Genomic DNA, 56,530 nt, shown 5'->3' with positions numbered 1-56,530 from the left:
GACCTCGCGCCAGGTCTCGGTGTCCACCACCAGCACCTCGTGCCGGCCGATGGCGGGCAGGTAGGCGTGGCGGCCGGCCACGGCCCAGCCGCGCAGGTGCGGCATCTTGAAGACGGGCAGCGGCTCCTGGCCACGGCCGTAGCCCCCGAGGATGCGCTCGACGCGCGGCGCCGCGGCCCAGAGGTCGATCTTGGCCAGACCGTCCTCGCCGAAGAGGCCGGCGATGTAGTGGCGGCCGTCGGGCGTCACCAGCGCGTCGTAGGGCTGGCGACCGATGTTGCGGAACTTCTGCAGTTTCGGAACCCGCGGGTCGGCCAGATCGGCGACCCAGATCTCGTCGGCATCGAACAGCGCGTAGATGAAGCGCTGGCCGGGCAGGTCCGCCAGGCCCACCACGCGCGAGAACTTGCCGGGCAGGTACTCGGCGGGAATGTCGGCGAGGGGCTGCAGCGTCTCGGCGTCGAAGACCTTGATGCCACCGGGCTGGTAGTTCTGCGCGACCACGAGACGGCCGTCCTGCGAGATCGCACCGCCGATGGAGTTGCCCGCCTGCTGCACGCGGGCCTCGATGCGGCGTTCGCCCAGGTTCACCTTGCTCAGGGCGCCGTCACGGCCGAAGACGTAGGCATGCAGGCCGTTGCGCGCATAGACGATGGACGCATGGGACAGATCGCCCAGGCCCTCGATGCGGCCCAGCACGCGGCGGCTGCTGGTGTTGACGACCTGCAGGCGCCCGTCGGCGCGCTCGACGACGAGGCCGAGGTCGCCCGTGCCCAGCCAGCGCTCCGCCGGCGCGGCGGGCGAAGCGGTTTGCGGTGCCTGGGCGCAGGCGGCCATCAAGGCCAGCGCCAGCGTGGACGCCAGCCCCCGGAGGCCGGCCAGACCGCGGCGTGTGTGCTTCATGGTTGTCTCCTCGGCAGCGCCTCCGCGGGCGTGCCGGCGCCGATGGGCGCGGGGCTCAGCAGTTGCAGCGCCAGCCAGTCGGCCTCGTCGCTGCTGAGCATGCTTTTCCAGGGCGGCATGGGGGTGCCCGGGCGGCCATGGAAGATGGTGGCACTGAGGCTCTGCCAGGGCTTGCCCTGCAGGGCATCGGCCGTGAGGGCCGGCCCCAGGCCACCGGTGAGGCGCATGCCGTGGCAGGACCCGCAGTCCTGTCGCAGCATGCGCAGCAGCTCGGTCTGCCGCTCCGGCACCGGCGCGGTCCGGCCGCAGACCGGCCAGGCCAGGGCCAGCAGGAGCAGGCAGACCGCGCGGCGCATGGGCGCTCAGCTCTTCAGGATCTGTTCGACGGCGGCCTTCAGGTCGCCATCGCTGATCTTGTCCGGGCCGACGGGGGCCATGGGGATCGGGCCGAAGGTGCCGGCGCCGCCCTTGCGGACCTTCTCCATCAGCTTGGCCGTGACGTCCTGGCCCTTGTACTTGGCCGCGATGTCCTTGAAGGCGGGACCGACCACCTTCTTGTCCTTGCTGTGGCAGGCCATGCAGCCCGCCTTGTTCATGGCCTCGTCCACGTCGGCATGCGCCGAGACGGTCACGAGACCCAGGCCCAGGCTCAGGGTGATCAACAAAGCTTTCATGTGTGCTCCTTGGATCGTTGTCTTGAAGACCGCCCCAGCCTCCGAGCGCGCTGGGGTCAGGTCTTGCAGTTGTCCGGGGCGCCAGGGAAGCGCCGGGCCGACCCGGGCTTCCCTGCCCCCTCGCGGGTCTGGCACTCCGTGCCAGGTCTGGGGGCCTCAGTACACGTCGTGCTGGGTGTTGTAGACGTTGAAGTGCCCCGTCGGGGTGATCAGGCGCGGGTCCTTGATCACGGCCTTGAGCTTCAGCGTCTTGTCATCCACGACCACCAGGGCGGACTGCTTGTCCTTGGCGGACCAGACGGCGAACCACACCTCGTCCCCGGCCTTGTTGAACTCCGGCTGCACGACGCGCTGGGCGCCGCCGTCCGAGATGCCCGCCCATTCGGCGATGGGCAGCACGGTGTAGCCCTTGTCCAGGTTCTTGATGTCGAACACGGCCACGGACTTGGACAGTGCGGGATCCGGGTTCAGCGGCGTGTCCACGTACAGATGCTGGCTCTTCGGGTGGCTCTTCAGGAACAGCGAACCGCCGCCCTGCCCCTTGAGCACGGCCACCTGCTTGAAGGCGTACTGCTTGTGGCCCTTGGGATCGGTGGCGATCAGCGAGATGCTGTCACCGCCCAGGTGGCCGGTGGACCACACGGGGCCGAACTTCGGATGGATGAAGTTGGCGCCACGACCCGGGTGCGGGATCTTGTCCACGTCGATCAGCGCGGCCAGCTTGCCTTCCTTGGCGTCCACCGCGGCAATCTTGTTGCTCTGGTTGGCCGCGACCATGAAGTAGCGCTTGCTGGAGTCCCAGCCACCGTCATGCAGGAAGCGGGCGGTGCCGATCTCGGTGGTCTTGAGCGCGTTGAGGTCGGAGTAGTCGACCATCAGCGTCTTGCCGGTCTCCTTGACGTTCACCACGAACTCGGGCTTGAAGTGTGAGGCCACGATGGAGGCCACGCGCGGCTCGGGGTGGTACTCCTGCTTGTCCACCGTCATGCCGCGGGTGGCGACGATCTTCAGCGGCTCGAGCGTGTCGCCCTTCATGATCACGAACTGGGGCGGCCAGTAGCTGCCGGCGATGGCGAGCTTGTCCTCGTAGCCCTTGTACTTGGAGGTGTCGACCGAACGGGCTTCCAGGCCCACGCGGATCTCGGCCACGTTGTCGGGCTTCTCCATCCACAGGTCGATCATGTTGACCTTGGCATCGCGGCCGATCACGAAGAGGTAGCGGCCCGAGGCGGAGGTGCGCGAGATGTGCACCGCGTAGCCGGTCTTGACGATGTTGATGATCTGCTTCGTGTCGCCGTCGATCAGCGCGACCTCGCCGGTGTCACGCAGCGTGGTCGAGAAGATGTTGTCGATGTTGTAGCTGTTCATCTTCTTGGTCGGCCGCTTCGACGGATCGATCAAGAGCTTCCAGGTGGCCTTCATCTGCTCCATCCCGAACTCGGGCGGGGTGGGAGGGTCCTGCTGGATGTAGCGGGCCATCAGATCGACTTCCTTGTCGTTCATCTCGCCCGAGGTGAGCCAGTTGGGCATGCCCGCGGCCGAGCCGTAGGCGATGAAGACCTTGAGATAGTCGGTGCCCTTGGCCAGCGTGATGTCCGGCGTCAGCGGCTTGCCGGTGGCGCCCTTGCGCAGCACGCCGTGGCAGCCGGCGCAGCGCTCGAAGTAGATCTTGCGACCCTGCTCGAACTCCGCCTGCGTCATGGCGGGGGCCTTGGGGTTGCTGCTCTGGTACATCGGCTCGCTGGCCAGGGGGGACGCGCCCGCCTGGTAGTTCACCTCCGCGGGGGTCACGCTCTTCTTGCCATCCTGGGCCTGGGCATTCAGGCTGGCCAGCAGGGCCACGGCGGCCAGGCTGATCACGGCGAACCGGGGACTTTGCAGTGTCTTCATCACTCCACTCCGACAGGGACGGGGCCCAACAACTAGGCGGGCGGCGCCCCAGAGGCAGCACATCGTCCAGTCATTGCTGGGCTCGGCAGGGGCTGCGTGTGCCTGATTCGAGCGAGGTCATCGTCCCGCCGCGCGCGCCCGGCGTCCTTGAACTGGTTCAAGGACGCCACAAGAGCCCCTTTCCACAATGGGCCCATCCAAGGAGAGCCCCATGAGCCGACTCGACGAGCCGCTGTACTTCTCGAACAGCACTGCCACCCCGGCGGCCTCGCCCGCCCACGTCACGCTGGTCGGTGCCGGCCCCGGCGACCCGGACCTGCTGACGGTCAAGGCCGCACGCGCGCTGGGCCAGGCCACGCTGGTGCTCTACGACCACCTCGTGTCCAAGGACGTGCTCAAGCTGATCCGCGACGACGCGGACTTGATCTATGTCGGCAAGGAAGCCGGCCATCACACGCTCACGCAGGAGGGCATCATCGAGCTGATGATTCGCCTCGCCCGCAGCGGCCGCGCGGTGCTGCGCCTCAAGGGCGGCGACCCCTACATCTTCGGCCGCGGCGGCGAGGAGGCGCAGGCCCTGGCGGAGGCCGGCATTCCCTTCGAGACGATTCCCGGCATCAGTGCGGCGCAGGCGGCCGGCGCGCTGGCGGGCATCCCGCTCACGCACCGGGACCACGCCTGTTCGCTGGTCTTCGCCACGGGCCACCTGCGCGAGGCCGTGGAGGGCGAGCCGCGCTCGGTGGACCTGGACTGGGACATGCTGGCCCGGGCGCGCCAGACCGTGGTGATCTACATGGGACTGGGCAGCCTGCCCATCATCAGCGAGCAGCTCATCCGCCACGGGCTCTCCCCCGACACGCCGGCCGCGCTCATCGAGAAGGCCAGCACGCCCCAGCAGCGCTGCCTGCGCGGCAGCCTGCAGACGCTGCCGATGCTGGCGAAGCTGCACGGCATCAAGCCGCCGGCCCTGCTGATCATCGGCGAGGTGGCCGCCCTGCATGAGCAGCTCAGCCCGGCGATGCGGGCCGCTCACTGCAAGGGATAGGACGCCAGGCTGCGGGTGTTGAGGATGCGGATGTCGCGGCGGTCGATCTGGATCAGGCCCTCCGCCTCCAGCTCGTGCAGCACGCGCGAGAAGTACTCCGGCGTCAGCGACAGGCGCGAGGCGATGGTGGCCTTGCTGACCGGCAGCGAGACGGTCAGGGTGTCGGCCGGCACGCAGTCGTCCTCGTCCTGCTCGCTCAGCAGAAAGCCGATCACGCGCTGGATGCCGCTGTGCAGGCAGTAGGACTCCACATCGCGGATGAGGCCATGCAGGCGGCGTGACACGCCGGCCAGCATGCGCAGCGCGAAGCGGGGCTCGCGGGCGATCTCCTCCATCACCGCTGCCTTGCTGATCGACAGCAGCAGGCACTCCGACAGCGTCTGCGCATTCACGATGTGCGGGCGGTCCGTGAACATGAGCGCCTCGCCGAAGCTGTTGCCGGGGCCGACCAGCTCGATGACCTTCTCCGCGCCGCTCGGCGAGAGGGCGTAGAGCTTGACCTGCCCCGTCACCACGACATGGAAGGCGTCGCAGGCCTGGCCCACGCGGAACACGGTCTCGCCGCGGCCCATGCGGTGCAGCTGGCATCCCTGCTGGGCGAGCGCCTGCAGCTCGGTGGGCTGCATGTCGCCGAACAGCGGCAGCACGGACAGATAGCGAGGAAGATCGAAGGTGGCTGGCATGCGGGCTCCCTGGATGGGCTGGCGACCTGTGAAGGCCTGACGGACGCGATTCTGTGGAGCGCTCCGCCCGCCCATTTGAGGCGGATCAAGTGCGGCCGGCGGCTAGTTCTTCCGAACGATGGGGAGGCTGTCGCTCGCTAGTTCCTCCGATGTACCGCGTTCGTGGCGGCGGCGCGGGCCGGTTCGTCGGCCGCACAAAGCCCTGCAAACCGGGCGGGCGCCGGACGGCGCTCAGGCCGCCAGCCGCGCGTACAGCCGGGGCAGGCTGCGGACGAGCTCCTGCGGGCGCCGCAGATGCACGAAGCCCTGCTGGCCGAACAGGTAGGGCAGGTAGTCGGCCGGCCCTTCGTCGATGCTGATGCACAGGGGGGTCAAGCCGGCCTGGCGCGCGGCCAGCACCGCCTGGCGGGTGTCCTCCAGACCCCAGCGCCCCTCGTAATGATCCAGGTCATTGGGCTTGCCGTCGGTCAGCAGCAGCAGCAGACGCTGGCGCTCCGGCCGCTCGCCCAGGCGATCCGTGGCGTGGCGCAGGGCCGCGCCCATGCGGGTGTAGAAGCCCGGCTTGATCGCCCCCACCCGGTGGCGCGGCTGCGCCCCCCAGCGCTCGTCGAAGGCCTTGAGCTGCTGGATGCGCACCTGCTGGCGCTTGACGGAGGAGAAGCCCAGCATCTCGAAGGGATCGCCCAGGCCGGCGAGCGCCTCGCCGAACACATAGAGCGCATCGCGGATGACGTCGATGACGCGCATCTCGCCCTGCACGCAGGCATCGGTGGACAGGCTCAGGTCGGCCATCAGCAGGCAGGCCAGGCTGCGGTCCTGGCGCTGGGGCTGCTGGAAGACGGGCGGGGACTCCGCCGAGCGGCGCCCGCCCATCAGCCGGGTTTCGCTGGCATGCCGCACCCAGGCGTCGAGGTCCAGCTCGTCGCCCTGGGCCAGGCCCTTCTGCCAGCGCGGCGCGGCGCGCAGCACCTCCAGGCGGCGGCGCATGCGGTGGCCCAGCAGACGCAGGGCCGGTGGCGGCTGCCAGGGGTCAGGTCTTGCCGCGACGAAGCGCTGCAAGCCGCAGTAGTCCTCGCGCAGCACCTGCGCCTTCCAGTCCCACTCGGGCAGGCGCTCAGGCAGGCCCACAGGGGCATCGTCCGCGGCGGCGCTGGGCAGGTCCAGGTCGAAGCGCACCCGCGAGGCCAGGGTCTCGCCGCCCTCGGCCACGTCGAGCTGGTGCATGTCGTTGGCCACGGCGGCGCCATCGCTGTCGGGGTCGTCATCGCCGGCCCGGTTGACCTTGACGAATTCGGACCAGGACAGCACCGACTCCGCGCGGAACATCAGGATCAGGCCCTGCTTGCTGCTGCTGTCCTCGTTGCGACGGGCACTGCGGCGCTGGCGGTCCTGGGCGGCCTTGCTGCCGGCGGTGGGCGCGGCGCCTTCCTTGCGGGCGGCCATGGGCGCCATCGCGGGCGCCGGCTGCAGCCACAGCCACACGGCGGCCAGGGTCTCGGGATGCAGCGAATGTGCAGCGGCGGGCAGGCCTTCCAGCCGGCCTCGGGCCTGCAGGGCCTGGCGCAGCAGGCGCTCCGGGGCCGCCTCGGCGCCGAGGGTCTCGGGATCGGGGCGCTGGCGCAGATGAGCCTCCAGCAGGCGATCCTGAAGGTCCGCGAGGCCGGGGAAGCGCGCCAGGGCCCGCGACGTGGCCTGCACATTGGCGGTGACCCAGCCGCCCTCCCCTGCCCCGCCGGATCCGGAGGATTCGCCGGCGCTCCAGCAGGCAGACAGGGCCGCCAGCCAGAGATAGAGCCCGCGGTTCAGGGCCGGGTCGTCGAACACATCCAGCCGCGCCGGCAGGGCCAGCACCTCGGGCCCCAACTGGGCCTGGGCCGCACGCTGCTCGCTGCCGGCCAGGCGCTGCAGCCAGCCGCGCGGGCCGCCATGGCGCAGGGCCTGGGCTTCGGCCAGGCGCAAGGCATGCGAGCCGCCGCCGGCGCGGAACAGCAGGCCCAGGGCGCGCTGCACCTGCGCCAGCTCCACGGCGGCCTCCGGATGGCCTTGCTCGGCGGCGCGGGTCACCCAGCGGTGCCAGGTCTTGCCAACCCACTCTTCCATCAGGCGGCCTCCCGGTCCGGGCGGGCGTCATTGGTGGCGGGAACGCCGGTCTCGCGGCCTGCGGGCGGGTCACCGGGAGGCGCCAGCGGCTGGGCCTCCAGCTTTTTCTGGCGCAGGGTCTCGCGCACCGCCTCGATGCCCACCTGCCATTCCAGCAGCGGGGCCTTGTCACGCCGGCCTTGGGAGTTCTCGCAGGCGTCCAGGCACTGGCCGCACTGCACGCAGGAGAACATCATGCGCTTGATGTTGCGCGGGTTCAGGCGCATGGGGCAGGCGGTGTCGCAGGCCGAGCCGGCCAGGCCGGGACTGATGTCGCAGGACTTGCAGTCCCGGGCCTGCTCGCGCTTGAAGGCCACCACCATGCCGCGCGGATTGGCCATCCACATGAGACTCTGGAACAGACCCACGGCGCAGCCGAAGCGGCAGAACAGGTGCCGGGCGAAGGCGAACTCGGCGGTGAAGACCAGCGTGCCGATGCCGATGAAGCGGGCCTGGTTGGGCGTCAGCGTGCCGTTCCACAGGTCGCTCCACAGCGCCCGCGGGGGCAGCAGATAGCTGGCCAGGGTGATGGCCCACACAAAGCCCAGCAGTGCGCAGGCCAGGCCGAACACGGGCCACCAGCGGCTGTCCGGGCTGCGGCCGGCACGCTTCACGGGTAGGCGGTCCCACAGCGAGAGCTTGCCGATGGCGCGGTGCAGCAGGTCGTTGAGCAGCTCCACGATGGAGAAGTGCGGGCACAGCCAGCCGCAGTAGAGCCGGCCGTAGCGCCAGGCCACGAACAGGAAGCCGCCCACCACGAGCACGAGGGGCAGCAGCGCCTTCAGCAGCAGGTTCAGCGCGGCGTCGGCACCGCTGGCGCGGCCGTGCTGGACGGCGTCCAGGCCGAGATGCCAGGGCTGGCCGAGGAGCCACAGCTGCGTCTCGTGGAGGTCAAAGCGCAGCAGGTCCAGCAGCGGCGCCGAGACGAACAGAAGAAAGAAGCCCAACTGCAGGCTGCGGCGCAGGCGCTGCGAGGGCGCCGAGCGGCCGCTGCCGCCCACGGGCTTCAGCAGGGCAGAGGGAGGGCCGCCCATGTGTCAGAGCACCGCGCTCACCACCTCGGCCAGGGCGGCGGCCGTGTCGGCCTCGTCCGTCAGCGCGTCCACGATGGCGGCCTGGACGGCCAGGTGCAGCGGCAGGCCGGCAACGGCCAGGCGGGCGGCGGCCACCAGCAGGCGGGTGCTGACCGTCTCCTCGAGGTCATGCTCGCCCAGGCGTCGCAAGGCGGCGGCCAGGCGCACCAGCTGCTGGGACAGCCGTTCGTCGCAGGCCGATTCGGTCTGCACGATGCGCTGTTCCACCTCCGGCGCCGGATAGCCCATCTGCAGCGCAACGAAGCGCTGCCGCGTGCTCGGCTTGAGGCTCTTGAGCAGGTTCTGATAGCCGGGGTTGTAGGAGATCACCAGCATGAAGCCGGGCGCCGCGGCGATCTGCTCACCGGTGCGCTCGATGGGCAGCATGCGGCGGTCGTCCGCCAGCGGGTGCAGCACGACCGTGGTGTCGCGACGCGCCTCCACCACCTCGTCGAGGTAGCAGAGGGCGCCCTGGCGCACGGCCCGCGTCAGCGGCCCGTCGCTCCAGACGGTGGCGCCGTCCTGGATCAGGAAGCGGCCCACCAGGTCGGCGGCCGTGAGGTCGTCATGGCAGCTGACCGTGATGAGGGGGCGGCCCAGGCGGGCCGCCATGTGCTCGACGAAGCGGGTCTTGCCACAGCCCGTCGGCCCCTTGATGAGCAAGGGCAGGCGCTGGGCATGCGCGTGAGCGAAGACCCGGCATTCCTCTCCCTGCTCCGCATAGAAAGGCAGCTCGCCTGGCCCCAGCTGGGCGGCGGGTACCTGGAGTCTGTCCACCGGGTCCTCCTCGTTCACGGGTCAATCACAGATCACGCACGCGTTGGGCGGGCTGGGCACGCAGCAGGCCACCGCCACGGGCGTCGGCATCCGCCTGCGTCACCGGCTCGCCGCCGATGAAGAAGCTCGCCAGATAGGTCACCAGCCCCAGCAGGAAGCCCACGCCACCGGCCAGGCGCACCCAGTAGAAGAAGCGCAGCTGGTCCTGGGTGGCCATGAAGCTCATGGCGCCCTCGGTGGGCATGCGCTGCAGCCAGACCTGCAGGATGCCGGCGCCGGTCAGGGCCAGCACCATCACGCCCATCGAGACGGTCATGATCCAGAAGCTCCACATCTCGGTGCTCTGCGCACGCTGGCTGTTGGCGATGCGGCCGCGCAGGAGGGGCATGGCATAGCTGATCAGCGTGATCACCACCAGCACATAGGCCCCGTAGAAGGCCAGATGGCCGTGGGCCGCGGTGACCTGGGTGCCGTGGGTGTAGTAGTTCACCGGCGACAGCGTGTGGATGAAGCCCCACAGGCCGGCACCGAGGAAGCCCATGACCGAGGTGCCCACCGCCCACAGCACGGCGGCCTGGTTCGGGTGTTCACGGCGGCGACGCTGCACCATGTTGAAGGCGAAGACCGTCATCATGAAGAAGGGGATGGGCTCCAGCGCCGAGAAGATGCTGCCGATCCACGTCCAGTAGCCGGGCAGGCCGATGAAGTAGAAGTGGTGGCCGGTGCCCAGGATGCCCGTCATCAGCGCGAAGGCGATGATCACGTACAGCCACTTGTCGATCACCTCGCGGTCCACGCCGGTCGTCTTGATCAGCACGAAGGCCAGCAGCGAACCGAGGATCAGCTCCCAGACGCCTTCCACCCAGAGGTGGACGACGAACCACCAGTACATCTTGTCGCGCACCAGGTTGTGCGGATTGACGAAGCTGAACAGGAACATCAGCGCCAGGCCCCACAGCCCCATCAGCAGGACCAGGGAGATGGCCGTCTTGCGGCCCTTCAGCACGGTCATGCTGATGTTGTAGAGGAAGCCGAGGGCGACGATCACGATGCCGACCTTGGTGGGCAGCGGCTGCTCCAGGAACTCGCGCCCCATGGTCTGCAGCAGGTCATTGCCGGTCAGCTCCGCGAGCTTGGCATACGGCACGGCGAGATAGCCCACGATGGTGAGCGCGCCCGCCACGAGGAAGATCCAGAACAGCGCCAGCGCCAGCTTGGGGCTGTGCAGCTCGGTCTCGGACTCCTCCGGCACCATGTAGTAGGCCGCCCCCATGAAGCCGAACAGCAGCCACACGATCAGCAGGTTCGTGTGAACCATGCGGGCCTGGTTGAAGGGGATGTAGGGGAACAGGAAGTCCCCGACGAGGTACTGCAGCCCGAGGCCCAGCCCGAAGAGGATCTGGCCCGTGAACAGCAGCAGTGCGGCAATGAAGTAGTACTTCGCCACCGCCTGGGTCTTGTACTTGAGAGTGATCATGATGGGTGTGCCTCCTCAGCCTTCGATGTTGGGGGGCCACTGCTCGGTGTTGATCTCGCCGGTCCACTTGAGGAACTCGACCAGGTCATTGAGCTGCTGCTCGTCCAGGTTGAACTGGGGCATCTGGCGGCGGCCCTCGGCGTGGGTGGGCTGGGCCTTCATCCAGGCCTTGATGAAATCGCCGCCGCGGCGCTTGTAGACATTGCCCAGCTCCGGCGCGAAGTAGGCGCCCTCGCCCAGCAGCGTGTGGCAGCCGATGCAGTTGCGCGTCTCCCAGATCTTCTTGCCCGCCACGACGGCCGGGGTGATGGCCTGGGCGTTGGAGCGCTGCGGGATGCGCTGCTCGGTGTGGAACACGATGGCCGCGAACAGGAGGGCGAAGAAGACGGATCCGCCCCAGAACATGTTTCGTGCCATCTGCTTGGTGAAACCGCTGCCCTGACTCATGGGGCCTCCTTGCGTGGTTCAAACAGATGGCCGCAAGACTAGGGGTGCAGAAGGCAAGAATCCTTGAACCGGTTCAAGAACCGGGAAAGTCCGAAAGATATAAACAAAATATAGCTATTGACAAAGAAAAAAGCCGCCCCGAAGGACGGCTCGCTGCGGCAGCGGAGCGGCTCGACGCCGGCGACGGCCCTCGCGCGGCGCTCGGGCTGCCGCGTCCGGACCCGGCTCAGACGTCGGTCAGCTGCAGCTCTTCGTCGCGCGGATACCAGGCATCCACCCAGCCACTGACGCGCACCTGCGCCACGGCCGGGCAAGCCTTGAGCCAGGCGGCGGCAGCGTCGCGCTGGGCGTCGGTGACGGAACCGCGGCCCAGCGTGCCGACGAAGCCGTCGGTCTCGGACAGGGGCACCCAGCCGCCCAGGCCACCGATCTGAAGGCCCAGTGCCGCCAGTGCCGGATAGACGGCGTCACAGAAGGCATCCAGGGCGGCGTCATCCAGGGCGGACTTGAACTTCAGCTCGACCCAGAAGCCCAGCTCCTGGAACTCGCCGACGTACAGCTTCTTGCGCTGGCGGCGGTTGAGACGGGCCAGGCGGCGCCTGGACAGCGAGGGGACGGTGTGTTGAGTCATGGGCCGCATTCTACGGACCCGTCGCCGCGCCCCTGCGCCACGCGACCTCAGTCCTTCAGCACGGCCATCGGATTCACCAGGCGCACATCGTGCATCTGCTGGAGATAGGCCTCGTAGTAGCCCTTGTGCGAGGCCCCGACCAGGGTCAGCAGACGCGTCCCCGGCTGCTGCGCCAGGACCTCGCGGATATTGGCCACCATGCGCAGATTTCGCGTCTCCCAGGCGCCGACATAGGCGCGACCGTAGCCCTGCGGCGACGGCTCGGCCAGGGCGGCGCCGAAATCGGAGCGGTAGACCAGCGCGGGCATGCCGGGCGCATTGCAGTCCTGGTAGAGCGCCAGCACGCCGCCGGCCTGGGCCAGGCCCTCACGCAGGGCCTGGTCCCGTGTCCTGCGGGTTCGTGCCGCCTCGTTGTCCCAGGCCTGCCGGATGGCGGCCTCCTGGGCCTGCGTGTCGGCCGGGTCGGGAAGGTCCGACGTATGGTCGTCCACGCTGTACACGCGCTGCAGGCCCATCTCGACGGCCAGCGGCGCGGCGATCCAACTGTCCTCGCTCGCCCGCCCGCGCAGGCGCTCGAGGCGCGCCACCAGGGCGTCATTGAGCCCCTCCCCCGCCCGACGCTCGCCCGCCGGCAGATACAGCCACTGCACCAGCGCCGAAATGGACTCGCCGCCGGCCAGGAACACGGCGGCCAGGCGCCGGCGCTGCGCGGGCGTGGGCTGGGCCGGCCAGGCAGCCAGCAGCCGCCCGGCCTCCTCGTTGGCCTGCACGACATCGAGCCCCGTCAACTGGGCCGCCTGCGTCACGTCCGGACAGTAGGACTTCACCGTGTCGGCATAGCGGGCCGGCTGACGGCGCAGGCTGTCGCACTGCAGGCCGGACAGCCGCTCCACCGCGATCAGCTGCGGGCGCCATTGCCGCAGGCGCGCCAACAGGGGCGCGAGCTGCTCCTGGCGCAGCTGCCCCTCGAACTCGGCCAGATGCGGCGTGCCCAGCACCAGCACCTGGTTGGGCGCACCCGCCGGCGTCCCCGGGTGCTGCCCGGGCTGGAAGGCCGGCACGTAGCCCGTCGCCGGTCCGGCGTCGGGCGCGGCGGCCTGCGCGTGGATCGGTGCGGCGTTGAGGGCTGCCACCAGGGCCAGCAGCACGGGAAGGGTTCGAAAGTTCATGGGTTTCATGTCGGCGACCTCTTGGCGTCATCTGGTGAATTCCGCAGCCACGGCAGGCATGCGGACCGGCCGGGGACGTCCTGCAGCGAGACGGCGAAGGGCAGCCAGCGCTCGTTGCACGGACGGCATGGTGCCGGCCAGGCGAGGCCTCGACACGCGACTTCAGACGAACTGCACCAGCCGACGGTTCAGTCGCAGCGGTGGCGGCTGAAGCGGCGAAGGTGGCGAAGGTGGCGGATGTGGTCCAAGCAGCCGCCCCGCGTGGCACTCATCGCACCGGGCGGCGGGCGAGGGCGCCCGGCGGCCCAATCAGGCTCGGTCGGTGGCCGCTCGCGAGGGTCAGGTCTTGCCTTCCGGCAGGCAGCGCCGCGTGCCTTGCCCAAGAACGCCCGTCGGAGCAGGCCACCGACGGTGCCCCTGCACGCGCTCGCGTCCGTTCGCATGTGCCCGTGCGGGTTCGCGCTGGCTCATCCTGGTTCGCGCTGGTTCGCGCTGGTTCGCGCTGGCTCATGCGGGTTCGTGCTCGTCCGTCCCCTGCCAGCTCGTGTCCCCCGACACCGCCGGCCCGCATCCAGATCCAGCACCGACCGACGCCAGGCCCAAGCAGTGGCAAGGCCCGAGCAAAACAAGATCCGAGCAGAACAAGACCCAAGCAGTGACCGGGCCCAGACAGCAAAAAGCCCGGTACTTTTCAGTACCGGGCTCGTGCTTATCTTTGGTCGGGGTGGCGGGATTCGAACTCGCGACCCCTTGCACCCCATGCAAGTGCGCTACCAGGCTGCGCTACACCCCGACGAAGAAGAAAGATTATAGAACGATTTTTTAGAGTTGTGCAAGTAGTGTCGAACGAATTGCCAATAATTCTTCGCGCACCTGCTCCAGACTCAGTTTTTCCACGCTGACGCTCAGACGGGCGGACTCGTGCTTGTCGGCGGCCATGGCCATCGCCTGGCTGTGCGAGGCCTCGAGGGCGTGCAGTTCCTCGGCCAGGGCCTCGGCCGCCACGGCCTCCTCATGGAAGCTCGCTGCCGTCTCCGGGCGAGCCAGACCATCGGCCAGCTGGTTGCGAGCCCCGCTGATGGTGAAGCCCTGGTCATAGAGCAGGTCACGGATCCGGCGGATCAGCAGCACCTCGTGATGCTGGTAGTAGCGCCGATTGCCGCGCCGCTTCATGGGCTTGAGCTGCGTGAACTCCTGCTCCCAGTAGCGCAGCACATAGGGCTTCACGCCGCACAGCTCGCTCACCTCACCGATGGTGAAGTAGCGTTTGGCGGGAATGGCGGGAAGCGCTTTGTCCATTGAAATCAAGGGCTTCAGGTGGGGAGGTCAGACTCTACTCGAAGTCCTCGTCGCCGGGAACATCCCCCTGCACCACCCCCTTGAGTTTGTGGCTCGCGTGGAAGGTCACGACATTGCGTGCCTTGATGGGGATGGACTCGCCCGTACGCGGGTTGCGACCCGGGCGCGGCGCCTTGCGACGGATGTTGAAGTTGCCGAAGCCCGAGAGCTTCACTTCACGCCCTTGCACCAGGCTGTCATGGATGATGTCGAAGAAGGCCTCGACCATGTCCTTGGACTCGCGCTTGTTCAGGCCCAGCTTGTCGAACAGCAGTTCGGCCAGCTCCGCCTTGGTCAGCGTGGGCGTCTCCAGGCTGGGCAGCAGCACCGGGCCACCCGCTGGTTTCATCTCGTCCGTGCTCATGCGAAAGCTCCTCCTCAGGCACGCAGACGCGCGCCCAGCTTCTCACCCAGGGCCGCCAGCACCGTGACCACGGCCTGTTCGATGCGCTCGTCCGTCAGCGTGGCTTCTTCGTCCAGCAGTTCCAGACGGATCGCCATGCTGCGCTCGCCTTCCTTCAGGTCGCCGCTGGGCTGCGCCGGCTTGAAGATGTCGAAAAGACGCGCCGAGCGTACCAGGGCATCTCCGGCCGTGCCGATGGTTTGCATCAAGGATTCATGCGTGACAGCTTCCGAGACGATCACGGCAATGTCACGCAGCACGGCCTGCTGGCGAGGCACGCCCTGCCCCACCGGCAGCGTGCGGGCGAGGACGGCGTCCAGCTCGAGCTCGAACAGGACGGGTGCGCCGGCGCCCTGGGGCAACTCATAGGCCTGGCGCCACTTCGGGTGCAGCTCGCCGACCACGCCGATCGGCTGGCCGTCGAGCTCCACGCGCGCGCTGCGGCCCGGGTGCAGCGCGGGGTGCTCGGCCGCGACGAAACGCAGCTGGCGCGGTGCGAACAGGGCCTCGAGATCGCCCTTCACGTCGAAGAAGTCGACGGCGCGGTCACGCTGGCTCCATTGCGGCTGATCGGCCGGGCCGAAGGCCAGGCCCCCCAGGCGCATGGGCTGGGCGATGCCGGCCACACTCGACGCGCCCGTCTGCACCGCGGCATCACGCAGGAACACTCGGCCGATCTCGAACACGCGCACGCGGCTCGCCTTGCGGGCCAGGTTGTGGCGCAGCACGTTGAGCAGGCTGCCCATCAGGCTGGTGCGCATCACCGAGAGCTGGCTGGTGATGGGATTCAGCAGGCGGATGGGGTGCTCCTGCCCCGCCAGCTCACGCTCCCAGCGTTCCTCGACGAAGCTGAAGTTGATGGTCTCGAAGTAGTCGCGTGCCGCCACGGCGTGGCGCAGGGCGTGCACGCCACGGCGCGATTCCGAGCGGGTCTTGGCCACGACGGGTGCCAGCGGCGGCGTCGACGGCAGCTGGCCGTAGCCCATCACCCGGATGACTTCCTCGATGAGGTCTTCCTCGATGGCGATGTCGAAGCGCCAGCTCGGCGGCGTGACGGTCAGCGTGCCCTCGCCTTCGGTGAAGGGCAGGCCCAGGCGGCGGAACACGCCGGCGCAGTCCGCCTGCGTGACCGGCATGCCGATCACCTTGGCGGCACGCGCCACGCGCAGGGTCACGGGCTTGGGCGCGGGCATGTTGACGCGCTGGTCCACCAGCGGGCCGGCCTCGCCGCCGCAGATCTCGAGCACCAGCTGCGTGATGCGCTCGATGTGCTCGGCGATGCTTTCGGGATCGACGCCACGCTCGAAGCGATGGCCGGCGTCGGTGCTGAAGTTGTAGCGGCGGCCGCGGCCCATGACGGCCTCGGGCCACCAGAAGGCGGCCTCGATGTAGACGTTGCGGGTGTCGTCGGAGACGGCCGTGTGGTCGCCGCCCATGATGCCGGCGAGCGACTCGACGCGGCTGGCGTCCGCGATCACGCCGACCTTCTCGTCCAGCGCCACGGTGTTGCCGTTCAGCAGCTTGAGCTGCTCGCCGGGCTGGGCCCAGCGCACGATGAGCTCGCGGTCGATCTTGTCGAGGTCGAAGATGTGCGAGGGGCGGCCCAGCTCGAACATCACGTAGTTGGAGATGTCCACCAGGGCCGACACCGAGCGCTGGCCGCAGCGGGCCAGGCGCTGGACCATCCAGTCCGGCGTCTTCGCCTTGTGGTCGACGTTGCGGACCACGCGGCCGGCAAAGCGGCCGCAGAGGTCCGGCGCCTCGACGCGCACCGGCACGGTCTGGTCGACGACCGGCTTCACCGGCGTGATGGCCGGCAGGGTGAGCGGCGCGCCGGTCAGCGCGGCCACCTCGCGGGCCACGCCCAGCACCGACAGGCCGTGGCCCAGGTTGGGCGTGAGCTTCAGCGTGAAGAGCGTGTCATCCAGGTTCAGGTACTGGCGGATATTCTGGCCGACCGGCGCGTCCAGCGGCAGTTCGAGGAGACCCCCGTGCTCATCGCTCAGCTGGAGCTCGCGGGCGGAGCACAGCATGCCGAAGCTCTCGACGCCGCGCAGCTTGCCGACCTTGATCAGGAAGGGCTTGCCGTCCTCGCCCGGGGGCAGCTCGGCACCCACGGTGGCCAGCGGCACCTTGATGCCGACGCGGGCGTTGGGCGCGCCGCAGACGATCTGCAGGGGCTCCGCGCCCCCAGCGTTGACCTTGCAGACCCGCAGCTTGTCGGCGTTGGGGTGCTGCTCGGCCTCCAGGATCTCGGCGACAACGATGCCGCTGAACGGCGGCGCCGCCGGGCTCAGCTCCTCGACTTCCATGCCGGACATGGTCAGCAGCGACGCCAGCTCTTGGGTGTTCAGGGACGGATTGCAGAAGGCCCGCAGCCAGGACTCAGGGAATTGCATGGGATTCTCGTCAGCGTGTTCGGTGGTGTTCTTGCGATGCTTGCGGTCGGGGCAAGGCGGGCTTACTTGAACTGGCTCAGGAAGCGCAGGTCGCCCTCGAAGAACAGGCGCAGGTCATTCACGCCGTAGCGCAGCATGGCCAGGCGGTCGATGCCGGAGCCGAAGGCGAAGCCGATGTAGCGCTCCGGGTCCAGGCCCATGTTGCGGATCACCTGCGGATGGACCTGGCCGGCGCCGGAGACCTCCAGCCAGCGCCCCTTGAGCGGGCCGGTCTCGAACATGATGTCGATCTCGGCGCTGGGCTCGGTGAAGGGGAAGTAGCTCGGGCGGAAGCGCAGCTGCAGGGCATCGGTCTCGAAGAAGGCCGTGATGAAGTTCAGGTAGACCGACTTCAGGTCCTTGAAGCTGATGTTCTCGCCGACCCACAGGCCCTCGACCTGGTGGAACATGGGCGAGTGCGTGGCGTCGCTGTCCACGCGGTAGGTGCGGCCCGGGGCGATCACGCGGATTTCCGGCATGGTGTCCTGGCCGGCATAGCGCTTGGCATGGGCCTGCGCATAGCGGATCTGCATGGGGCTGGTGTGCGGGCGCAGGTTGAACCAGCGGCCGCCTTCGTCCTTCATGTCCACGTAGAACGTGTCCTGCATGGAACGGGCCGGATGGTTCTCGGGGTTGTTCAGCGAGGAGAAGCTGAACCAGTCCGTCTCGATTTCCGGGCCGTCGGCCACGTCGAAGCCCATGGAACCGAAGATGGCCTCGATGCGCTCCATCGCCCGGGTGATCGGGTGCAGGCCGCCGGTGCCGCGCTGGCGGCCGGGCAGCGTCACGTCGAGCGCTTCGGCCTTGAGCTGCTTCTCGAGCTCGGCGTCCGCGAGGGCCTGGCGGCGCGCGTTCAGCGCGGCCTCGATGCCCTGCTTGAGCTGGTTGATCTCCGCGCCACGGGTCTTCTTCTCCTCGACCGGCAGCGCGGCCAGGCCCTTCATCAGCTCGGTCACCTGGCCGGACTTGCCCAGGAATCGCGCCTTGGCGTTCTCCAGGTCGGCAGGGGTGGAAGCCTGGGCAAATTCAGCCTGGGCGCTTTGCAGCAATTGGGCGAGGTCGTTCATCGCGGCGGCGGACTCGTATTCGTTGGCGGGGGCGGGAAGCCCCTGGATCGTCGGGCGCGAACCCGGCGGGGGTGTCGGTCCTGCAGGGCCTCGGCGGCGGGCCGGCGGCGCGTCAGGGCAGCGACTCTGGGCAAACAGAAAAATGAGAAAAGGCCGAACACCAGGGTGTCGGCCTTCAAGGGGTGCGCACCCTGCCTTTGCAGACAGGGCCGCCCGGATGCGGTTTGCACCGCATCAGGACATTTAGGCGAGAGCGGCCTTCACCTTGGCGAAGATGCTGGCAAAGCCAGCCGGATCGTTGACGGCCAGATCAGCCAGGACCTTGCGGTCGATGTCGATCTGGGCCTTCTTCAGGCCGGCCACGAACTTGCTGTAGCTCAGACCCAGGCCACGGCTTGCTGCGTTGATACGAGCAATCCACAGCTGGCGGAACACGCGCTTCTTGGCACGGCGGTCACGGTAGGCGTATTGGCCTGCCTTCATCACCGCCTGCTTGGCGATGCGGAAGACGTTCTTGCGACGACCACGGAAGCCCTTGGCCAGAGCCAGGACCTTCTTGTGACGAGCACGTGCGGTAACACCACGTTTGACGCGAGGCATGTTGTATCTCCTTAAATCGCGGGATTACAGACCGGCATAGGGCAGCATCGAAGCGATGTGACCCATGTTGGTTTCATGCACGTTCACGGCGCCGCGGAGCTGACGCTTGTTCTTCGTGGTCTTCTTGGTCAGGATGTGGCGCTTGTACGCCTGACCGCGCTTGACGGTACCACCCGGACGGACGCGGAAACGCTTCTTGGCGCCGCTCTTGGTCTTCATTTTGGGCATGACTGCTCCTTTTAAGTGCGTCCCCTGGGGCGGTTGCGGGACTCGCAACACTTGCCAGCCTCAGGGAGACTAATAAGCCCGCCGACGACCAGATCGACGGGCCTGAACCATGGGCCGAGGCCCTAGCAACGCCGGCACACCACCGACAACGATGTCGCCCAACGGGCGACTCTTCGCCAGCGAGGCCTTTTCAGGCCGTCCGCCGGGCCGCCCCAAGGACGGCCTCTTGCAATCAAAACCGGGCCAGCGCCCGGTTTTGATTGCACCCCCTCGGGGGGGGGGCCCGCGTACCCGCGGGCCCGGGGGTCAACGCTTCTTCGGCGCCAAGACCATGATCATCTGCCGCCCTTCCAGCTTGGGCATGTGCTCGACGACCGCCACATCCGCCAGTTCGTCACGGATGCGCTCCAGCAGGCGCATGCCGATGTCCTGGTGGGTGATTTCGCGACCGCGGTAACGCAGCGTCACCTTGCCCTTGTCACCATCCTCGGCGATGAAGCGGCGCAGATTGCGCATCTTGATCTGGTAGTCGCCTTCGTCCGTGCCCGGGCGGAACTTGACTTCCTTGACCTCGACGACCTTCTGCTTGGCCTTGGCCTCGGCCGCGCGCTTCTGCTCCATGTACTTGAACTTGCCGTAGTCCATCAGCCGGCAGACCGGCGGATTGGCGGTGGCAGAGATCTCGACGAGATCCACATCCATGTCGCCCGCCATGCGCAGGGCTTCCTGGATGCTCACGACACCGATGGGCTCGTTCTCAGGGCCGTTCAGACGGACCTCAGGAGCAAGGATTTCACGGTTCAGCCGATGCTTTCGCTCGGGAATCGCACGACGGTCAGCAAAAGTAGCGATGGTGCCACCCTTTCAACGAGCCCAAGGCAAGGGGCCCAGCAATAAGCAAAAGCGCGCCCAATGAAGGCTCTTCAGGCCTTGTTGGTGATGTCCGCCGCCACCTTCTCCACGAAGCTGGCCAGAGGCATCACACCCAGGTCCTGATTGCCACGGGCGCGCACCGCAACGGCTCCGTTTGCCTTCTCCTTGTCACCTACGACAAGGATGTACGGAACCTTCTGCAAGGAATGCTCGCGGATTTTATACGTGATCTTTTCGTTGCGCAAATCCGCCACGGCCCTAAGCCCTTGTTTTTGCAGCGATTTCACAATTTCAGCCACGTAATCGGCCTGAGCGTCCGTGATATTGGCCACAACGACCTGCGTCGGCGCCAGCCAGACGGGCAGCGCGCCGGCGTGCTGCTCGATCAGGATCCCGATGAAGCGCTCGAGGCTGCCCACGATGGCGCGGTGCAGCATGATGGGACGCTGACGGCTGCCGTCCTCAGCCACGAATTCGGCGTCCAGGCGCTCCGGCAGGTTCGGATCGACCTGGATCGTGCCGCACTGCCACTGGCGACCCAGCGCATCCTTGAGCGTGTACTCGATCTTGGGGCCGTAGAAGGCCCCCTCGCCCGGCAGGTACTCGAACTCGCAGCCCGAGGCGCGCAGACCCTCGGCCAGCGCGGCCTCGGCCTTGTCCCAGCTCTCCTCGGTGCCGATGCGCTGCTCGGGGCGCGTCGACAGCTTGTAGAGGATCTCCGTGAAGCCGAAGTCCTTGTAGACCTTCTGCAGCAGCGTCGTGAAGGCCGTCACCTCGCGCTGGATCATGTCTTCCGTGCAGAAGATGTGACCGTCGTCCTGCGTGAAGCCGCGCACGCGCATGATGCCGTGCAGGCCGCCCGTGGGCTCGTTGCGGTGGCACTGACCGAACTCGCCGAAGCGCAGCGGCAGGTCACGGTAGCTCTTGATGCCCTGCTTGAAGATCAGGATGTGGCCCGGGCAGTTCATCGGCTTGAGCGCATAGTCGCGCTTCTCCGATTCCGTCGTGAACATGTTCTCGCGGTACTTGTCCCAGTGGCCGGTCTTCTCCCACAGCGACTTGTCGATGATCTGCGGGCCCTTGACCTCCAGGTAGCCGTTCTCGCGGTAGACGCGGCGCATGTACTGCTCCACCTCCTGCCAGACCGTCCAGCCCTTGGGGTGCCAGAACACCACGCCGGGGGCGTGCTCGTCGATGTGGAAGAGGTCCAGGTCCTTGCCCAGGCGGCGGTGGTCGCGCTTCTCGGCTTCCTCCAGCAGGGTCAGGTACTTCTGCAGGTCGTCCTTGGAGGCCCAGGCCGTGCCGTAGATGCGCTGCAACTGCTCGTTGCGGTGGTCGCCGCGCCAGTAGGCACCCGCCACCTTCATCAGCTTGAAGTGCTTGAGCTTGCCCGTGGAGGGCACGTGCGGGCCGCGGCACAGGTCGGTGAAGGCGCCCTCGGCGTAGAGGGACACGTCCTCGCCCTGCGGAATGGACTCGATGATCTCGGCCTTGTAGGCCTCGCCGATGCCCTTGAAGTAGGACACCGCCTCGTCGCGCGGCAGCACCGTGCGCGTGACCTTCTCGTCCTTCTTCGCCAGCTCGTTCATCTTGGATTCGATGGCCGCGAGGTCCTCGGGCGTGAACGGGCGCTTGTAGCTGAAGTCGTAGTAGAAGCCGTTCTCGATGACCGGGCCGATGGTGACCTGGGCGTCGGGGAACAGCTCCTTGACGGCGTAGGCCAGCAGGTGGGCCGTCGAGTGGCGGATCACTTCCAGGCCGTCGGCGTCCTTGTCGGTGACGATGGCGAGCTGGGCGTCGGCCTCGATCAGGTGGCTCGTGTCGACCAGCTTGCCGTCGACCTTGCCGGCCAGCGCGGCCTTGGCCAGGCCGGCGCCGATGGACGCGGCCACGTCGGCCACGGTGACGGCCTGCGGGAATTCGCGCTTGGAACCGTCAGGCAGTTGAATGGAAATCATGGGGTGCTCCGAATCGCAAGGGCCCCGCCGTTCGATGCAGACGCTGCTGCAGGGGAGCCCGGAAATGAAAAAGCGCGGCCTGGTGCCGCGCTTTGTTCGGGAGGCATCACCGGTTCGAGGTGATTCGGGGATGCCCAAAGACGAGACGTGCCGCGGCCGACTATGCTCCGGTGGAGGTCGTAGTTCGCGGTGTCATAACCATCACGCCTTTCTCAGCCCTTGTTCGTCAAAGAGGCCCCGATTGTAGCCACAAGACGCCGCGCCGGGCCGGCGCTCAGTAGCGCTGGAGGCGCCCGTCCACGACGCGCACGCGGTCGCCGCTGCGCAGACCGTCCAGGCGCTCGAAGTCGAAGGCCTGCTCCCCACCGCGCTCGAGGCGCACCCACACGCGGTAGCGCGTGCCGCCGCCGCGCTGGCCATCACGCTCGATCTCGTTGCCGATCACCGCACCCACGACGGCTCCGATGGCCGTGCCGACGCCACGGTCGCGGCGGTCGCTCATCTCATGGCCGATGACGCCACCGATCACCCCACCCGCGACGGCCCCCGCGCCGGAGCTGCCGCGATCGCCGCCGCGGCCGAAGGCCTCGATGCGCCCCACGGTGCCGTAGAGCACGCGGTCGCTGCCATAGCGCGACGGCGGCGGCGTGACACGACGATCGTCGTAGCGGCGATCCTCATAGCGACGCTCGTCGTAGCCCCGGCTGTCGCCGTAGACCTGGCCGTCGTCGTCCCAGTCGCGGCGGCGCTCATGCGCGCAGCCGCTCAGCATCAGCAGGGACAAGGCCGAAAGCGTCAGCGCCAGGGACCAGGCACGGGGCTTGAAGGACGACATGGACAGCACCCACAGGGAAGTCAGGACGCCCCTTCAACGCGCGAGGCCGCCCTTTGGTTGATCGGCCCTCGTGAGATCAGAGCGGCAGCGCCTGGATCGTGTCCTGCCTGCAGGCCTGCGCAAACTCGTCCCGCAGGCGCTGGCTCTCGTCGATCGCGCGGCGCCAGGCGGCGGCACGGGCGGCGACGTCATCGCCGTAGCGCTGGAAGTCCGCCCGGTCGGGCAGCTTGCCGTTGGGCAGCGTGCGCACCCAGTCGGGGTTCGGCGCCAGCAGCACCACGTTGTCGAGGAAGGCCGTGGCCCGGTGGCGGTGCTTGAGCGCCTTGTCCAGCCAGCCCGGCACGACCTCCCGCTGGAAGTGCGGGTAGAGCACCAGGCCCTCCCCCACCATCGCCGCGTAGTTCAGGTGCAGGTGGTAGTCGGTGATGCCGCCGTCCCAGTAGGCCCCGGCCGGCGCCCCGGCGATGTCGTGCACCGCCTGCAGCCAGAAGGGAATGGAACAGCTCGCCAGCAGGCTGGCCTGCAGGTTGCGCGCGTTCAGACCGACCTGGCGGCTGCGGTAGTCCCGCAGGTCCATGGGCAGCGGCGAGCGCAGATCCGAGAACACCACGCGCTCCAACCAGCGGCCCATGGCCCGGCGAGACAGCGCATTGGCCGCGAAGGCCGCCGCGTAACCCATGGGCGTGCGCCAGCGGTGCTCGCGGGCGAGCAGGCCCTGCCCGCGCGAGGTGAAGATGTGCAGACGCCAGCGGGGGTGGCTCAGCACATGAGCCTCCCGGCCGCCGAAGACCTCGTGCAGCTTCTGGCCGAAGCCGCGCGAGACCGTCGCCGCCGTGGGCGACCGGCCCGGCAGGCTCTCGTACTGCTGATGGATGTATTCCTCGGCCAGGCGCTGGAACTCCGGCGCGGCCTCCGCCGGCCGGTGCGCCAGGCAGGCCGTGCTCATGCGCCAGGCGCCGATGGAGGCGCCCAGCAGGTGCACTTCCTGGCGACTGGCGGACAGCCACTCGCCGAAGAGGTACTGGTCCAGCGGATTGAGAATCAGCCCTTTCGGGCCGCCCGCGGCGGCGGGGATGACCTGGACGTCCTCGGGCCGCAGCCCCTGCTGCGCCAAACGGGCGCGGGCCCGAGGGCCCGCGAAGATCTGCAATGCTTGCGTCATGGCGCGATTAGAACCGCTGACGAAAGACCCGGCGGATCAGAGCTTCATTTCGAGGCCCACGTTGAAGTTGGCGCGGCCCTGGCGATCGCTGCGGCTGCCGTAGCCGCTGCTGAGCGTCGTGCTGTTCCAGCTGTCGACCGGCACGAAGTTGTTGGCCGCGACGCGCAGCGCCATCGTGCGGCTGAAGGCCCATTGCGCGAACACATCCAGCGAGCGGGTGCGGGACTGCGCCACGCCCTGGCTGGCCGTCTGCTGCGTGGCATAGCCCGGCGTGTAGGCCAGGCTCGCGCCGGTGGTCAGCGGCACGCTCGTGAAGCGGTAGTCGAAGCCGAGGTTGGCCGACCACGGCTGCTGGCCCTCGAGGCGGTTGTCCGGGCCCGGCACGGCCTCGACCTTGGAACGGTAGATGTTCAGCGCGCTGCGCAGGTTCAGCGGCAGCTTGGCATCGAACAGCGAGGGGAACAGCTCGGCGGCACGGCCCTTGAGCTCCAGCTCCAGGCCGCTGCTCTGGGCCTTGGAGATGTTGACCGGCTGCGAGATCCAGCGCGGCACGCCGGCCCAGTCCACCTTCTGCAGCGACACCACGTTGCGCACCAGGTCCTTCACCTCGCGGTGGAAGACGCCGATGCTCAGCATGCCGCCGCCGGCGAAGTACTTCTCGAAGGCGAGGTCCAGTCCCGTCGCCAGCTCAGGCTTGAGCAGCGGGTTGCCCAGGCGGTCCGGCGAGAGCTCGGTGTTGGGCTTGTTCACGTCCGGGAACAGGCTGCTGATGCCGGGGCGCGCCAGCATCGCATTGAGGTCCGGCGCCTTGTAGCTGCGGGTCAGGCTGGCGCGGATCAGGTCGCGCCCCTTCGGATCGAGCTTGTAGTTGAGGTGCCACAGCGGCGTGAGCACCGAGCTGGTGTTGCGCACCGTGCTGTCCAGGCCACGGCTCTCGGTCACGATGCGCTCGTTGCGCAGGCCGAGGTAGGTGGACCACTGCGGCGAGAGCTCCCACTCGTCCTGCACGAACAGCGCCTGGCGCTGGATGCGGGCGCCGAAGGGCTGGCCGTCGAACTCGGGCAGCTGCACCTGGCCCAGCTCGGTGACGGTGCGCTCCTCGTCGCGGTGGCGCCACTCCAGATCCCAGCCGAAGGTCAGGCTGTGGGCCTCGCCCACGAGCTGACCGAACTTGCCGGCCTGCGTCACGGTGCGGTCCGTGTTCGAGCCGGTGGTCAGGCGCCGATCGGCGTGGTCGCGGTAGGTCTGGTTGCGGAAAGTGCCGCCCGACTCGCCGCCGCCGAGCTTCAGCTCCAGCTTCTGGGTGTCGTTGAAGCGGCGGGACCACTGCGAGTTCAGGCGCACGTTGTGCCAGGTGCCGCCATTGAGCGCGTCGTCGTCCAGCACGGCATTGGGCGTGGCGTTCTCGGTGATGAAGGTCTGGCGGTTGTTCCAGAAGCCCTTCTGGATGAAGGCCTGCAGGCTGGCGTTCTCCTCGTCGGAGATCTTCCAATTGATGCGCGGCGCGGTGTTGAAGCCATGCCCCCAGAAGGCCTGCTCGTTGTGCTGCACGGCGTCCGCGGCCAGGCCGTCGTTGCCGGGCATGTGGCGGGCGTTGCGGGCGTCGTTCTGGCCGCGCCACTCGAAGAAGGACACCGGCAGCGAATAGGCAAAGCCGCCCTGGCGCGAGCCGTAGGTGAAGTTCACGCCGGGCGTCGGGCGCACGGCGCTGTAGCCGAAGCCCATGCGCAGGTCCTTCTGCGTGGTCTTGGGCGCTTCCTTGAGGATGATGTTGATGGCACCGGCCACGGCCTGCGCGCTCTGGTCAGCCGTCGGTCCCTTGGTGACCTCGATGCGTTCGACCTGGGCCGGGTTCAGCTGGGTGAAGTCGAAGCCGGGGGGCGCCGGATCGCCGTTGATCAGGATGAGCGTGTAGCCGGCGCCCAGACCGCGCATGCGCGGGCCTCCGCCCTGCATGTCCACGCCAGGCAGGCGCTTGAGCACGTCGGCGAGGTTGTTGTCGCCGTACTTGTCCATCTCCTCGCGGCCGTAGATCTGCTTGGCCACGGGCGCGCGGCGGCGCAGCTCGGTGTCGCTCTGCGGGCGGGCGTTGATCTCCACGCGTTCCAGCTTGTTGCCCTGCTGGGGGCGGCCCTGGGGATCGGTCCCCTGCGGCATTTCCTGGGCCAGCGACGGCAAGGCGGCGAGAGAGGCAAGCGCAAGCGCCGACGCAGCGGCGATGGGATGAAGACGCACGGAAACTCCTGATTCTGGTGTCCTGAACATCGGACTGGCGCGCAGCGTAACGGCGGCGCAGCCGGCTGTCAGCCCCACTGCGACCAGCTGCGGTTTCAGCGCCGCCAGGGGTCAGTGCCGGCGCTGAACCGCCGGTGGCGCACCCACCCGGTGGTGACGGGTGGGCGTCGGCTCAGCGCTTGCCCTGCAGCTTGGCGAAGGCTGCGGCCATGGCATTGCCCGATGCGGCGGCCGGCGCGGCCGCACGGCCCGGGCGCTCGTTGCGGGCGGCCGGACGGAAGCTGTTGTCCGGCTTGGATCCTCCGCGGGGCGCGGCGGCATCGAGTTTCATGGTCAGCGAGATGCGCTTGCGGGCGAGGTCGACCTCCAGCACCTTGACCTTGACGATGTCCCCGGTCTTCACCACCTCGCGGGCATCGTTGACGAACTTGCTGGACAGCTGGCTCACATGCACCAGCCCGTCCTGGTGAACGCCCAGGTCCACGAAGGCACCGAACTGCGCCACGTTGGAGACGGTGCCTTCGAGGATCATGCCCTCGGCCAGGTCCTTGATGTCCTCGACGCCGTCGTTGAAGCGCGCCACCTTGAAGTCCGGGCGCGGATCGCGGCCGGGCTTTTCGAGCTCGGCCAGGATGTCCTTGACGGTGATGGCGCCGAAGCGCTCGTCGGCGAAGGCCTCTGGGCGCAGCGCGCGGATCACGTCGGACTTGCCCATCACCTCCGCGATCGGCCGGGCGACCTGCGCGAGGATGCGCTGCACCACAGGGTAGGTTTCCGGGTGCACGCCGGAGAGGTCCAGCGGGTTGTCGCCGTCACGGATGCGCAGGAAGCCCGCCGCCTGCTCGAAGGTCTTGGGGCCGAGGCCCGTGACGTCCAGCAGCTGCTGGCGGTTGCGGAAGGCGCCGTTGGCATCGCGCCAGCGCACGATGGAGCCGGCCACCGTGGCCGACAGGCCCGAGACGCGCGACAGCAGCGGCGCCGAGGCGGTGTTGAGGTCCACGCCGACCGAGTTCACGCAGTCCTCGACCACCGCGTTCAGCGTGCGCGCCAGCTCACTCTGGTTGACATCGTGCTGGTACTGGCCCACGCCGATGCTCTTGGGGTCGATCTTCACCAGCTCGGCCAGCGGATCCTGCAGGCGGCGGGCGATGGACACGGCGCCGCGCAGGCTCACGTCCAGCTCCGGCAGCTCCTTGGAGGCGAACTCGGAGGCCGAGTAGACCGAGGCGCCGGCCTCGCTCACCACGACCTTCTCGATGTGGGTGCCGGGGGCCAGCTGCTGGATGCGCTTGATGAGGTCGGCGGCCAGCTTGTCCGTCTCACGCGAGGCCGTGCCATTGCCGATGGCGATGAGGTTCACGCCATGTGTGGCGCACAGGCGGCCCAGGGTGTGGATCGAGCCTTCCCAGTCCTTGCGCGGCTCATGCGGGTAGACCGTGGAGGTGTCCAGCACGCGGCCGGTGTCGCTCACCACGGCGACCTTCACGCCGGTGCGGATGCCCGGGTCCAGGCCCATCACCACGCGCTTGCCGGCCGGCGCGGCCAGCAGCAGGTCGCGCAGATTCTCGGCGAAGACCTTGATGGCCACCTTCTCCGCCTCCTCGCGCAGCCGCGAGAACAGGTCGCGCTCCAGGCTCATGGACAGCTTGACCTTCCAGGTCCAGGCGACGGTCTTGCGGATCAGCTCGTCAGACGCCCGCTTGCCGTGGCTCCAGCCCAGGTGGCGCGCAATGCGGCCCTCGGCGAGCGAGGGCTGGCCGGGCAGGATCTCCTCGTCGAGCACCAGCTTGGCGTCGAGGAACTCCTGCGTGCGGCCACGGAACACGGCCAGCGCGCGGTGCGAGGGCACGGTCTTGATCGGCTCGGCGTAGTCGAAGTAGTCGCGGAACTTGGCGACGTCGGCGTTGTTCTCGTCCTTGCCTTCCATCAGCCTGGACTTGAACAGGCCCTCCTCCCACAGCCACTCGCGCAGCTTGCCGATCAGCACGGCGTCCTCGGCCCAGCGCTCGGAGAGCAGGTCCCGGACGCCGTCCAGCACCGCGTAGGCATCGGCAAAGCCGGCGTCGGCGTTGATGAAGGCCTGCGCCTCGGCCGCCGGGTCCAGGGACGGATCGGCGAAGAGCCTGTCGGCCAGCGGTTCCAGGCCGGCCTCGCGGGCGATCATGCCCTTGGTGCGGCGCTTCTGCTTGTAGGGCAGGTAGAGGTCTTCCAGCTCCTGCTTGGTCGGGGCGGCCTCGATGGCGGCCCGCAGCTCCGGCGTCAGCTTGCCCTGCTCCTCGATGCTCTTGAGCACCGCGCCGCGGCGGTCCTCCAGCTCGCGCAGATAGCCCAGGCGGGACTCCAGCTCACGCAGCTGGCTGTCATCCAGCCCGTCGGTGACTTCCTTGCGGTAGCGGGCGATGAAGGGCACCGTGGCACCGCCATCGAGCAGCTCCACGGCTGCGTTGACCTGGGCCGGGCGCACGTTCAGCTCGGCGGCAATCTGAAGCAGGATCTTGTCCAAGACGTCTGGAAGGGAAAATGCTGGAAGCGCGCGAGTGTGCCACAGCGCCTGCGGCAGGCCTCGGCGGGACGCGGAACGACGCCCCGGTGTGAGGGATGTCCGGGCACCGCGTCCATGACCCGGATCAGACGCTGTCGCCGCGTCGCCGAGACGGGCGCCCAGGATGTCACGCCAATGCCGGTTCGTCGGTGTCCGAGGGCCAGGATTTCAAACGTTTGCAGGTCCGGCGGCCGCACGCACTCGCGGGGAGGGGCGGGACGCCGTCAGACCGGCATCGCCGTTCACCGTCGAGTCGATCGGCACCGGAAGGGCGCCGCGCCGCTCGCAGCGCCCGGCAGGGGGCTCAGCGCGCCCGGAGGTAGGCCGCGGCGCCCTCGCCCGCCACCCAGCCGCTGGCCATGCTGGCGGTGAGCAGATAGCCCCCGGTGGGCGCCTCCCAGTCCAGCATCTCGCCGGCGCAGAACACGCCCGGCCGCTGCCTCAGCATCAGGCCGGCATCGAGCGACGCCAGCCGCACCCCGCCTGCCGTGCTGATGGCCTCGGCCACCGGCCGGGCAGCCGTCAGGCGCAGGGGCAGGCGCTTGAGCGTGCGGGCCAGACGGTCGGCGTCCTGCACGTCCTCCTTGGACAGCACCTCGTACAGCAGCGCCGCCTTCAGGCCCTCGATGCCCAGGCGACTCTTGAGGTGCGTGGACAGCGAACGCGGGCCGCGCGGGCGGCGCACCTCGGCCAGCACCTGGGCGTCGTCGTGGTTGGGGAGCAGGTCCAGGTGCAGCAGGGCCTCGCCGAACTCCGCGATCTCGTCGCGCAGCAGGGCCGAGGCGGCGTAGACGAGCGAGCCCTCGATGCCGCTCGCGGTGATCACGAACTCGCCCTGGCGCTCGAAGCGCCGGCCCGAGCGGCCCTCGAGGATCAGCCGCACGGGCTTCACCGGCTGGCCGGCGAAGCGCTCGACGAAGAAGGACGACCAGCCGGACTCGTCCACGCCCGCACGGCGCGGGCCGAGGTCGAAGCCGCAGTTGGCCGGACGCAGCGGCGCGACGTCCGCCCCCGCCTCGCCCAGCGTCGTGGCCCAGGCGCCGGTCGAGCCCAGCTGCGGCCAGGAGGCGCCGCCCAGGGCGAGCACGGTGGCGCCGGGTGCCGGGAGGGTCACCTCGCCCGCCGGCATGGCAAAGCGCAGGCCGCCCTGCGCGTCCCAGCCCAGCCAGCGGTGGCGCATGTGGAAGCGCACGCCGGCCGCGCGCAGGCGGTGCAGCCAGGCGCGCAGCAGCGGCGCCGCCTTCATGTCCGCAGGAAAGACGCGGCCGGAGCTGCCGACGAAGGTCTCGACCCCCAAGTCGGCCGCCCAGGCCCGCAGCCCGGGGCCGTCGAGCCGGTCCAGCCAGGCGCGCACGTCCGGCGCGCGCTCGGCGAAGCGCTGCTCGAAGGCCTCGCGGTCCTCGGAATGCGTGAGATTCAGCCCGCCCTTGCCGGCCAGCAGGAACTTGCGCCCCACCGAGGGCATGGCGTCGTAGAGGTCCACCGACAGGCCTGCGGCCGCCAGACGCTCCGCAGCCATCAGGCCGGCGGGGCCGCCGCCGATGACGACGGCGGACAAGGAGGAATCAGGGCGGGTGGACATGGCAGGACTCGGTCAGGCGGGGCCGGCAGTGTGCCAGAAGTGAGCGGCGCGCGCCCCGCGGCGTGCCGTGCGCCCGGCCGCCACGGCGCCGCTCAGGCCTTGCGCAGCGCCGTCACCAGCTGCTCGCGCAGGGCGGGCTTGTCCGCGAAGGGGTCGGTCGGGTTGCGCTGCTGCATGACGTCCTCCAGCCGGGTCTGCACGCCGCCCAGGGCCTGCGGATGGCTGAAGATGTAGAAGCGATCCTCGTCCATCGCCTGGAAGACCATCGCCGCGACGTCGGCCGCCGTGATCTTGCCGGCGCTCACCGCCTTGTCCGTCATGGCCTGGGACACCAGCTGGCTGCGGCTGGGCTTGCCCATGGGATGGTCCGGCGTGCGGTTGCGATGGCTCTGCGAGATGCCGGTCGGCACGAAGTAGGGGCACAGCACCGAGCAGCGCACCTGATCCGTCACGAGGGACAGGTCTTGATAGAGCGTCTCGCTGAGGCTCACCACCGCGTGCTTGCTGACGTTGTAGACGCCCATGTTCGGCGGGTTCAGCATGCCGGCCATCGAGGCCGTGTTGACGATGTGGCCCTCGAAGGACGGATCCGCCTCGGCCGCGGCCAGCATCAGGGGCGTGAACAGGCGCACGCCATGGACCACGCCCATGAGGTTCACGCCCAGCACCCATTCCCAGTCGGAGAGGCTGTTCTCCCAGATGAGCCCGCCCGAGCCCACGCCGGCGTTGTTGAAGACGAAGTGCGGTGCGCCGAAGCGCGCCTGCACGGCCTCTGCGAGTGCCTGCATCTGGTCCGCCTTGGCGACGTCCACTTGGCGCAGCAGCAGCGGATGGGCGCCGAACTCCGCCTGGAGCCGGCTCATGGCATCGGCCTGCACGTCGCAGAGCACGAGGTTCATGCCGCGCTGCGCGGCCAGTCGGGCAACCTCCAGCCCAAAGCCGGAGGCGGCACCCGTGATCACGGCCGTGCGGCCCTGGTACTGCTTCATCTGCGTCACTCCAAGGGGGCCGCGTCGCGGCACATGTCGATGTGGGGGATGCCGTCCTCGTCGTAGACCGGCGAGGTGGCGCGGAAGCCGAGGCTGGCGTAGAAGTCCTGCAGGTGCGCCTGGGCGCTGAGTTCCTGCCCCACGCCCGGCCAGCGCCGCTCGCACTCGCGCAGCGCCTCGCGCACCAGCGGACGGCCCTGCCCCTGCCCGCGCAGCGCGGGCGCGGTCAGCACCCGGCCGATGGCGGCCCGCTGCTGCTGCGGCCCCTTGAGGCCCGGCGGCAGCAGGCGCGCGTAGGCCAGCAGCCGGCCCGCGGCGTCGCGGCCCATCACGTGCAGGCAGTGGCGGTCGCGGCCGTCGGTGTCCTGGTAGAGGCAGCGCTGCTCGACGACGAAGACCTCGTTGCGCAGCGCCAGCATCTCGTAGACGCCTTCGGCATCCAGCGCCTGCAGCGGCAGGCAGGACCAGGCGAGCGCGCTCATCAGACGAGCTTGACGAGCTGCTTGCCGAAGTTGCGGCCCTTGAGCAGGCCGAGGAAGGCCTCGGGCGCGGCGGCCAGCCCTTCAGCGATGGTCTCGCGGTACTTGAGCTTGCCGGTCGCGACCATCATGCCGAGCTCCTTCAGGGCCTCGGGCCACAGCTGCATGTGCTCGGAGACGATGAAGCCCTCGATCTTCATGCGGTTCACGAGGATCAGCTGCGGCGCCATCATGGGGATGGGCTCGCCGTTGTAGCCGGAGATCATCCCGCACATGGCGATGCGGCTGAAGGCGTTGGCGCGCAGCATCACGGCGTCGAGGATCATGCCGCCCACGTTCTCGAAGTGGCCGTCGATGCCGTTCGGGCAGGCCTGCTTCAGCGCGGCGGAGAGCGACTTCAGGTCACGGTGCTCCTTGTAGTCGATGCAGGCGTCGAAGCCCAGTTCCTCGACCACGTAGCGGCACTTGTCCGGACCGCCCGCAATGCCCACGGCGCGGGCGCCCCGTGCCTTGGCCAGCTGGCCCACGGCGGTGCCCACGGCGCCGCTGGCGGCGCTCACCACCACCGTCTCGCCCGCCTTGGGGTTGATGATCTGGGTGAGGCCGTACCAGGCGGTCACGCCGGGCATGCCGACGGCGCCGAGGTAGGCGGCCAGCGGGATGTGCGTGGTGTCGACCTTCTGCAGCACGCCGCGCTGGCTGGCATCGACCAGCTGGTACTCCTGCCAGCCGCCCATGCCCACGACCTGGTCGCCGGGCTTGAAGTGCGGATTGCGCGACTCCACGACCTCGCCCACCGTGCCGCCCAGCATGACCTGGTTCAGCGGCTGGGGCTCGGCGTAGCTCTTGCTGTCGTTCATGCGGCCGCGCATGTAGGGGTCGAGGCTCAGGTAGTGGTTGCGGACCAGCACCTGGCCGTCCTGCACCGCCGGCAGCGGGGCTTCGACGAGGCGGAAGTTGTCGGCGGTGGGCTCGCCGGCAGGACGGGAGACCAGATGGATCTGACGGTTGATGCTCATGGCTTCCTCACTCTCTCTCTGTAAGTTTCGTGTACCTGTTGGGACACCGATGGCCGGGATTGAATCATGGCGCATTCGTGAAGCCCGTCTCGGTGGCGACAAAAACGAACGGTCGTTCGTATCTGTTTGCATGGAAAACGGTTGCAACGCCGCCGGGGAACAAGGGAAAGTACGGGGTGAACGATGCGCTCGGGCACGGCGGCAGGGGCCGGCGTGCCCGAGCGCAGGAGAGATCATGCAACTGACGAATTTCCGGATCGGGACGCGCCTGATGGGCGCCATGCTGGCCGTGGCGCTGCTGGGGGTGATGGTTGGAGCCATGGCCCTGCGCAGCCTCGGCACGGTGGCGGAAAACGGGCGCCTGATGTATGCGCAGGAGCTCATGGCGATCTCCAGCGTGAAGGAGGCCAACATCGACCTCATCTACATCGCGCGGGATGTCCGCGACGTGCTGCTGGCTCCCACGGCCGACAAGCGCGCGGCGGCTCGCGAGGCCGTCAAGAAAAACCTCAAGACGATGAAGGACGAGCTGAACGAGGCCATGCCCTTGTTCTTCACGGACAAGGGCAGGGCGGAAGTCGCGAAGACCAAGGAACTGATGGCGAAATGGGAGTCCGCCCTGGCAGTGCTGGAGGGCAAGCTCGCCGAGGGGGGTGACGCCGAGGATGCGCAGAAGTACCTGTTCGAGGTCTACGTGCCCCAGGTCAATGCCTTTGACAACCAGCTGACCGCACTGACCAAGCACAAGGAAGACTACGCCGAGAAGCTGGCCGCCGAGGGTGTGGCCGACTACGAGCACAGCCGCAACCTCACGATCGTGCTGCTGGTGCTGAGCCTGCTGGGTGCCGCGGTGATGGCCACCCTCCTCTCGCGCCAGGTCAGCCAGGGCCTGAAGAAGGCGGTGGATGCCGCCAGCGCCATGAGCGAGGGCGACATGACCGTCAGCCTCAGCGCCCAGGGTCGCGACGAGGTGGCCCAGCTGACGACCGCCCTGGAGGACATGCGCAGCAAACTGATGGGCGTCGTGCACACGGTGCGCGCCAACGCCGAGAGCGTGGCCACCGGCAGCGCCCAGATCGCGACGGGCAACTCGGACCTGAGCCAGCGCACCGAGGAGCAGGCCAGCGCCTTGGAGCAGACCGCCGCCACGATGGACCAGCTGGGTTCGACGGTGCGCAACAACGCCGACAATGCCCAGCAGGCCAACCAGCTGGCCCTCTCCGCCTCCGACGTCGCCCAGCGCGGCGGCAGCGTGGTGGCCGAGGTCGTCGAGACCATGAAGGGCATCAACGACAGCTCGCGCCGCATCGCCGACATCATCGGCGTCATCGACGGCATCGCCTTCCAGACCAATATCCTCGCGCTGAATGCCGCCGTGGAAGCGGCCCGCGCCGGCGAGCAGGGCCGCGGCTTTGCGGTCGTGGCCGGCGAGGTGCGCAACCTGGCGCAGCGCAGTGCCGAGGCCGCGAAGGAGATCAAGTCCCTGATCACCACCAGCGTCGAGCGCGTCGAGCACGGCACGCTGCTGGTCGACCGGGCCGGCTCGACGATGGACGAGGTCGTGGGGGCCATCCGCCGCGTGACGGACATCGTCGGCGAGATCAGCGCCGCCAGCCGCGAGCAGAGCACCGGCATCGGCCAGGTCACCGAGGCCGTCACGCAGATGGACCGCGTGACGCAGCAGAACGCGGCCCTGGTCGAGGAAAGCGCGGCCGCGGCCGAAAGCCTGAAGACGCAGTCGGCCCAGCTGCTGGATGTGGTCGCCTTCTTCCGCCTGCAGGCGGGGGCCGGCGGCACGCACCGCAGCGCCAGCCCTGGCAAGGCCGCGCCGCCGCCGTCCTCGCGCGCCACGAGCGCGTACGTGTCCACGCCGGCGCGCACGCCCGTGGCGGCACCGAAAGCGAGTGTCGCGGCACGCCCCGAGCCCGCCCCGGCCGTCGCGCCGAGGGCGACGGCCGCGCCCAGCCCGGCCAGCGAGCCCCGCCGCAGCGCGCCCGTCACGGACGAATGGGAGAGCTTCTGAGCTGACCTCCCCGCTTCGGTCCGGCCGTGCGTGCGCGGCCGGACGTTCCCATCCAGGGCGCCCCGCGCGCCGTCGTTTCCGGTTCCCCGCAGTACCCGTTCAACCTCCGCCCCGCGCCGTGCCACAGACGGCGACGCAACGGCGAGCCAGCGGTTCCGCGCCACACGGTTGAAAGGAAGATCCATGTCTCACGCCAATGCCCCGCGCCTCGGGCTCACCGGCCGCCTCCTCGTCACGGTGGCGGCCCTGACGCTTGCCCTGCTCGGTGCCGCGCTGCACACCTCAAGCCAGCTGGGCGCGCTGGAGGATGCGGCGCACCAGGCGGAGGTCGCCCGCTTCCCGCAGCTGCAGAACATGGCGCAGCTGCAGCTGGAGGTCACGCGGCTCTCGCTGCAGCTGCGGCACACCCTGCTCTCCCGCACGCCGCAGGAACGCAGCGCCACGCTGCAGGACATCCAGCGGCTCAAGGGCAACATCGCCCGGCTGCTCCAGGCCTACGGCCAGGGCCTGCGCACGGAGCCGGAGCGCCAGCGCTTCCAGGCCGTGCTGCAGGCCGCCGAGGGCTTCGGCAAGGTCGAGCAAGGCAATATGGCGCTGATCGAGGCCGGCCAGATGCCGGAGGCCTTCGCCTACCTGGTCGAGCAGACCATTCCCGCCCGCAACGTCCTGCTGCAGGCCATCGGGGGCACGGTGCAGTACCAGGAAGCCCAGCTCCAGCAGGAGCTGCAGCTCATCAAGCACAACGCCAGCAGCGCGCGCTGGGTCTTCGGTGCCGTCGCCTTGGGCGTGGTCATGGCCATGCTGGCCATGGCGCTGTACATCGCCCGCACGCTGCGGCTGCGCGTCCGCCAGCTGAGCGAGATCGCCGAGCGCATCCGCGACGGCGACTTCACCCGCGCCGTCCGCGACGAGCGGCCCGACGAGCTGTCCACCGTGATGCAGTCCCTCCAGGCGATGCAGGACGCGCTGGGCGGCATCGTGCACACCGTGCGGACCAATGCCGAGGCCGTGGCCACGGGCAGCGCCGAGATCGCCTCGGGCAATGCCGACCTGAGCCAGCGCACCGAGCAGCAGGCGAGCGCCCTGGAGCAGACGGCCGCCACGATGGACGAGCTGGGCTCGACCGTGCGCAACAACGCCGACAGCGCCCAGCAGGCCAACCAGCTGGCCCTCTCGGCGTCCGAGGTCGCGCAGCGCGGCGGCGGCGTGGTGGCCGAGGTCGTCCAGACCATGCGGGGCATCAACGAGAGCTCGCGCCGCATCGCCGACATCATCGGCGTGATCGACGGCATTGCCTTCCAGACCAACATCCTCGCCCTGAACGCGGCCGTGGAAGCCGCCCGCGCCGGCGAGCAGGGCCGCGGCTTCGCCGTCGTGGCGGGCGAGGTGCGATCGCTCGCCCAGCGCAGCGCCGAGGCCGCCCGCGAGATCAAGTCCCTGATCGCCACCAGCGTCGAGCGCGTGGAGCACGGCTCGCAGCTGGTCGATCGTGCGGGCAGCACGATGGACGAGGTCGTCAGCGCCATCCGCGGCGTGACGGACATCGTCGGCCGGATCAGCGCCGCGAGCCGCGAGCAGAGCACCGGCATCGGCCAGGTCAGCGAGGCCGTCACGCAGATGGACCGCGTGACGCAGCAGAACGCGGCCCTGGTCGAGGAGAGTGCCGCCGCGGCCGAAAGCCTGAAGACGCAGTCGGCCCAATTGCTGGACGTCGTCGCCTTCTTCCGCCTGCAGGCCGCCGGCGGGGTCCCGGCGCCACGCCAGGGAGCCCGCCACGAGCCCTTCGCGCCCGTGCCCGTGCCCGCGCGCAGCCCCGCCTTGAGCCCGTCCCGCATCGCCCCGACCCGCGCGGCACCGGCCAGCCCGGCACCGCCCCCCCGCCCCGCGACGCCTGTCACGGACGAGTGGGAAAGCTTCTGAGTCGGTGGCCCCCCAGGCGGCGCACCGTCACGGGGATGGCATAGACTGCGCGCCGTGTTGCGCTCCGTCCTGATCCGACGCCGGCTCCTGCGTGCAGGGCTCGGCCTGCTGTTGGGCCTGGCCCTGTGTCGGGGCGAGGCGCAGCCGCTGCGCCTGTGCCAGACGGAATCGCCGCGCTACGACTACCGCCTCGCGCTCACCCGCCTGATCCTGGAGAAGACCGCCCAGGGCGGCGAGCCGGTCGCGCTGGTACGCCATGCGCCGGGGCCGGACCCGTCCCAGGACCGCTGCCTGGAGCTGCTGCGCACAGGCGAGGTGGACCTCGTCTACCTGCCGCCGACGCCGGCCCGGATGGCGGAGTTCGCCGCCCTGCCCATCGACTTGCATGCCGGCCGCCTGGGCTACCGCCTGCTGGTGATCCGCCGGGAGGACGCCCCGGCCTTCGCCCGCATCACGACCGTGGCCCAGTTGCGCCGCCTCACGGGCGGCTTCGGCCGCCAGTGGGCGGACATGGCCGTGTTCGAGGCCAACCAGCTGCCCGTGATCGCCGGCCCTGGCACGGAGGCCCTGCTCGGCATGCTGCGCGCCCGTCGCTTCGACTACCTGCAGCGCGGCGTGACGGAAGCCTTCGCCGAACTGGCGAACTTCGAGGGGCGGGACGATCTGATGGTGGAGCCGCATCTGGCGCTGCACTACGCGCTGCCCGTGTACTTCATGACGCGCCAGGACAAACGCCCCCTGCTGCAGCGCCTGCAGCGCGGGCTGCAGATGGCCCGCCAGGACGGCAGCTTCCGCCGCCTGCTTGACCAGCACCAGGGCCGCGACTGGGCCCGCGCCACGATCGAGCGCCGGCATGTGCTGGAGCTGGTCTCCCCGTGGCCGGCGCTCGGCACGACGCCCGCGGAGCGCTGAGCGCCCCGCCCCGCCGGCGTTCAGGCCGGCGGTCGCGGCACGGCGCTCACTCCGCCTCGCGCCGCTGCAGCGCCTTCAGCTGCCGCCCCTGGCCGGGCAGCGCGCGCAGGTACTTGAAGGTGGCGGTGGCGTGGGCGCAGAGCCGGCCGTCCTCGCCCAGCACCCGGCCCTCGCAGAAGGCCATCGTGGCGGTGTGGTGCAGCAGCTCGCCCACCGCCCGCAGCTCGCCCTCGGCGGGGCGCATGAAGCTGGTCTTCATCTCGATGGTGACGACACCCGGCCCCATGCCCTCCTGATGCAGGTGGATGCTGCGCGCGGCGTGCGCCATGGCCACGTCCAGCAGGCTCATCAGCACGCCGCCGTGGGCCACCTCCCAGGAGTTGAGATGGCTCTCGCGGATGTCGACCCGCAGCTCCGCACGGCCGTCGCCCAGGCTGTGCAGCTCGAAGCCGAGCTGCTCGACGAAGGGGATGCGGACGGGAAAGGACAGCGGGGGCGTGCGTTTCATGGGGCGAGTCTAGCTGCCACGCGCCCTCAGGCCCCGTGGATGGCCGACACGCCGCCGTCCACCGCGAGCACCTGGCCGGTGATGTGCTTGCCGGCCCGCGAGGCGAACAGCAGGGCGGCGCCCTTGAGGTCCTCCTCGTCGCCCAGGCGGCGCAGCGGAGCGGCCTCGGCGAGCTTGTCCTCGCCCATGGCGGCCAGCAGGCCCTGCGTCATCTTGCTGGGGAAGAAGCCCGGCGCCAGCGCGTTGACGGTGATGCCGTAGCGCCCCCACTCGCCGGCCAGCGCCCGCGTGAAGTTCACGGCCGCGCCCTTGCTGGTGTTGTAGGCGATCGTCTTCATCATCGACGGATTCCCGCCCAGCCCGGCGATGGAGGCCACGTTGATGATGCGGCCGCTGCGGCGCGGAATCATGCTGGCCTGGGCCACGGCCTGGCTCATCACGAAGAGGCTGCGGATGTTGAGGTCCATCACCTTGTCCCAGGCCTCCAGCGGATGCTCCTCGGCCGGGGCGCCCCAGGTGGCGCCGGCGTTGTTCACGAGGATGTCGATCTGGCCGAGGCGCTCCATCGTCTGCTCGACGATGCCGCGGGCCTGGGTCTCGTCGGCGGCGTCCGCGGCGATCCAGCGCGCGTCGATGCCGCGGGCCTGCAGGTGGGCCACGGCCTCCTCCAGGTCCTTGGCCTTGCGCGAGCTGAGCATGACCTTCGCGCCGGCCTCGCCCAGGCTTTCAGCGATCTGCAGGCCGAGGCCGCGCGATCCGCCGGTGACCAGGGCCACCTGGCCGCTGAGGTCGAACAGGTCCTGCACCTTGGTGCTCATGGCGTGTCTCCTTGAAGTCTCGAATGGGGTCGGGTCAGAACCAGGCGTCCTGCATGTCGCGGCACAGCGCCTCGCGGCGCTGCACCACGGCCAGCCAGGCGCTGATGCGGGGCAGCTCGTAGGCGAAGAAGTAGCGCTGCGCCGCGCGCTTGCCCTGCGCGAAGTCGCTGCCATCGTCGGCCCGGAGCGCCAGCACCACGTCCAGCCAGATCCAGGCCAGCACGGTGTGGCCGAAGGCCTGGAGATAGGGCGTGGCATTGGCCAGCGCGGCCTCGGGCTCGCCCGTGGACCAGGCGGCCTTGGTGGCGGCCCCGACCTGCGCCAGCGCCTGCGCGAGCTGGTTCGCCGCTTCGGCAAGACCTGGCACCTGGCCGGCCGCCGTGATGGTCTCGTTGATGCGCTGCGCCAGCGCCATCAGCGCCGCGCCGCCTTCCATCACCACCTTGCGGCCCAGCAGGTCCAGCGCCTGGATGCCGTGCGTGCCCTCATGGATCATGTTCAGGCGGTTGTCGCGCCAGTACTGCTCCACCGGGAAGTCGCGCGTGTAGCCGTAGCCGCCCAGCACCTGGATCGCCAGCGAATTGGCCTCCAGGCACCACTCGCTCGGCCAGCTCTTCGCAATCGGGATCAGCACCTCGAGCAGCAGGCGCGCACGCGCGGCGCCCTCGGGCTCGGCGGTGTGATGCTCATCGACCAGGCGCGCGCAGAACAGCTCCAGCGCCAGCGCGCCCTCGACGTAGCTCTTCTGCGCCAGCAGCATGCGTTTGACGTCCGCGTGCTCGATGATGGGCCGCTGCGGCGACGCCGCGTCCTTGCCCGCCGCCGTCATCGGGCGGCCCTGCGGGCGCTGGCGCGCGTAGGCGAGGCTGGCCTCGTAGCCCGCATAGCCGAGCATGGTGGCGCCCAGGCCCACGCCGATGCGGGCCTCGTTCATCATGTGGAACATGGCCTTGAGGCCCTCGCCCGGCGCCCCGACGCGATAGCCGACGGCCCCGCCCTGCCCACGCGGCGCATGCCGGCCCTCGCCGAAGTTCAGCAGGCAGTTGGTGGTGCCGCGATAGCCCAGCTTGTGGTTGAGCCCGGCCAGCACGACGTCGTTGCGCTCGCCCGTGAGCCGCCCGTCGGCGCCCACCAGCCACTTGGGCACGATGAACAGTGAGATGCCCCGCACGCCGGGCGGCAGCTTGCCGTCGGGACCGGGGATCTTGGCCAGCACGAGGTGGATGATGTTCTCGCGCAGCTCGTGCTCACCGCCGGAGATCCACATCTTGTGGCCGCGCAGGCGGTAGCGCGGGCCGAGGGCGTCGGCCTCGAAGTCGGCGCCATCGGGCTCGGCGCGCGTCGCCACGTCGGACAGCGAGGAGCCCGCCTGCGGCTCCGACAGGCACATGGTGCCAAACCACCGGCCCTCGAACTCGGCCTTCGCAAAGACCTCACGCTGCCGCTCGGTGCCGTGCGCCATCAGCAGATTGGCATTGCCGTTGGTGAGCATGGCGTAGCCGCCCAGGGCCACGCTGGCCTTGCTGAAGAAGGCATTCGCGGCCATCTCCACCGTGCAGGGCAGCTGCATGCCGCCGTGCGCATAGTCCTGCGCCGCGCTGAGCATGCCGGACTCGACGTAGGCGTCCAGCGCCTCGCGCGTGGCCTCGGGCAGGTGCACGCGCTCGCCGTCGAAATGCGGCTCCTGCACATCGACCAGGCGGTTGACGGGGGCGAACTTCTCGCGGGCGATGCGCTCGCAGGTGTCCAGCACCGCGTCGAAGGTCTCGCGGCTGTGGTCCGCGAAGCGCTCGCGCTGGTTCAGCGATTCGGACTTGAGCCAGTCGTGGAGCAGGAAGTCGAGGGTGTCGCGCATGGCGATCTCCAGCAATCGTTGCGGCGCCGGCTCAGGCGGCCGTGAGCGCCATGGTGGCCGAGGCCTTCATCACGAGGGTGCGCGTATCGCCGTCCACCGCATGCACCTCGGCCTCGGTGAAGCTCAGCTGGCGACCCGCCTTGAGCACCCACGCCTCGCACGCCAGCCACTGGCCGCGTGCACCTCGCAGCAGGCTGGTCTTGAGCTCGGCCGTCAGCACCCACTGCCCCTCGGGGGCCAGGGTCTGCGCCGCGGAGCCCATGCTGTGGTCGGCCAGCGAGGCCAGCACGCCCGCATGCACGAGGCCCGTGTGCTGGCGCAGGGCCTCGCGGATGTCCAGGCGGGTGCGCACGCGGCCGGCCTCCACCGCCACGGCCTGCACGCCCAGCTCGACCATGAAGGGGGAACGGGCGATGAAGCCCTGCAGCGTGGCGAGGTCCAGTTCCATGGCAGCTCCGGGCCGGGGTGGTCAAGACAAGGGCGGCGCCCGCATGGCGCCGCCCGGGCGGGGCGTCAGAGCACCTCGAAGACGCCCGCAGCGCCCATGCCACCGCCGATGCACATGGTGACGCACACGCGCTTGGCGCCGCGACGGCGGCCCTCGATCAGGGCGTGGCCCGTCAGGCGCTGGCCCGACATGCCGTAGGGATGCCCCACCGCGATGGCGCCGCCATTGACGTTCAGGCGGTCCATCGGGATGCCCAGCGTGTCGGCGCAGTAGAGCACCTGCACGGCGAAGGCCTCGTTGAGCTCCCACAGGTCGATGTCCTGCACCGTGAGGCCCAGGCGCTGGAGCACCTTGGGGATCGCGAACACCGGGCCGATGCCCATTTCATCGGGCTCGCAACCGGCCACGGCGAAGCCAAGGAAGCGCCCCAGCGGCTTCAGGCCATGCTGCTGGGCGTAGCGCTCGCTGGCCAGCACGCAGGCGCCCGCGCCGTCCGAGAACTGGCTCGCATTGCCGGCGCTCACCACGCCGCCAGGCATGGCCGAGCGCAGGTCCTTGATGCCCTCGTAGGTCGTGCCCTCGCGCAGGCCCTCGTCGGCGCTGACGGTCACTTCGCGCGTCATCAGGCCCTGGACCTTGTCGACGACGCCCGCGGTGACGGTCAGGGGTGCGATCTCGTCCTTGAAGAGACCCGCCGCCTGCGCCGCGCAGGCCTTCTGCTGGCTGGACGCACCGTAGTGGTCCATGCGCTCGCGGGAGATGCCGTAGCGCTTGGCCACGGTCTCGGCGGTCTCGAGCATGCTCCAGTAGATCTCGGGCTTGTGCTTGGCCAGCCAGCTCTCGCGGATCATGTGCTTGTTCATTTCCTGCTGCACGCAGGAGATGCTCTCCACCCCGCCGGCCACGTAGACATCGCCCTCGCCGGCGATGATGCGCTGCGCGGCCATGGCGATGGTCTGCAGGCCGCTGGAGCAGAAGCGGTTGACGGTCAGGCCGGCGACGCTGACCGGCAGGCCGGCACGCAGCGCGATCTGCCGGGCGATGTTGTTGCCCGTGGCGCCTTCGGGGAAGGCGCAGCCCATCAGCACATCCTCAATGGCATCGGGCGCGACGCCCGCGCGCTCGACGGCCGCCTGGACCACATGCCCGCCCAGCGTGGCGCCATGGGTCATGTTGAAGGCGCCCTTCCAGCTCTTGGTCAGGGCCGTGCGGGCGGTGGAAACAATCAGTGCTTGACTCATGATGGAACGTCCTCGCTCACTCGGTGAATGACTTGCCTTCGGCCACGAGGCGCTGGATCAGCGGCGCGGGCTGCCAGAAGCTGGCATCGTCGAGCGGATTGCGGGCGAAGCGCTTCATGGCCTCGACCACGTTGTAGAGGCCGACGGTGTCGGCATAGCACATGGGGCCGCCGCGCCACAGCGGGAAGCCGTAGCCGGTAAGGTAGACCATGTCGATGTCGGAGGCGCGCAGGGCGATGCCCTCCTCCAGGATGTGCGCGGCCTCGTTGACCAGCGAGAACACGAGGCGGTGGACGATCTCCTCGTCGCTGATCTTGCGCGGCGTGATGCCTTGCGCGGCCCGGTGCTGCTCGATCATCTCCACGACGACCGGCGAGGGAATCGCATCGCGCTTGCCGGCGGCGTAGTCGTACCAGCCGGCCCCGGTCTTCTGACCGAAGCGGCCCATCTCGCACAGCAGGTCGGCCGTCATCGAGTAGCGCAGATGCGGCTTCTCCTGGTAGCGGCGCTTGCGGATGTACCAGCCCACGTCGTTGCCGGCGAGGTCGCCCATGCGGAAGGGGCCCATCGCGAAGCCGAACTTCTCGACGGCCTTGTCCACCTGCTGCGGCGTGCAGCCCTCCTCCAGCAGGAAGCCGGCCTGGCGGCTGTACTGCTCGATCATGCGGTTGCCGATGAAACCGTCGCACACGCCCGAGACCACGCAGGTCTTGCGGATGGTCTTGCCCAGCGCCATCACGGTGGCGAGCACGTCCTTGGCCGTCTTCGCGCCGCGCACGACCTCCAGCAGCTTCATCACATTGGCCGGGCTGAAGAAGTGCATGCCGATGACGTCCTCGGGACGCCGCGTGAAGGCGGCGATGCGGTTGACGTCCAGCGTCGAGGTGTTGGACGCGAGGATCGCGCCGGGCTTCATCACCGCGTCGAGCTGCTCGAAGACCTGCTGCTTGACGCCGAGGTCCTCGAAGACCGCCTCGATCACCAGGTCGGCATCGCCGATCTCGGCGTAGCTCAGCGTGGTGCTCAGCAGGGCCATGCGCTGCTGGTACTTGTCTTCCTTGAGCTTGCCCTTCTTGACCTGGGCCTCGTAGTTCTTGCGGATCGTGGCGATGCCGCGGTCCAGGGCCTCCTGCTTCATCTCGAGGAGGACCACCGGGATGCCGGCATTCAGGAAGTTCATGCTGATGCCGCCGCCCATGGTGCCGGCGCCAATCACCGCGACCTTCTTGATCTCGCGCTTGGGCGTGTCCTCGGGCACGTCGGGGATCTTGCTGGTGGCGCGCTCGGCGAAGAAGGCGTGGCGCAGGGCCTTGGACTCCGGCGTCATCATGAGCGCGAGGAAGCCCTCGCGCTCGGCCTTGAGGCCCTCGTCGAAGGGCTTGTATGCCGAGGCGGCCACGGCCTCCAGGCAGCGCAGCGGCGCCGGGAAATTCTTCGCCTGGGCCGCGACCATGTTGCGGGCGAACTGGAAGTAGGCGTCCGGCTCGGCATGGCGGGCCTTGAGGTCGCGCACGCGGGGCAGCGGGCTGCCGTCCGCGTGCTTGGCAATGACGGTCTCGGCGAACGCGAGCGCGTCGCCCAGCACATCGCTGCCGGTGATCTTGTCGAAGAGCTTCTGGCCCGGGACCATCGCCAGCAGCTGGCTCTCGACGGCCTCGCCGCTGACGATCATGTTCAGCGCGGGCTCGACGCCCAGCGCGCGCGGCAGGCGCTGCGTCCCGCCGGCCCCCGGCAGCAGGCCGATCTTGACCTCGGGCAGCGCGATCTTGGCGCCCGGTGCCGCGACGCGGTAGTGGCAGCCCAGCGAGAGCTCCAGCCCGCCGCCCATGCAGACGGTGTGGATGGCCGCGATCACCGGCTTGCTGCAGGCCTCGACCTTGGCGATCAGCGAGTGCAGATTGGGCTCGGCCAGCGCCTTGGGACTGCCGAACTCGCGGATGTCGGCGCCGCCGGAGAAGGCCTTGCCGGCGCCGGTGATGACCACGGCCTTGATGGCGGCGTCCGCCTCCGCCTGGTCGATGCCTTCGGCCACCGCCCGGCGCGTGGCATAGCCCAGGCCGTTGACCGGCGGGTTGTTCAGGGTGATCACGGCAACGGCGCCGTGGACCTCGTAGCTGGCACTCATGGGCGGGCTTCCTTCCTTGTGCAGTGGAGGGCTGCGGCGACCGTCATGCGAGTCATGGCGCCGCAGAAATAGAACGATCGTTCGATTCTAGGCAGACCCCTGGCGCCCCTCCTGTCCCAGCGGCGACAGACCGGGGAGAACCCTGAGCGCGGCGCGTCCAGGGGCTTCAGGCGGGATCCGGCAGGATCAGGCGATGGGGCGGCTCGATGGTACGGCGAGTGGCAGCACCGCGGTGTGACGAAGCGATCCCGAGTGGATCGGGCACAGGCCGGCGTGCAGCGCGGCACGCACGGCAACACAGGCCTCCCGGCCCGGCGATCTCAGCCGCGGTTGAGCAGCTGGGTGGGCGCGAAGCCGTCGTTGGGGCGCTCGGGCTCGTCCTCGGGCAGCAGCTCGGGCGTGACGCTGTCACCGGTGTCGGGCAGGGGTTCGTGATGCACGACGCGGTGATGGGCGCGCTCATCGGCCAGGCGCATGCCGGAGAGCTCCTTTTGCAGCTGCTCGATCTGGCGGCGGGCCGCGGTGTTCTGCTGGGTGAGCTGCTGGCGCGCGGCGTCCACCTGGGCCAGGCGCTGCGTCAGCGCCTTCTGGCTCTGCCAGGCCCACAGGCCGGCCCCCACGAGCCCCAGCAGCAGACCGCCCAGGGCACCCATCAGCATCGACATCGTTGCGTTCTCCATCATTCCCCCTGCGCCGGTGGTGAACGGAGGCCCCGGCGAGGGGCTGCCTCACCGGGCTGGAAACAATGTAACGCCGGCCGCCTGGCGAGACCATCCTCAAGGTAGGGGCAAGCAAGACCTGGCCCCTTCAGGCAGGGGATGGCGCCGATTCCTCACGGCCCGGCTGTGGTGGGAAAGCCGCAGTCGTGAGGCCGCCCTCGGGCCGGGCCCTAGACCTCGAGCCACTCCTTGCGGATGTAGGCATTGGCCCGCAGATCGGCGGGCGTGCCCTCGAAGACCATGCGCCCGTGGCCCATGACGTAGCAGCGCTCGGCGATGTCCAGCGCGATGGCCAGCTTCTGCTCGATCAGCAGCACGGCGATCCCGCGGCGCTTGAGCTCCTGCAGGTACTGCGCCACCAGCTCGACGATCATCGGCGCCAGGCCCTCGGTCGGCTCGTCGATGAGGATCAGGTCCGGGTCGCCCATGAGCGTGCGGCACAGCGTCAGCATCTGCTGCTCACCGCCCGAGAGCACGCCGGCCTCGGTGTGCTGGCGCTCCAGGAGTCGGGGGAACATGCGGTACATGTCCTCGAAGCTCCAGCGCGGGTTCCTGGCACCACGCTTCTGACCGAGGAGCAGGTTCTGGTGCACCGTCAGCTTCGGGAAGATGTCGCGGTTCTCCGGCACGTAGCCGATGCCGGCGTGCGCCACCTCGAAGGCCTTGCGCCCCAGCAGCTCCTGATCACCGAAGCGCACCGAGCCCGTGCCATCCACCAGTCCCATGATGGTCTTGGCCGTGGTCGATCGCCCCGAGCCATTGCGGCCCAGCAGCGCGACGATCTCGCCGGGCTGCACCACGAGGTCCACGCCGTGCAGCACGTGGCTCTTGCCGTAGAAGGCGTGGACCTTGTCCAGCACCAGGCGGCGTCCTGTCTTCTCGGAGTTCATGCCGTCGCTCCCGCCGTCGCCTGCTCGGCCAGCACCGAACCCAGATAGGCCTGCTGCACACGGGCATCCGCGCGCACGGCCTCGGGCGTGTCAAAGGCGATGACCTCACCGTAGACCAGCACCGCGATGCGGTCGGCCAGGCCGAAGACCACGCCCATGTCGTGCTCCACCGTGAGCAGCGTGCGCCCCTCGGTGACCTGCCGGATGAGCTGGATGAAGCGCTGCGTCTCGCTCTTGCTCATGCCCGCGGTGGGCTCGTCGAGCAGGATCACCGAGGCCCCGCTCGCGATGGTCATGCCGATCTCGAGCGCCCGCGCCTCGGCGTAGGTCAGGTTCATGGCCAGCACGTCGCGCCGCCGGTCCAGCTGGATCTGCTCCAGCAGCTCCTCCACGCGGTCATTGAGCCCGTCCAGCCCGGCCAGGAAGTGCCAGAAGCTGTAGCGGTAGCCCATGGACCACAGCAGCGCGCAGCGGATGTTCTCGAACACCGACAGGCGCGAGAACAGGTTGGAGACCTGGAAGCTGCGCGCCAGCCCGAGCCGGTTGATCTGGTAGGGCGGCAGGCCGTCGATGCGCCGGCCGTGCAGGCGGACCTCGCCGCTCGTGGGCGCGAAGCGGCCGCTGATGAGGTTGAACAGCGTGGACTTGCCCGCGCCGTTGGGGCCGATCAGTGCGACGCGCTCGCCCGCGCGCACCTGCAGCTGCGCCCCGCGGATGATCTCGCTGCGGCCGAAGCGCTTGCGCAGGTCCAGCAGCTCGAGCGCATAGGCGCCGCCGGGGGGGTTGAGGTGTCCGCTCACAGGCTCTCCCGACGCTTGATGTCCTGCTCGATCTCTTCCTGGGTCTGGTCCCACTCGGCCTTGAAGCGCCGCCGCGCCAGCTCGAAGAGCGCCAGGCCCACGAGCATGGCCAACACGGCACCGAACCACGCGTCCACCGAGTTGCTGCGGATGCGGGCGCCCATGAAGCCCAGCTCCGGCCCCATCGCGGCATTGAGCTGCAGGTGGTAGAGCATCTCCACGATGCAGCTCGCGCCCAGCAGCACGGTGAGCCCGGTCCCGGCCAGCGCAAGGTAGGCCGTCCACAGGCGCGAGAGCTTGCCGAAGGCCGCCACGCGCAGGTTCATCATGATCAGCGAGGCGATGCCGCCGGGCGCATAGACCACCATGAAGAGAAAGACGAGCCCGAGGTAGAGCAGCCAGGCCTGCGTCAGCTCGGACAGCAGCACGCCAGCGAGCACCATCAGCACCGCGCCGATGATGGGCCCGAAGAAGAACGTCGCCCCGCCGAGGAAGGTGAAGAGCAGATAGCCGCCGGAGCGCGCCGCGCCCACGACCTCGGCCGTGACGATCTCGAAGTTGAGCGCCCCCAGCCCGCCCGCGATGCCCGCGAAGAAGCCGGAGATCAGGAAGGCGAGGAAGCGCACCCAGCGGGTGTCGTAGCCGATGAACTCGACGCGCTCGGGGTTGTCCCGCACCGCGTTGAGCATGCGGCCCAGCGGCGTGCGCGTGAGCGCGAAGAGCGCGGCCGTGCTGGCGAAGCAGTACAGCGCGATGAGGTAGTAGACCTGGATCTGCGGCCCGAAGCTGATGCCCAGCACCGGCGCGCCCACGACGCGGTTGCCCGAGACGCCGCCCTCCCCGCCGAAGAACTCCGGCAGCATCAGGGACATGGACCAGATCAGCTCGCCCAGGCCCAGCGTGATCATCGCGAAGGGCGTGCCGGACTTCTTGGTCGAGACGTAGCCGAACAGCGCCGCGAAGAAGAGGCCGGCCAGGCCGCCCGCCAGCGGCACGAGGCTCACCGGCAGCGCCAGCTGGCCGGCCGAGACCTGGTTCAGCGTGTGCATGGCGAGGAAGGCGCCGAGGCCGCTGTAGACCGCGTGCCCGAAGCTCAGCATGCCGCCCTGCCCCAGCAGCAGGTTGTAGGCCAGGCAGGCGATGATGCCGATGCCCATCTGCGACAGCATGGTGTGGGCGAGGCTGCTGGTCCACAGCAGCGGCGCCACGCCGAGCAGGAAGGCATAGATGCCCCACACCAGCCAGCGGCCGACGTTCCAGGGCTTGAAGTGGAAGTGCGCCGTGCTGGCGCGCACATGGTTCATGGTGGCGCTCCCTCAGTCGTCCCGCGTGCCGAAGAGGCCCTTGGGCCGGAAGATCAGGATCAGCACCATCAGCAGGTAGGGCAGGATGGGTGCGACCTGCGCGAGCGAGAGCTTCAGCAGCGGATAGCCCGGCGTGGCCGGCGTCACCGCCATCCCGAGGCGCTGTGCCAGCGTCGCCAGCGAGCCGTCCACCGTCAGCGGCAGCGTCTGGATCAGGCCGATCAGCAGCGAGGCCACGAAGGCCCCCGCCAGCGACCCGACGCCCCCGACCACCACGACGACGAAGATGATGGAGCCCACGATGGCGGCCATGGCCGGCTCCGTCACGAACGTGATCCCGCCGATGACGCCGGCCAGCGCGGCCAGTGCGCAGCCGCTGCCGAAGACCAGCATCAGCACCCGCGGCACGTTGTGCCCGAGGGCCTCGGCCATCTCCGGATGCGTGAGCGCCGCCTGGATGACGAGGCCGATGCGGCTGCGCGTGAGCAGCGCCCACAGACCGCCCAGCATGGCCAGCGCCACCAGCATCATGAAGGCGCGGGTCAGCGGGAACTTCGAGCAGGCCGCCGCGGCGCACTGCGCCGGCGTTGCGTCGCCCCACACGAGGGTCAGGCCTTGCCCCGCCGACTGCACCAGCGTGAAGGCCGAGCCCTGCAGCGCCGGCGGCGGGCCGAAGGGCACCGAGGTGCGGCCAAAGACCAGCTGCACGAGCTCGAGCATCACGTAGGACAGCCCGAACGTGATCAGCAGCTCGGGCACATGGCCGTACTTGTGCACCCGCCGCAGCGCCGTGCGCTCGAACAGCGCGCCGAGGGCGCCGACCACCAGCGGCGCCAGCACCAGCGCCGGCCAGAAGCCCAGCCAGCCGGCCAGCACATAGGCCGCGTAGGCGCCCAGCATGTAGAAGCTGGCATGCGCGAAGTTCAGCACGCCCATCATGCTGAAGATCAGCGTGAGCCCCGCGCTGAGCATGAACAGCAGCAGCCCGGAGGCCAGGCCGTTGAGCAGGTTGATCAGGAGTTGGTCCACATGACCTCGTGAGGTTCAGGCCGGGGGAGCATCAGCCCCGTTGAGCCGACATGCCCGTCGGCGCCCAGGTGCCGATCGGGTAGGCAGCGGCGGCCGGCGAGCGGGCTGAGGTGGCGCTGAGGAGCACAGCCGTACAGGCGTACGGCGAGCACCGCCAGCGCCAGATCGGCCCGCGCAGCCCGCCGCTGCAGCCCGATTCAGCGCTTCATCTGGCAGGAGGTGGGCGTGGACGAGACGTACGAGTCGTACATCTTCAGCGGCACCAGCGTGTAGCCCGTGTTCTCGGGGCTGTACGGGTACTTGGCATCGGCCTTGTTCCACACCGAGATGAAGAGCGGCTGCTGCAGCTGATGGTCGGTCTTGCGCACCTGCACCTCGCCGTTGAAGCTCTTCACCGTCAGGCCTTCCAGCGCCGCCGCCACCTTGACCGGGTCGGTGCTCTTGGCCTTGGCCATGGCCTCGCCCAGCAGGCTGTAGATGTGGATGACGCTGCCCGTGTAGAAGTCGTCGTTGAAGCGCTTCTTGTACTCGTCCATCCACTTGCCCATCTGGCCGCCCAGGTTGTAGTGGTTGTACGAGACCTGGAAGACGCGCCCCGCCGAGGCCGCGCCCAGTGCCGTGGGCGTGCCGCTCACGCCGGCGTAGTAGGTGAAGAACTTGCCCGTGTAGCCGGCCTCGTTCGCCGCCTTCACGAGGAGGGTCAGGTCTGAACCCCAGTTGCCGGTGATGACGGTGTCGGCGCCGCTGGCCTTGATCTTGGCCACATAGGGCGCGAAGTCACGCACCTGGGCGAGCGGGTGCAGGTCCTCGCCGACGACCTGGACGTCCGGCCGCTTGCGGGCCAGCATCTCCTTGGCGTACTTGGCGACCTGCTGGCCGTGCGCGTAGTTCTGGTTCAGCAGGAAGACCTTCTTGACGTCCGGCTGGTCCTTCATGAAGGTGGTGATGGCCTCCATCTTCATCGACGTGTCGGCGTCCATGCGGAAGTGCCAGTAGCTGCACTTGGCGTTGGTGAGATCCGGGTCCACGGCCGAGTGGTTGAGGTACAGCACCTCCTTGCCGGGATTGCGCTCGTTGTGCTTGTTGATCGCGTCGATCAGGGCCAGCGCCGCGCCGGAGCCATTGCCCTGGGTCACGTAGCGCACGCCCTGGTCGATGGCCGACTTCAGCGCATTGAGCGTCTCGGCGGGGCTGAGCTTGTTGTCGATGGCGATGATCTCGAACTTCACGCCGGCCGGGTTGGTGGCGTTGAACTTCTCGGCGAAGAACTGGAAGCTCTTGACCTGGTTCTGGCCCACCGGGCCCATCAGGCCGGACAACGGGTCGATCCAGGCGATCTTCACCGTCTCGCCCTTCTGGGCCTGTGCCCCGAGGGACAGGCCCGCCAGCAGCAGGGATGCCGCGACGTGCCGCAGCTGGAACTCACGCGATGCAGTCAACATGGATGTCTCCTTCTGACCCTGGGCGGGCCTGTTCTCGGTCTCAACATGTCCTGCAGGTCCGGACCTCGCGGCCCGTCCTGCCTCAGCGAACGCGATCGGCCCGCCGGGCTCAGGCCCCGGGCAGGCGGTGCTCGGCAAACTGCTGACGCAGCTTGAGCTTCTGGATCTTGCCGGTGGCGGTATGCGGGATCTCGTCGACAAAGACGACGTCGTCCGGGATCTGCCACTTGGCGATGCGCCCCTCGTAGAAGGCCAGCATCTCCTCGCGGCTCAGGCTGGCGCCGGGCTTGCGCACCACGACGAGCAGCGGGCGCTCGTCCCACTTCGGATGCCGGCAGGCGATGGCCGCCGCCTCGCCCACGGCCGGATGGGCCATGGCGATGTTCTCGAGGTCGATGGAGGAGATCCACTCGCCGCCGGACTTGATGACGTCCTTGCTGCGGTCCGTGATCTGCATGAAGCCGTCGGCGTCGATGGTGGCCACGTCACCCGTCGGGAACCACAGCCCGGCGTCGCTGCCCTGCTCCTTCACCGGCACCAGCGCGGACTGCGTCTGGCCGAAGTAGCTGTTGATGACCCAGTGGCCACGCACGACGAGGTTGCCGCTGCTGGTGCCATCCCAGGGCTGGGCGTCGCCGGCGTCGTCGATCACGGCCATGTCGATGCCGTAGATCACCTTCCCCTGTTTCTCCAGGATGCGGCGCTGCTCCTCCTGCGGCAGCTTGAGCTGGCGCGCGGTGAGCTTGGACAGCGTGCCCAGGGGCGACAGCTCCGTCATGCCCCAGGCGTGGATGACCTCGACGCCGTAGTCGTCCATCAGCGTGCGCAGCATGGCCGGCGGGCAGGCGGAGCCGCCGATCACCGTGCGCGTGAAACTGCTGAACTTGAGCTGGTTCGCCCCCACGTAGTTGAGCAGGCCCAGCCACACGGTCGGCACGCCGGCGCTGAAGGTCACCTGCTCGGCTTCGAAGAGTTCGTAGAGGGACTTGCCGTCCAGGTGCGGCCCGGGGAACACGAGCTTCGCGCCGACGATGGCGCTGCTGTAGGGCAGGCCCCAGGCGTTGACGTGGAACATGGGCACCACGGGCAGGATCACGTCCTTCGAGGAGCAGTCCATGCCGTCAGGCAGTGCGGAGGCGAAGGCATGCAGCACGCTGGAGCGATGGCTGTACACCGCCCCCTTCGGATGGCCGGTCGTGCCGGAGGTGTAGCAGATGCTCGACGCGGCGTTCTCATCGAAGACCGGCCAGGTGTAGCGGCCGTCCTCGGCCTCGACGAGCTCCTCGTAGCACAGCAGGCCGGGCAGCGTCGTCTGCGCAGGCATGTGGGCGCGGTCGGTCATCAGCACGAAGTGGCGCACGTGCGGGAGCTGCGGCGCCAGCTTCTCGACCAGCGGCAGGAAGTTCAGGTCGAAGCACAGGGCCAGGTCTTGCGCGTCGTTGGCGATCCAGGCGATCTGCTCGGGGAAGAGGCGCGGGTTGATCGTGTGGCAGACGAGCGCCGAGCCCGAGCTGCCGTAGTAGATCTCGAGGTGGCGGTAGCCGTTCCAGGCCAGCGTGCCGACGCGGTCGCCGGCCTTGAGCCCCAGCCGCACCAGCGCCTGGGCCAGCTTGCGGGAGCGCCGCTCGCATTCGCGCCAGTTGTAGCGGTGCAGGTCGCCCTCGACCCGCTTGCTCACGATCTCGGTGTCCCCCGAGTGGCGGGCCGCGTGCTGGATCAGCGAAGAGATCAGCAGCGGCATGGACATCATCTGTCCCATCAGACCCATCTATGTCTCCTTGGTCTCCGCCCTGCGTGGAGCGGAAATCGGCAGTTGCAAATCATGTTAACCCTGCGCCGCACAGCGGCTTAGTCACCCTCGTTACACTGGATCTCATGGTTTTCGACAAGGGCAACGGCCCCACTCCGGACATGGGCAGCGAGCCCTTCGCGAGCGGCGCGATGGGCTGGCAGGAACAGCTCGGCAGCGTCCCCACCAGCCACCCGGCCAGCTTCACCCGGCTGGGTGACGGCTTCCTGACACGGCTGCCGCCGGAGCCGCTGTCCGCACCGCACTGGGTCGCCACGAGCGCAGCCTGCGCGCAAGTGCTCGGACTTCCCGAGGACTGGCGCAATGAGGAGGCGCTGCAGGTGCTCAGCGGCAATGCGCTGTGGGAGGGCATGCAGCCCTGGGCCAGCGTCTACAGCGGTCATCAGTTCGGCGTCTGGGCCGGGCAGCTGGGCGACGGGCGGGCACTGCACCTGGGCGAGCTCGTGCACGGCGGCCAGCGCTGGGAGGTCCAGCTCAAGGGCGCCGGGCGCACGCCCTACTCCCGCCGCGGGGATGGCCGCGCGGTGCTGCGCTCCTCCATCCGCGAGTTCCTGTGCTCCGAGGCCATGGCGGCGCTGGGCATCCCCACGACACGCGCCCTGTGCATCACGGGCTCGCCGCAGGGCGTGCAGCGCGAGACGCTGGAGACGGCGGCCGTGGTCACGCGCGTGGCGCCCAGCTTCCTGCGCTTCGGTCACCTGGAGCACTTCGCGCACCATGGCCAGCTCAACGAGCTGCGCCAGCTGGTGGCTCATGTCCTGAGCCACCACGCGCCGGAATGCCGGGAGGCCCCCGTCCCCCCCGTGGCGCTGCTGGAGAAGATCGCCCGGCAGACGGCACAGCTGATGGCCGCCTGGCAGTGCGTGGGCTTCTGCCATGGCGTGATGAACACGGACAACATGTCCCTGCTGGGCCTCACGCTGGACTACGGCCCCTTCGGCTTCCTCGACGGCTTCGACCCGGGCCACGTCTGCAATCACTCGGATCACCAGGGCCGCTACGCCTATGTGCGCCAGCCGCAGGTCGCCTTCTGGAACCTCCACGCCCTGGCGCAGGCCCTCATGCCGCTGATCGGCGGAGACGAGGAGGCGGTGGCCGAGCTGCTGGGGGACGCCCTGGAGCCCTATCGCCAGGTCTTCCAGCAGGAGATGCTGCGCGGCATGCGGGACAAGCTCGGACTGCGGCACGCCGAGGCCGAGGACCAGGCCCTGATCGACGACTGGCTGCGCCTGCTGGCCCTGCATCGCACCGACTACACCATCGCGCACCGCCGTCTCTCGCAATGGCCGGCGAGGGCCGAGGCCACGTGGGCGCCGCTGCGGGACATCTTCCTGGACCGCGAGCGCTTCGATCTGTGGGCCCTGCGCTACCGCGAGCGCCTCGCGCGCGAGGCCAGCGACGACACCGAGCGCCTGCCGCGCATGCAGGCCGTGAACCCGGCCGTCGTGCTGCGCAACCACCTGGCCGAGACCGCCATCCAGCGCGCCGAGGCCGGTGACTTCACGGAAATCGAGCGGCTGCTGAAAGTTCTGCAGCGCCCGTACGACGAACCCGCTCAAGCGTCCGATGCGGACTTCCCGCCCGACTGGGCCTCCCGTCTTGAGGTGTCCTGTTCATCATGAGCAACAAGCCCTACCCCATCAGCAAGAGCGACGCCGAATGGCGTGAGCAGCTCGACGATCTGCAATACCAGGTGACGCGCCACGCGGCCACCGAGCGCGCCTTCACCGGCGCCTACTGGGACCACTGGGCCCATGGCCACTACGACTGCGTCTGCTGCGGCACGCGCCTGTTCGAGGCCGGGACCAAGTTCGACGCCGGCTGCGGCTGGCCCAGCTACTGGGCACCGGTGAACGCCGATGTCGTCGAGCGCATCGAGGACCACAGCCACGGCATGGTGCGGGTCGAGGTGCGATGCCGGCACTGCGGCGCCCACCTGGGCCACGTCTTCCCCGACGGACCGAGGCCCACCGGCGAGCGCTTCTGCATCAATTCCGCCGCGATAGACTTCGCGCCCGATGCCTGATCGATTCAGGCGCTGACCTCGTCTCCATGAAGCTTCTGCTCGATTTCCTGCCGCTGATCCTCTTCTTCGGCACCTTCAAGTTCGCGGAGGGCCACAAGGCCGCCGCCGCGGCCTTCGCCTCCTCGCACTTCGGCTTCATGGTGTCCGGCGGCACCGTGGGCCCCGAGGAGGCGCCCGTGCTGCTGGCCACGCTCGTGGTGATGGTGGCCACGCTGGCGCAGGCGCTCATCACCAAGCTGCGCGGGCACAAGATCGACCTGATGCTGTGGATCAGCCTCGCGCTGGTCGTGGTGCTGGGCGGCCTGACCGTGTGGCTGCACGACGAGACCTTCATCAAGTGGAAGCCCACCGGCCTCTACTGGGGCATGGCCGCCGTGTTCCTCGTGAGCGACCTGGTGTTCCGCAAGAACCTGCTGCGCAGCATGATGGAGAAGGATGTGCAGCTGCCCGACTTCGCCTGGCGGCGCATGAACCTCGGCTCCGTGGCGTTCTTCGTGGCCCTCGGCTTTCTGAACCTTTACGTTGCTTTTCATTTCCCGACCGCCACCTGGGCCAACTTCAAGGTCTTCGGCGTGACGGGCCTCTTCGTGCTGTTCACGCTGGGCCAGGGGCTCTACATGAGCCGCCACATCATGGAACCGGCCGGCAAGGCCGACGGGGCCGACGAGCCCGCCAAGGAGGGCCACGCCCCATGAACGACGCCATGAACGACGCCCCCCGCGCCTCCACGGCCGTGATCGAGCAGCGGCTGCGCGACGGCCTCCAGCCCCAGCACCTCGAAGTGCAGGACGACAGCGCCCACCATGCCGGCCACGCCGGCGCACGCGAAGGCGGCCACTACACGGTGCGCGTCGTGAGCGAGCGCTTCAGGGGTCTCACGAAGGTCGCGCGCCACCGCCTCGTATATGATTTGCTGGCTGAGCAGATGCGCCGCGGCATCCATGCCCTGGCCATCGAAGCCAAAGCTCCGGGGGAACCCTGAGCCGCTCTGTACGGCGCCCCGAACCCCACGGTTTCGAGGGCGTCTGTTTTTATCCAAACCTCGCCGCGTAACGCGGTGTATCTCTGATAGATCCGGTGGCACGCTCACCGGTGGAGTCTGTTGAAAGGCCCAACGTCCATGAAGAAGATTGTGCTCGCCGCCTCGATCGCGGCCCTGACCGCAGCGCTGGCACCCCTGTCGGCCAGTGCCCAGAACATCGCGACGGTGAACGGCAAGGCCGTGCCCAAGGCGCGTGTGGACCAGCTGATCCAGCAAGTCACCAAGAACGGTCAGCCCCGCACGCCGGAGCTGGAGACGCAGGTCAAGGACGAAGTCGTCCGCCGCGAGATCTTCATCCAGGAAGCCGAGAAGCGCGGCATCCCCGCCAGCGCCGACTACAAGGTCCAGATGGAACTGGCTCGCCAGATGATCCTGATCCGCGGCCTGATGGAAGACTACAAGGCCAAGAACCCGGTCACCGATGCCGAGGCGCAGAAGGAATACGACCAGTTCAAGGCCGCCAACAGCGGCATGGAATACCGTGCCCGCCACATCCTGGTCGAGAAGGAAGACGAGGCCAAGGCCCTGATCAAGCAGCTCAACGGCGGCGCCAAGTTCGAGGACCTCGCGGCCAAGAACTCCAAGGACACCGGCTCGGCTGCCAACGGCGGCGACCTGGACTTCGCCAACCCCAACAACTTCGTGCCCGAGTTCTCCAAGGCCATGACCGCCCTGAAGAAGGGTGAGATGACCCAGGAGCCGGTGAAGTCGCAGTTCGGCTTCCACATCATCAAGCTGGAAGACACCCGCGAAGCCACCTTCCCGGCCTTCGACGACGTCAAGGGCCAGATCAAGCAGCGCATCGAGCAGCAAAAGATGGGCAACTTCCAGCGCGAGCTGGTCGAGAAGGCCAAGACCGACTACAAGTTCGCTCAGTGAGCTTGAGTCCCCTGACGAGCCGCGCGACGGCTGCCTGAAGAACCCGGCCTTGCGCCGGGTTTTTTCATGCGTGCCCGGCCTTG

The 56,530-nt window shown here is 69.0% G+C and carries 50 protein-coding genes and 1 tRNA gene (1 of these 51 running past the window's edge); 9 read left to right on the top strand and 42 right to left on the bottom strand.

The genetic code is table 11. The annotated features are described in order from the left end of the window. The 4 genes from QRD43_RS09595 to QRD43_RS09580 form a co-directional block, all read right to left on the bottom strand. Positions 1-903 carry the 5' portion of a cytochrome D1 domain-containing protein gene (locus QRD43_RS09595; protein WP_434063848.1) on the bottom strand. It extends 327 nt beyond the left edge of the window, so 903 of the gene's 1,230 nt are visible here — the first part of the coding sequence; the start codon lies at positions 901-903; the stop codon falls past the left edge of the window. After that, positions 900-1,259, bottom strand: a complete 360-nt coding sequence (locus tag QRD43_RS09590; protein ID WP_285982256.1) for a c-type cytochrome — start codon at positions 1,257-1,259, stop codon at positions 900-902. The genes QRD43_RS09595 and QRD43_RS09590 overlap by 4 nt, the downstream gene beginning before the upstream one ends. Positions 1,260-1,265: 6 nt before the next feature. Beyond that, positions 1,266-1,577, bottom strand: coding sequence for a c-type cytochrome (locus QRD43_RS09585; protein ID WP_285982255.1), 312 nt, complete (start codon positions 1,575-1,577; stop codon positions 1,266-1,268). A gap of 156 nt (positions 1,578-1,733) precedes the next feature. After that, positions 1,734-3,467 (bottom strand): cytochrome D1 domain-containing protein, encoded by a 1,734-nt coding sequence (locus QRD43_RS09580; protein ID WP_285982254.1) that lies wholly within the window; start codon positions 3,465-3,467, stop codon positions 1,734-1,736. Between the two features lie 211 nt (positions 3,468-3,678). Between QRD43_RS09580 and cobA the strand changes: the two genes are divergently transcribed. Further along, positions 3,679-4,512 (top strand): uroporphyrinogen-III C-methyltransferase, encoded by an 834-nt coding sequence (gene cobA, locus QRD43_RS09575; RefSeq protein ID WP_285982253.1) that lies wholly within the window; start codon positions 3,679-3,681, stop codon positions 4,510-4,512. Here the strand turns inward: cobA and QRD43_RS09570 are convergent. From QRD43_RS09570 to QRD43_RS09450, 25 genes are all read right to left on the bottom strand, one after another. After that, a complete protein-coding gene (locus QRD43_RS09570; protein ID WP_285982252.1) occupies positions 4,497-5,195 on the bottom strand; it encodes a Crp/Fnr family transcriptional regulator in 699 nt (232 codons plus the stop codon). The genes cobA and QRD43_RS09570 overlap by 16 nt on opposite strands. Positions 5,196-5,426: 231 nt before the next feature. Next, a complete protein-coding gene (locus QRD43_RS09565) occupies positions 5,427-7,295 on the bottom strand; it encodes a nitric oxide reductase activation protein NorD (RefSeq protein ID WP_285982251.1) in 1,869 nt (622 codons plus the stop codon). Beyond that, the gene (locus QRD43_RS09560; RefSeq protein ID WP_285982250.1) at positions 7,295-8,368 is read right to left on the bottom strand and encodes a 4Fe-4S binding protein; all 1,074 of its coding nucleotides are present in this window, start codon (positions 8,366-8,368) and stop codon (positions 7,295-7,297) included. Before QRD43_RS09560 ends, QRD43_RS09565 begins: the two co-directional genes overlap by 1 nt. 3 nt (positions 8,369-8,371) lie before the next feature. Next, a complete protein-coding gene (locus QRD43_RS09555; RefSeq protein WP_285982249.1) occupies positions 8,372-9,184 on the bottom strand; it encodes a CbbQ/NirQ/NorQ/GpvN family protein in 813 nt (270 codons plus the stop codon). 25 nt (positions 9,185-9,209) lie between these two features. Further along, positions 9,210-10,661, bottom strand: coding sequence for a cbb3-type cytochrome c oxidase subunit I (locus tag QRD43_RS09550; RefSeq protein WP_285982248.1), 1,452 nt, complete (start codon positions 10,659-10,661; stop codon positions 9,210-9,212). Between the two features lie 15 nt (positions 10,662-10,676). Continuing rightward, a complete protein-coding gene (locus tag QRD43_RS09545) occupies positions 10,677-11,108 on the bottom strand; it encodes a c-type cytochrome (protein WP_285982247.1) in 432 nt (143 codons plus the stop codon). Between the two features lie 226 nt (positions 11,109-11,334). After that, positions 11,335-11,739 (bottom strand): 50S ribosome-binding protein YggL, encoded by a 405-nt coding sequence (locus QRD43_RS09540; protein WP_285982246.1) that lies wholly within the window; start codon positions 11,737-11,739, stop codon positions 11,335-11,337. 47 nt (positions 11,740-11,786) lie between these two features. Continuing rightward, the gene (locus QRD43_RS09535) at positions 11,787-12,908 is read right to left on the bottom strand and encodes a DUF5694 domain-containing protein (protein ID WP_285982245.1); all 1,122 of its coding nucleotides are present in this window, start codon (positions 12,906-12,908) and stop codon (positions 11,787-11,789) included. Between the two features lie 716 nt (positions 12,909-13,624). After that, a tRNA-Pro gene (locus tag QRD43_RS09530) sits at positions 13,625-13,701 on the bottom strand. A 29-nt stretch (positions 13,702-13,730) separates the two neighbouring features. Further along, complete coding sequence (locus QRD43_RS09525; protein WP_285982244.1) at positions 13,731-14,207, bottom strand: MerR family transcriptional regulator; 477 nt, start codon at positions 14,205-14,207, stop codon at positions 13,731-13,733. Positions 14,208-14,241: 34 nt separating this feature from the next. After that, complete coding sequence (locus tag QRD43_RS09520) at positions 14,242-14,610, bottom strand: integration host factor subunit alpha (RefSeq protein ID WP_285982243.1); 369 nt, start codon at positions 14,608-14,610, stop codon at positions 14,242-14,244. Positions 14,611-14,624: 14 nt separating this feature from the next. Then, a complete protein-coding gene (gene pheT, locus QRD43_RS09515; protein WP_285982242.1) occupies positions 14,625-17,048 on the bottom strand; it encodes a phenylalanine--tRNA ligase subunit beta in 2,424 nt (807 codons plus the stop codon). A gap of 62 nt (positions 17,049-17,110) precedes the next feature. Next, a complete protein-coding gene (pheS, locus tag QRD43_RS09510; protein WP_285982241.1) occupies positions 17,111-18,154 on the bottom strand; it encodes a phenylalanine--tRNA ligase subunit alpha in 1,044 nt (347 codons plus the stop codon). A 243-nt stretch (positions 18,155-18,397) separates the two neighbouring features. Then, positions 18,398-18,754, bottom strand: coding sequence for a 50S ribosomal protein L20 (gene rplT / locus QRD43_RS09505; RefSeq protein WP_058934277.1), 357 nt, complete (start codon positions 18,752-18,754; stop codon positions 18,398-18,400). A gap of 24 nt (positions 18,755-18,778) precedes the next feature. Continuing rightward, positions 18,779-18,982 (bottom strand): 50S ribosomal protein L35, encoded by a 204-nt coding sequence (gene rpmI / locus QRD43_RS09500; RefSeq protein ID WP_285982240.1) that lies wholly within the window; start codon positions 18,980-18,982, stop codon positions 18,779-18,781. 306 nt (positions 18,983-19,288) lie between these two features. Then, positions 19,289-19,786: a translation initiation factor IF-3 gene (gene infC, locus QRD43_RS09495; protein WP_434063863.1), complete on the bottom strand. Its 498-nt coding sequence runs from the start codon at positions 19,784-19,786 to the stop codon at positions 19,289-19,291. 119 nt (positions 19,787-19,905) lie between these two features. Next, positions 19,906-21,813 (bottom strand): threonine--tRNA ligase, encoded by a 1,908-nt coding sequence (gene thrS / locus QRD43_RS09490; protein ID WP_285982239.1) that lies wholly within the window; start codon positions 21,811-21,813, stop codon positions 19,906-19,908. Between the two features lie 274 nt (positions 21,814-22,087). After that, positions 22,088-22,648, bottom strand: coding sequence for a glycine zipper 2TM domain-containing protein (locus QRD43_RS09485; RefSeq protein WP_285982238.1), 561 nt, complete (start codon positions 22,646-22,648; stop codon positions 22,088-22,090). Positions 22,649-22,724: 76 nt separating this feature from the next. Further along, on the bottom strand, positions 22,725-23,810 hold the full coding sequence (locus QRD43_RS09480; RefSeq protein WP_285982237.1) for a patatin-like phospholipase family protein: 1,086 nt from the start codon (positions 23,808-23,810) through the stop codon (positions 22,725-22,727). 36 nt (positions 23,811-23,846) lie between these two features. Beyond that, positions 23,847-26,045, bottom strand: a complete 2,199-nt coding sequence (locus tag QRD43_RS09475; RefSeq protein WP_285982236.1) for a TonB-dependent receptor plug domain-containing protein — start codon at positions 26,043-26,045, stop codon at positions 23,847-23,849. Positions 26,046-26,217: 172 nt separating this feature from the next. After that, positions 26,218-28,548 carry a Tex family protein gene (locus tag QRD43_RS09470; protein ID WP_285982235.1) on the bottom strand — a complete coding sequence of 777 codons (2,331 nt, stop codon included), beginning with the start codon at positions 28,546-28,548 and terminating at the stop codon, positions 26,218-26,220. A gap of 343 nt (positions 28,549-28,891) precedes the next feature. Then, a complete protein-coding gene (locus QRD43_RS09465; RefSeq protein ID WP_285982234.1) occupies positions 28,892-30,169 on the bottom strand; it encodes a BaiN/RdsA family NAD(P)/FAD-dependent oxidoreductase in 1,278 nt (425 codons plus the stop codon). A 92-nt stretch (positions 30,170-30,261) separates the two neighbouring features. Then, the gene (locus tag QRD43_RS09460; RefSeq protein ID WP_285982233.1) at positions 30,262-31,158 is read right to left on the bottom strand and encodes an SDR family oxidoreductase; all 897 of its coding nucleotides are present in this window, start codon (positions 31,156-31,158) and stop codon (positions 30,262-30,264) included. A gap of 5 nt (positions 31,159-31,163) precedes the next feature. Then, positions 31,164-31,640 (bottom strand): GNAT family N-acetyltransferase, encoded by a 477-nt coding sequence (locus QRD43_RS09455; RefSeq protein ID WP_285982232.1) that lies wholly within the window; start codon positions 31,638-31,640, stop codon positions 31,164-31,166. Beyond that, complete coding sequence (locus QRD43_RS09450; RefSeq protein WP_285982231.1) at positions 31,640-32,656, bottom strand: NADP-dependent oxidoreductase; 1,017 nt, start codon at positions 32,654-32,656, stop codon at positions 31,640-31,642. The genes QRD43_RS09455 and QRD43_RS09450 overlap by 1 nt, the downstream gene beginning before the upstream one ends. A 235-nt stretch (positions 32,657-32,891) precedes the next feature. On the opposite strand from QRD43_RS09450, the gene QRD43_RS09445 reads away from it, so the two are divergent. The 3 genes from QRD43_RS09445 (at position 32,892) to QRD43_RS09435 (ending at position 37,511) form a co-directional block, all read left to right on the top strand. After that, positions 32,892-34,679: a methyl-accepting chemotaxis protein gene (locus QRD43_RS09445; protein ID WP_285982230.1), complete on the top strand. Its 1,788-nt coding sequence runs from the start codon at positions 32,892-32,894 to the stop codon at positions 34,677-34,679. A 183-nt stretch (positions 34,680-34,862) separates the two neighbouring features. Then, on the top strand, positions 34,863-36,599 hold the full coding sequence (locus QRD43_RS09440) for a methyl-accepting chemotaxis protein (RefSeq protein ID WP_285982229.1): 1,737 nt from the start codon (positions 34,863-34,865) through the stop codon (positions 36,597-36,599). A 54-nt stretch (positions 36,600-36,653) separates the two neighbouring features. Next, positions 36,654-37,511 (top strand): substrate-binding periplasmic protein, encoded by an 858-nt coding sequence (locus QRD43_RS09435; protein WP_285982228.1) that lies wholly within the window; start codon positions 36,654-36,656, stop codon positions 37,509-37,511. Positions 37,512-37,557: 46 nt separating this feature from the next. Here the strand turns inward: QRD43_RS09435 and QRD43_RS09430 are convergent, their stop codons facing one another. The 13 genes from QRD43_RS09430 to QRD43_RS09370 all read right to left on the bottom strand — a co-directional run bounded on the left by QRD43_RS09430 (position 37,558) and on the right by QRD43_RS09370 (position 52,458). Further along, positions 37,558-38,019 (bottom strand): PaaI family thioesterase, encoded by a 462-nt coding sequence (locus tag QRD43_RS09430; protein ID WP_285982227.1) that lies wholly within the window; start codon positions 38,017-38,019, stop codon positions 37,558-37,560. A gap of 26 nt (positions 38,020-38,045) precedes the next feature. Then, positions 38,046-38,837, bottom strand: coding sequence for an SDR family oxidoreductase (locus tag QRD43_RS09425; RefSeq protein WP_285982226.1), 792 nt, complete (start codon positions 38,835-38,837; stop codon positions 38,046-38,048). Positions 38,838-38,871: 34 nt separating this feature from the next. After that, positions 38,872-40,692: an acyl-CoA dehydrogenase gene (locus QRD43_RS09420; protein WP_434063847.1), complete on the bottom strand. Its 1,821-nt coding sequence runs from the start codon at positions 40,690-40,692 to the stop codon at positions 38,872-38,874. A gap of 31 nt (positions 40,693-40,723) precedes the next feature. Beyond that, on the bottom strand, positions 40,724-41,140 hold the full coding sequence (locus tag QRD43_RS09415) for a PaaI family thioesterase (RefSeq protein ID WP_285982225.1): 417 nt from the start codon (positions 41,138-41,140) through the stop codon (positions 40,724-40,726). Between the two features lie 65 nt (positions 41,141-41,205). After that, positions 41,206-42,381, bottom strand: coding sequence for an acetyl-CoA C-acyltransferase (locus QRD43_RS09410; protein WP_285982224.1), 1,176 nt, complete (start codon positions 42,379-42,381; stop codon positions 41,206-41,208). A 16-nt stretch (positions 42,382-42,397) separates the two neighbouring features. After that, the gene (locus tag QRD43_RS09405; protein WP_285982223.1) at positions 42,398-44,506 is read right to left on the bottom strand and encodes a 3-hydroxyacyl-CoA dehydrogenase NAD-binding domain-containing protein; all 2,109 of its coding nucleotides are present in this window, start codon (positions 44,504-44,506) and stop codon (positions 42,398-42,400) included. 320 nt (positions 44,507-44,826) lie between these two features. Then, positions 44,827-45,189 (bottom strand): hypothetical protein, encoded by a 363-nt coding sequence (locus QRD43_RS09400; protein WP_285982222.1) that lies wholly within the window; start codon positions 45,187-45,189, stop codon positions 44,827-44,829. A 206-nt stretch (positions 45,190-45,395) separates the two neighbouring features. Beyond that, positions 45,396-46,115 carry an ABC transporter ATP-binding protein gene (locus QRD43_RS09395; protein ID WP_285982221.1) on the bottom strand — a complete coding sequence of 240 codons (720 nt, stop codon included), beginning with the start codon at positions 46,113-46,115 and terminating at the stop codon, positions 45,396-45,398. Continuing rightward, positions 46,112-46,915, bottom strand: a complete 804-nt coding sequence (locus tag QRD43_RS09390; protein WP_285982220.1) for an ABC transporter ATP-binding protein — start codon at positions 46,913-46,915, stop codon at positions 46,112-46,114. The genes QRD43_RS09395 and QRD43_RS09390 overlap by 4 nt, the downstream gene beginning before the upstream one ends. Continuing rightward, positions 46,912-48,219, bottom strand: a complete 1,308-nt coding sequence (locus QRD43_RS09385; protein ID WP_285982219.1) for a branched-chain amino acid ABC transporter permease — start codon at positions 48,217-48,219, stop codon at positions 46,912-46,914. Before QRD43_RS09385 ends, QRD43_RS09390 begins: the two co-directional genes overlap by 4 nt. 12 nt (positions 48,220-48,231) lie before the next feature. After that, entirely contained in the window at positions 48,232-49,248 is a 1,017-nt protein-coding gene (locus QRD43_RS09380) for a branched-chain amino acid ABC transporter permease (protein WP_285982218.1), read from the bottom strand. 197 nt (positions 49,249-49,445) lie between these two features. After that, a complete protein-coding gene (locus QRD43_RS09375) occupies positions 49,446-50,690 on the bottom strand; it encodes a branched-chain amino acid ABC transporter substrate-binding protein (protein ID WP_285982217.1) in 1,245 nt (414 codons plus the stop codon). 109 nt (positions 50,691-50,799) lie between these two features. Then, positions 50,800-52,458, bottom strand: a complete 1,659-nt coding sequence (locus QRD43_RS09370; protein ID WP_285982216.1) for a 3-(methylthio)propionyl-CoA ligase — start codon at positions 52,456-52,458, stop codon at positions 50,800-50,802. 173 nt (positions 52,459-52,631) lie between these two features. Here QRD43_RS09370 and QRD43_RS09365 point away from each other — a divergent pair, with 173 nt between their 5' ends. The 5 genes from QRD43_RS09365 to QRD43_RS09345 all read left to right on the top strand — a co-directional run bounded on the left by QRD43_RS09365 (position 52,632) and on the right by QRD43_RS09345 (position 56,447). After that, positions 52,632-54,122 (top strand): protein adenylyltransferase SelO, encoded by a 1,491-nt coding sequence (locus QRD43_RS09365; protein WP_285982509.1) that lies wholly within the window; start codon positions 52,632-52,634, stop codon positions 54,120-54,122. Beyond that, positions 54,119-54,526 carry a peptide-methionine (R)-S-oxide reductase MsrB gene (msrB, locus tag QRD43_RS09360; RefSeq protein ID WP_285982215.1) on the top strand — a complete coding sequence of 136 codons (408 nt, stop codon included), beginning with the start codon at positions 54,119-54,121 and terminating at the stop codon, positions 54,524-54,526. Before QRD43_RS09365 ends, msrB begins: the two co-directional genes overlap by 4 nt. 26 nt (positions 54,527-54,552) lie before the next feature. Next, positions 54,553-55,221: a septation protein A gene (locus QRD43_RS09355; protein ID WP_285982214.1), complete on the top strand. Its 669-nt coding sequence runs from the start codon at positions 54,553-54,555 to the stop codon at positions 55,219-55,221. Then, the gene (locus QRD43_RS09350; RefSeq protein WP_285982213.1) at positions 55,218-55,508 is read left to right on the top strand and encodes a BolA family protein; all 291 of its coding nucleotides are present in this window, start codon (positions 55,218-55,220) and stop codon (positions 55,506-55,508) included. Before QRD43_RS09355 ends, QRD43_RS09350 begins: the two co-directional genes overlap by 4 nt. A gap of 138 nt (positions 55,509-55,646) precedes the next feature. Further along, positions 55,647-56,447: a peptidylprolyl isomerase gene (locus QRD43_RS09345; protein ID WP_285982212.1), complete on the top strand. Its 801-nt coding sequence runs from the start codon at positions 55,647-55,649 to the stop codon at positions 56,445-56,447. Positions 56,448-56,530 lie beyond the last annotated feature (83 nt).

It is taken from the genome of Roseateles subflavus (assembly GCF_030285365.1).
GTDB lineage: Bacteria > Pseudomonadota > Gammaproteobacteria > Burkholderiales > Burkholderiaceae_C > Roseateles_B > Roseateles_B subflavus.
Note: the sequence above shows the minus strand (reverse complement) of the source record. Positions and strands in the feature narration are given on the sequence as shown.

Coding starts and splice junctions, on each gene's coding strand:
- QRD43_RS09590 (WP_285982256.1), bottom strand. CDS start 1,259: ATGCGCCGCGCGGTCTGCCTGCTCCTGCTGGCCCTGGCCTGGCCGGTC.
- QRD43_RS09585 (WP_285982255.1), bottom strand. CDS start 1,577: ATGAAAGCTTTGTTGATCACCCTGAGCCTGGGCCTGGGTCTCGTGACC.
- QRD43_RS09580 (WP_285982254.1), bottom strand. CDS start 3,467: ATGAAGACACTGCAAAGTCCCCGGTTCGCCGTGATCAGCCTGGCCGCC.
- cobA (WP_285982253.1), top strand. CDS start 3,679: ATGAGCCGACTCGACGAGCCGCTGTACTTCTCGAACAGCACTGCCACC.
- QRD43_RS09570 (WP_285982252.1), bottom strand. CDS start 5,195: ATGCCAGCCACCTTCGATCTTCCTCGCTATCTGTCCGTGCTGCCGCTG.
- QRD43_RS09565 (WP_285982251.1), bottom strand. CDS start 7,295: ATGGAAGAGTGGGTTGGCAAGACCTGGCACCGCTGGGTGACCCGCGCC.
- QRD43_RS09560 (WP_285982250.1), bottom strand. CDS start 8,368: ATGGGCGGCCCTCCCTCTGCCCTGCTGAAGCCCGTGGGCGGCAGCGGC.
- QRD43_RS09550 (WP_285982248.1), bottom strand. CDS start 10,661: ATGATCACTCTCAAGTACAAGACCCAGGCGGTGGCGAAGTACTACTTC.
- QRD43_RS09545 (WP_285982247.1), bottom strand. CDS start 11,108: ATGAGTCAGGGCAGCGGTTTCACCAAGCAGATGGCACGAAACATGTTC.
- QRD43_RS09540 (WP_285982246.1), bottom strand. CDS start 11,739: ATGACTCAACACACCGTCCCCTCGCTGTCCAGGCGCCGCCTGGCCCGT.
- QRD43_RS09535 (WP_285982245.1), bottom strand. CDS start 12,908: ATGAACTTTCGAACCCTTCCCGTGCTGCTGGCCCTGGTGGCAGCCCTC.
- QRD43_RS09525 (WP_285982244.1), bottom strand. CDS start 14,207: ATGGACAAAGCGCTTCCCGCCATTCCCGCCAAACGCTACTTCACCATC.
- QRD43_RS09520 (WP_285982243.1), bottom strand. CDS start 14,610: ATGAGCACGGACGAGATGAAACCAGCGGGTGGCCCGGTGCTGCTGCCC.
- pheT (WP_285982242.1), bottom strand. CDS start 17,048: ATGCAATTCCCTGAGTCCTGGCTGCGGGCCTTCTGCAATCCGTCCCTG.
- pheS (WP_285982241.1), bottom strand. CDS start 18,154: ATGAACGACCTCGCCCAATTGCTGCAAAGCGCCCAGGCTGAATTTGCC.
- rplT (WP_058934277.1), bottom strand. CDS start 18,754: ATGCCTCGCGTCAAACGTGGTGTTACCGCACGTGCTCGTCACAAGAAG.
- rpmI (WP_285982240.1), bottom strand. CDS start 18,982: ATGCCCAAAATGAAGACCAAGAGCGGCGCCAAGAAGCGTTTCCGCGTC.
- thrS (WP_285982239.1), bottom strand. CDS start 21,813: ATGATTTCCATTCAACTGCCTGACGGTTCCAAGCGCGAATTCCCGCAG.
- QRD43_RS09485 (WP_285982238.1), bottom strand. CDS start 22,648: ATGTCGTCCTTCAAGCCCCGTGCCTGGTCCCTGGCGCTGACGCTTTCG.
- QRD43_RS09480 (WP_285982237.1), bottom strand. CDS start 23,810: ATGACGCAAGCATTGCAGATCTTCGCGGGCCCTCGGGCCCGCGCCCGT.
- QRD43_RS09465 (WP_285982234.1), bottom strand. CDS start 30,169: ATGTCCACCCGCCCTGATTCCTCCTTGTCCGCCGTCGTCATCGGCGGC.
- QRD43_RS09460 (WP_285982233.1), bottom strand. CDS start 31,158: ATGAAGCAGTACCAGGGCCGCACGGCCGTGATCACGGGTGCCGCCTCC.
- QRD43_RS09455 (WP_285982232.1), bottom strand. CDS start 31,640: ATGAGCGCGCTCGCCTGGTCCTGCCTGCCGCTGCAGGCGCTGGATGCC.
- QRD43_RS09450 (WP_285982231.1), bottom strand. CDS start 32,656: ATGAGCATCAACCGTCAGATCCATCTGGTCTCCCGTCCTGCCGGCGAG.
- QRD43_RS09445 (WP_285982230.1), top strand. CDS start 32,892: ATGCAACTGACGAATTTCCGGATCGGGACGCGCCTGATGGGCGCCATG.
- QRD43_RS09440 (WP_285982229.1), top strand. CDS start 34,863: ATGTCTCACGCCAATGCCCCGCGCCTCGGGCTCACCGGCCGCCTCCTC.
- QRD43_RS09430 (WP_285982227.1), bottom strand. CDS start 38,019: ATGAAACGCACGCCCCCGCTGTCCTTTCCCGTCCGCATCCCCTTCGTC.
- QRD43_RS09425 (WP_285982226.1), bottom strand. CDS start 38,837: ATGAGCACCAAGGTGCAGGACCTGTTCGACCTCAGCGGCCAGGTGGCC.
- QRD43_RS09420 (WP_434063847.1), bottom strand. CDS start 40,692: ATGCGCGACACCCTCGACTTCCTGCTCCACGACTGGCTCAAGTCCGAA.
- QRD43_RS09415 (WP_285982225.1), bottom strand. CDS start 41,140: ATGGAACTGGACCTCGCCACGCTGCAGGGCTTCATCGCCCGTTCCCCC.
- QRD43_RS09410 (WP_285982224.1), bottom strand. CDS start 42,381: ATGAGTCAAGCACTGATTGTTTCCACCGCCCGCACGGCCCTGACCAAG.
- QRD43_RS09405 (WP_285982223.1), bottom strand. CDS start 44,506: ATGAGTGCCAGCTACGAGGTCCACGGCGCCGTTGCCGTGATCACCCTG.
- QRD43_RS09400 (WP_285982222.1), bottom strand. CDS start 45,189: ATGATGGAGAACGCAACGATGTCGATGCTGATGGGTGCCCTGGGCGGT.
- QRD43_RS09395 (WP_285982221.1), bottom strand. CDS start 46,115: ATGAACTCCGAGAAGACAGGACGCCGCCTGGTGCTGGACAAGGTCCAC.
- QRD43_RS09385 (WP_285982219.1), bottom strand. CDS start 48,219: ATGAACCATGTGCGCGCCAGCACGGCGCACTTCCACTTCAAGCCCTGG.
- QRD43_RS09375 (WP_285982217.1), bottom strand. CDS start 50,690: ATGTTGACTGCATCGCGTGAGTTCCAGCTGCGGCACGTCGCGGCATCC.
- QRD43_RS09370 (WP_285982216.1), bottom strand. CDS start 52,458: ATGGGTCTGATGGGACAGATGATGTCCATGCCGCTGCTGATCTCTTCG.
- QRD43_RS09365 (WP_285982509.1), top strand. CDS start 52,632: ATGGGCTGGCAGGAACAGCTCGGCAGCGTCCCCACCAGCCACCCGGCC.
- msrB (WP_285982215.1), top strand. CDS start 54,119: ATGAGCAACAAGCCCTACCCCATCAGCAAGAGCGACGCCGAATGGCGT.
- QRD43_RS09355 (WP_285982214.1), top strand. CDS start 54,553: ATGAAGCTTCTGCTCGATTTCCTGCCGCTGATCCTCTTCTTCGGCACC.
- QRD43_RS09350 (WP_285982213.1), top strand. CDS start 55,218: ATGAACGACGCCATGAACGACGCCCCCCGCGCCTCCACGGCCGTGATC.
- QRD43_RS09345 (WP_285982212.1), top strand. CDS start 55,647: ATGAAGAAGATTGTGCTCGCCGCCTCGATCGCGGCCCTGACCGCAGCG.